Origin of the sequence: Streptomyces minutiscleroticus (genome assembly GCF_014650875.1) — a bacterium.
Taxonomy (GTDB): domain Bacteria; phylum Actinomycetota; class Actinomycetes; order Streptomycetales; family Streptomycetaceae; genus Streptomyces; species Streptomyces minutiscleroticus.
On the sequence record NZ_BMVU01000014.1, the window covers coordinates 1 to 56,248 of the forward strand.

Sequence of the window (56,248 nt, forward strand, 5' to 3'; positions counted from 1 at the left end):
CCTCCCGATGGGCCCGAAGCAGGCCGACCGGGCCGCCGCCGACCACTGGCTCGGCCTGGGCGCGGACCTGATCAGCTTCGGCCGCGCCTTCATCGCCGACCCCGACCTGATCGAACGGCTGCGCACCGGCCTGCCGATCGCGCCCGCCGACGAGACCACGTACTACCAGGGCGGCGACGCGGGCTACCTCACCTGCTCGGCCTACCAGTACACCGCCTGACCGGAGCCGGCAGGCGGGGCGGAACAGCTCGCCCGACCGGGCCTCACGCTTCCATGAAGCACGGCCGGCCTCACGCCTCACCAGGGTCCGACAGGACCGCGCCTGATCGAGGTAGTGACCGAACTTGTCGCCCCGCTCTCTCTCGCCCCTGACGCCGACGTCAGGGTTCACCGTGCACATGCAGGGTCGGTCCGGCTCTGCACCAGGACAAAGGATGAGAAGGAACAATGGATTCACCACAGGACAAGGCCGCCACCGCCGCAGACACGCACCCGTCTGCCCGGACGGTCCTCATCGTCGCCGGCCGGGTCTTCGTCCCCGCCAGGGACGTCGAGACGTTCGTCGCCGAGGCGCAGGCGACGTACCCGATCGCCGCGGCGAACCCGGGCAACGTACTGATCTCGTTCTGCGTGGAAGACGCAGCGGCCGGAACGGTCACGGTACTCGAGCAATGGGCGTCCCAGGAGGCGCTCGATCGCCACCTCGCCGCACCGGAGGTCATGGCGCTCTTCGCCAAGTGGAGCCCCCATATGCGCAATGAAGTGCGCAAGTACGACGCACTCAACGAGAGAGACCCCGAGCCTGAGGCACCCGTCTTTGGGCGGACTGCGTCGACGCCGCTCCTGACAACCCGGCCTGGAAGGTTCGCCTGCTGAGAGCTCCGCCGAGGAGGTCACTGCGCTATGGCCTGCCGCCGCTGCATGATCTTCCGGAATCCACGCGACCCCCGCTGATCAAGCGTCGGCCGTTCCGTGTCCAGCCGGGCCCGTCGCCAGATCACGAACCCGGGCTGGAGTACCAGCGTCCGTGCGCACGGGTGCGGGCGGCGCTCCCCGGTCGCCCGCACCCACTGCGCGCGCGTCCCGCACGGCCGCGCGCCGCGCACGGAAGAGCCCCACACCGTCCGCATCGCGGTGTGGGGCTCTTCCCCGTCGTGTCCGTCTGTCCGGGTCGTATCCGTCCGTGTGGTGTCCTCGTGCCGCGTACGTGGTCCGGGGTCCGCCCGCTCAGTCGCCGAGCAGCGCGTCCACGAACGCCTCGGGGTCGAACGGCGCCAGGTCGTCGGCGCCCTCGCCCAGGCCGACCAGCTTGACCGGCACGCCCAGCTCGCGCTGGACGGCGATGACGATGCCGCCCTTGGCCGTGCCGTCGAGCTTGGTCAGCACGATGCCGGTGATGTCGACCACCTCGGCGAACACCCGGGCCTGCACCAGGCCGTTCTGGCCGGTGGTGGCGTCCAGGACGAGCAGCACCTCGTCCAGCGGCGCGTGCTTCTCCACGACCCGCTTGACCTTGCCGAGCTCGTCCATGAGGCCGGTCTTGGTGTGCAGGCGGCCCGCGGTGTCGATGAGGACGACGTCGGCGCCCTCCTGGATGCCCTCCTTGACCGCGTCGAAGGCGATGGAGGCGGGGTCGCCGCCCTCGGGGCCGCGCACGGTGCGGGCGCCGACGCGCTCGCCCCAGGTCTGCAGCTGGTCGGCGGCGGCGGCGCGGAAGGTGTCGGCGGCGCCGAGCACCACGTTCTTGCCGTCGGCCACCAGGACGCGGGCCAGCTTGCCGGTGGTGGTGGTCTTGCCGGTGCCGTTGACCCCGACGACCATCACGATGCCCGGGGTGTCCAGGCCGGACTCGGTGTTGACGGTGCGGTCGAAGTCCGGGACCAGCAGCGTCAGCAGCTCTTCGCGCAGCAGGCCGCGCAGTTCACCGGGGGTGCGGGTGCCGAGCACCTTCACGCGCTCGCGCAGCCGCTCGACCAGCTCCTGCGTGGGCTGGACGCCGACGTCGGCGGTGAGCAGCGTGTCCTCGACCTCCTCCCAGGTGTCCTCGTCGAGGTGCTCGCGCGACAGGAGCGTGAGCAGCCCCTTGCCGAGCGCGTTCTGCGAGCGGGAGAGCCGGGCGCGCAGCCGTACGAGACGGCCCGCGGTGGGCTCGGGGACCTCGATCTCGGGGGCGCGGACGAACTCCTCGACGACCGGTGCCGACGGCTCGGTCTCGACGAGCGGGAGGTCCACCTCCTCGATCGTGCGGCGCGCTTCGTCGCGCGGCGTCTCGGCCTCGTCGCCGACGTGCGGCTCGGCCGGAGGGGCGGTGATGTCCGGCGTCGCGGGGGGAGCCTGCGGGGGCAGCCGCTTCTTGCGGCGGCTGCCGACCACGAGCCCGCCGAGCGCGCCGAACACGACCACGGCGATGACTACAGCAAGGATGACGATTTCCATAACTCACCCAGTATCGGCCATGGGCCTGCGGCGACCCCGCTTGTGACGTCCTCCGAAGGACATATGCGACGCGAGGGGTCTACTCGGACCAACGTACGATGTTTACTCCCCCACATCCCTGGAGCCCCCTCCGTGAGTACCACCGCGCCCGCGCCCGGCGCCTCCGAGAGCACCCTGGAGACGCACGGCCTGGAACCCGTGCCGGAGGCGGAGCGCACCGCCTCCACCCGCGGCCTCTTCCCCACCTGGGTCGCCGCCAACATCAGCGTCCTGCTGCTGACCATGGGAGCGAGCCTGGTCGTCACCTACCGGCTGAACCTCTGGCAGGCCCTGGTCGTGGCCGCCGTCGCACCCGCCGTGTCGTTCGGCCTGGTCGGGCTGGTCGGCATCGCGGGCAAGCGGGGCGGTGCGCCCGGCATGGCCCTGTCCCGCGCGGTCTTCGGGCAGCGCGGCAACCTGCTGCCCGGGGCGCTGATCTGGATCGCCCGCTGGGGCTGGGAGACGATCAACGCAGTGACCGGCGCGTACGCCGTGCTCACCGTGCTCGACATCCTCTTCGGCGTCTCCGGCAGCACGCCGCTGGTCGTCGTCACGCTGCTGCTGTTCGTGGCCGCCACCTTCGCGATCTCGGGACTCGGCATCAACGCCGTGCAGCGGTGCAACAAGTACGCGACGTACCTGTTCGCCGTCTTCTCCGTGCTGGTCCTCGTGCACCTGCTGGTGAGCACCGACTGGGGCGCGGTCCTCGACCGGCCCGCCGGCTCCCTGCCGATGATGGTCACGGGCATCGGGCTGGTCGCCGCGGGCGGCATCAGCTGGGTGCCCTCCGCCCCCGACTTCACGCGCTACCTGCCGCGCGCGGCGTCCTCCCGGGCGGTCGTCGGGCACTCGGTCGGCGGCGCCGGCGTCGTCGTCCTGCCGATGGTGCTGATGGGCGCGGTCATGGCGGTCGGCACGCCGGACCTGGCCTCGGCGGCCGACCCGGTGTCGTTCCTCGGCGAGATCCTGCCGCTGTGGATCGCGGTGCCCTACCTGCTGATCGCCCTGGTCGGCATGCTGCTGATCAACGCGATGTCGATGTACTCGGCCGGCTTCACCGCGCAGACGCTGGGCTTCAAGGTGCCCCGCCACTGGGCGGTGTCGGTCAACGCGGTGATCTCCCTCGTCCTCGGTGGCGTCCTGATGCTGGCCGCGACGAGCTTCATGGGCTCCTTCATCGCCTTCCTGTCGCTGCTCGCGGTGGCCTTCTCCGCCTGGGCGGGCGTCTTCGGCGCGGACATGCTGCGCCGGAGGGAGTACGACGCGGCGGCCCTGCTCGACACCACGCGCACCAGCGCCTACTGGTACCGGGGCGGATTCGGCCCGGCCGCGGTGGCCGCCTGGGCGCTCGGCCTCGGCTCGGGCCTGCTGTTCACCGCCTCGGAGTGGTTCACCGGCCCGCTGGCCACGGGCAACCCCGTGGGCGAGTACGGCCTGGGCTGGGTGGCCACGATCGTGATCTCGTTCCTCCTGTACACGGTCCTGCCCAAGCCGGCGGTCGCCGTTGCGCGGGGGCGGACGGCCCGGGGCGGGGAGCCGCCGGCGCGGCCGGGCACCTGAGACGGCCCCGCCGCCTCCCGACGGCGGATGAAAGGCCGATGCGGCGCCGCCGCCGGGACGCGTTCGACCCCCTCGAAGCCGTGCCGTCGGAGCGCGTCGCCCCCTTCGGGACCGTGCCGTCCGCGCGGGGGCCGGCGGGGCCGGGCCGGCACTCCCACCGCCGTGGCCGGCTCGTGCACAATCCCCTGCCATGGCGATGATTCCGACGCGTGACGGCCGGCGGCTCGACCTGGCCGTGACCGGCCCCGAGGACGGGATTCCGCTGGTCTTCCAGCACGGCACCCCCGGCGGTGTGCCACCGTTCCGCCCCATCGAGCGGGCCGCCCATGAGCGGGGGCTGAGGTTCGTGACCTTCTCGCGTGCCGGGTACGGCACGTCCACCCGCGCGCCGGGGCGCGCCGTCGTGGACGTGGCGACCGACGTACGGGACGTGCTCGACCACCTCGGCGCTGCGCGCTGCCTGGTCGGCGGCTGGTCCGGCGGCGGGCCGCACGCCCTGGCCACCGCGGCACGGCTGGCCGGCCGGGTGGCCGGGGTCCTGGTCATCGCCGGTGTCGCGCCGTACGGCCTGCCGGATCTGGACTTCCTGTCCGGGATGGGAGAGGGGAACGTCGAGGAGTTCGGGCTGGCCGCGCGGGGCGAGGCGGCGCTGCGCCCGCACCTGGAGAAGGAGGCGGCCGGGCTGCGCGACACCGGTGCGGCAGGGCTGCCGGCCGGTCTGGAGAGCCTGCTGCCCCCGGTCGACCGGGCGGTCCTGACGGAGGAGCTCGGCGAGGACCTGGCGGCGAACTTCGCGGAGGGGCTGCGGCTCGGCGTGGACGGCTGGGTCGACGACGACCTCGCGTTCACCAGGCCCTGGGGGTTCTCGCCGGAGGAGGTCACGGTGTCCGCCTTCGTCTGGCGGGGCACCGAGGACCTGATGGTGCCGTTCGCCCACGGACGCCGGCTCGCCGCGAACGTCCCGGGGGCCGTGGCCCACCTGGAGGACGGCGAGGGGCACCTCTCCCTGGCCGCGGGCGCCGCCGGCCGCATGCTGGACGAACTGGTCCGGGTGCTCTGAGGCACCGGTCCGTGGCCGACGCCGCTGCGGAACGGGCACCGGCTGGGGCGGGCGCCGACTTCGGGCGGACGCCGTGGGCCGGGCGGCCCGGGATTCCGTCCGAGCCCGCTCCCCGCTCCCGGCGCGCAGGACACCGCCGCCCCGCGGGACGCCGCCGCCCCGGCCGGAACGGAGTCCGGCCGGGGCGGCGGCAAGGTACGAGGAGAGGGGCAGCGGGGACTTGGCCCTTCTCCCCGAGTGCGGGGAGCCCGCGGGCTAGCCCATCTCCTCCAGCGCCTTGCCCTTCGTCTCCTTGACGAACTTGAGCACGAAGGGGATGGAGAGCGCGGCGAAGACCGTGTAGATCACGTAGGTCACGGAGAGGTTCCAGTCGGCCAGCGACGGGAAGCTCGCGGTGATGGCCCAGTTGGCGATCCACTGCGCGGAGGCGGCCACGCCCAGGGCGGCGGCGCGGAGCCGGTTGGGGAACATCTCGCCGAGCATGACCCAGACGACCACGCCCCAGGACAGGGCGAAGAAGAGGACGAACACGTGGGCGGCGATCAGGGCGATCCAGCCCTGGGCGGCCGGCAGCTTGCCGTCGACCAGGTCGTAGGAGAAGGCCCAGGCCTCCAGTGCGAGGCCGATCACCATGCCGACCGAGCCGATGATCGCCAGCGGCTTGCGGCCGATGCGGTCCACGAAGATCATCGCGATCACGGTGCCGACGATGTTGATGATCGACGTCGTGAAGGAGTAGAGGAAGGAGTCGGTCGGGTCCACGCCCACCGACTGCCACAGCGTCGAGGAGTAGTAGAAGGCGACGTTGATGCCGACGAACTGCTGGAACACCGACAGGCCGATGCCGATCCAGACGATCGGCCGGAAGAAGAAGGTGCCGCCCATCAGGTCCTTGAAGCTGGACTTGTGCTCGCGGTGCATCGCCGTCTCGATCTCGGTGACGCGGGCGTCCAGGTCGATGTCGCCCTCGACCTCGGCGAGCACCTCGCGGGCGCGCTCCTTGCGGCCGACGGAGATCAGGAAGCGCGGCGACTCGGGGATCGCGAAGGACAGCAGGCCGTACAGGATCGCCGGGATCACCATGACGCCCAGCATGACCTGCCAGGCCTCCAGGCCCATCAGCTTGCCGCGCTGGTCGCCGTCGGCGGCGTTGAGGATGCCCCAGTTGACCAGCTGGGAGACCGCGATGCCGATGACGATCGCGGCCTGCTGGAAGGAGCCGAGCCGGCCGCGGTACGCGGCGGGCGCGACCTCGGCGATGTAGGCGGGGCCGATCACGGAGGCCATGCCGATGGCGAAGCCGCCGACGATCCGCCAGAAGGCGAGGTCCCACAGGGCGAAGGGCAGGGCCGAGCCGACGGCGCTGACCGTGAAGAGCACGGCCGAGATCTGCATGCAGCGGATACGGCCGATGCGGTCGGCGATGCGGCCCGCGGTGGCGGCGCCGATGGCGGAGCCGATCAGCGCGATGGCGACGACCTGGGCCAGGGCCGCGGAGCCGATGTCGTACCGGTCGCGGATGGCCTCGACGGCGCCGTTGATCACGGAACTGTCGTAGCCGAAGAGGAAGCCGCCCATCGCGGCCGCCGCCGCGATGAAGATGACATGGCCGAGATGCTCGGGATGAGCCGTCCGGGCACCTGACTGAGGTGCGTGCGCTGCGCTGGTCACGTGTACTCCTCGGGCCACCGGCGTCACTGCCGGGGGTAAGGGCGGGCCCTTCCAGTGGCGCACAACTTCACGCCGCTCACCACCTGAAGGTAAAAGCAACGTTGCAGAGACTATGCCTTCAAGTTTCGAAGTCAACAGTTCAATGCTGTGAGTTTTCAGCAATGGCGTGTCGCACTTGCGTTCAAGTCTTGAACGTACAAGAAGATGCGCTCGCTCGCTGTCAACGACCGGCCACCCAAAGTCCCCGGCGTCGGGTCAGCGGAGCCGCTGGCTGATGACCTTCGACACGCCGTCGCCCTGCATGGAGACGCCGTAGAGCGCGTCGGCGATCTCCATCGTGCGCTTCTGGTGCGTGATGACGATCAGCTGCGAGGCCTCCTGCAGCTCCTGCATGATCCGGATCAGCCGCTGCAGGTTGGTGTCGTCGAGCGCCGCCTCGACCTCGTCCATCACGTAGAACGGGCTGGGCCGCGCCTTGAAGATCGACACGAGCAGCGCCACGGCCGTCAGCGAGCGCTCGCCGCCGGACAGCAGCGACAGCCGCTTGACCTTCTTCCCCGGCGGCCGGGCCTCGACGTCCACGCCCGTGGTGAGCATGTTGTCGGGGTCGGTCAGGACCAGCCGTCCCTCACCGCCCGGGAAGAGCCTGCCGAACACGCCCTCGAACTCGCGGGCCGTGTCCCGGTAGGCCTCGGTGAAGACCTGCTCCACCCGCTCGTCGACCTCCTTCACGACTTGAAGCAGGTCGGCGCGCGTCTTCTTGAGGTCCTCCAACTGCTCGCTGAGGAACTTGTGGCGCTCCTCCAGCGCGGCGAACTCCTCCAGGGCCAGCGGGTTGACCTTCCCGAGCTGCTGGTACGCCCGCTCGGCGGCCTTGAGCCGCTTCTCCTGCTCCGTACGGACGAACGGCCGGGGCCGGTTGCGCGGATGCTCCGGGTCCTCCGGCAGTTCCTCGCCCTGGGCGGGGAGCGAGGGCGGCACGGGCTGGTCCGGGCCGTACTCGGCCACGAGCCCCGCCGGTTCGACACCGAGTTCCTCCAGGGCCTTCGTCTCCAGCTGCTCGATGCGCAGCCGCTTCTCGGCTCCCAGTACCTCGCCACGGTGAACCGAATCCGTGAGCTTGTCGAGTTCGGCCTTCAGGTCGCGTCCCTCGGTGCGCGCGGCGGCCAGTTCCCGCTCCCGGTGGGCCTTCGCCCGCTCCGCCGCCGTGCGCTCCTCGTCCGCGCGCCCGAGCGAGACCTCCACGTGGGCGAGGAGCTGCCGGGCGCCCGCGGCGACGGCCCCGGCGACCGCGGCCTCGTGCCGCAGCCGGGCGCGGCGCCGCTCGGCCCGCGCCCGGGCCTCGCGCTCGGCACGCGCGGCGCGCTCCAGGGAGTCGGCCCGCCCGGCGAGCCCCTTCACCCGCTCCTCGTGCGTGCGCGCCTGGAGCCGCGCCTCCATCTCGGTCTGCCGCGCGTTGGCGCCGTCCGCGGCGAGCCGGTCGCGCACGGAGGTGTCGGGCTCCTCCTCCACCGGCGTCTCCTCGGCGACCGCGAGCCGTTCGGCCAGCTCCTCGGCCTCCTCCAGGGCGCGGTCCAGGGCCTCCCGCGCGCGGTCGGCGGCGGCCCGGGCGCGCTCGGCCTCGCCCGCGGCGGCGCGCGCCTGCCCGGCGAGCCGGCCCAGCTGCTGGGCGACGGAGGACTTCTCCCGGTCGGCGGCGCGCCGCCGCTCCCCCAGCTCCTCGACGAGAGCGGCGCGTTCCGCGCGCCGCTCGGCCGCGGCGTGCTGGGCCTCCGTCAGCTCCGCGCACCGCACGGCGAGTTCCGCCAGCTCGGCGGCGGCCTCGTCGACGGACGCCCGTACCTCCAGGAGGCTGGGCGCGCCGGCGGACCCGCCGTGCGCGAAGTGCGCCCCGAGCAGGTCGCCCTCCGCGGTGACCGCCGTCAGGCCGGGCCGCGCGCGCACCAGGTCCTCGGCCTCCTCCAGCGTGCCGACGACGACGATCCCGCGCAGCAGCCCGCGTACGGCGGCCATCAGCTCGTCGGGGCCCCGGACGAGGTCGGCGGCGTACGGGTACGGGAGCGTGCCGCCGGCCGGCGCCCCGGTCCCCGTGCCCGTACGAACCGTCCCCGAGCCGGACGCGCGCGCGGCCGGAACCGGCTCCTCGGGCCCACCTGCCAGCAGCAGTGCGGCCCGGCCCGCGTCCTGCTTGCGCAGCAGCCGGAGGGCCTCGGCGGCCGCGGCCGGCGAGGCGACGGCGACGGCGTCCGCGGCCGCGCCGAAGGCGGCCGCGAGCGGCACCTCGTACCCGGGCGTCACCGACAGCAGCCCGGCGGCGGGCCCGAGCAGCCCGGTCAGCTCGTCCCCCGCGGCGAGCAGCGCGCCGGTGCCGTCCTTGCGGCGCAGGCCCAGGGCGAGGGCCTCGCGCCGGGCGGCGACGGCGGCGCGCTCGCGCTCCGCGGCCGTGACCGCCTCGCGGGCCGCCGTCAGCGCGGCCTCCGCCCCGGCCAGCTCCCGCTTGGCGGCCTCGTGCCGCCCGGCCAGCTCGGCGTCGTCCGCGTCCAGGCCGTCGACCTCGGCCTTCAGCGCCTCGTACTCCTCCTGGGCGGCGACGGCACGTTCCTGCGCCTCGTCGCGGGCGGCGGCGAGACGGTCGATCTCCGACTGGGCGGCGGCGGCCCGCGAACGGGCCGCGCCGGCCTGCCCGTTCAGCCGGGCCAGCCCTTCGCGCCGGTCCGCGATGGCGCGGGCGGCGTCCTTGAGGCGGCGCTCCTCCGCGGCGAGCTCGCGCTCCAGCTCGGCGCGGTGCGCGACGGTGTCCTCCAGCGCCCGCTCGGCCGCCTCCAGGGCCGCTTCGAGCTCGGCCTCCTGCTCGCGGACGCGCGCGGCCTCGCGCTCCATGTCCTCGGGGTCGCGCCCGCGCCGCTCCTCCGGCGGCTGCGCGGTGGCGCTCTTGACCCGGGCGTCCGCCAGCGAGACCGTGCCGCGCACCCGCTCGGCGAGCTGCGACAGCTCGTACCAGGTCTGCTGGGCCCGCTGCAGGCGCGGGGCAAGGCGCCGGACCTCCTCCTCCAGCTCCGCCTCGCGTCGCAGGGCCTTCGCCAGCTCGGCCTCGGCGGCGTCCTTGCGCCGCTTGAGCGCGGCCTCGTCGGCGATCTCGGCCTCCAGCGCGCGGCGCAGGCGTACGAGGTCGTCGGCGAGGAGGCGCAGGCGCGCGTCGCGCAGGTCGGCCTGGATCACGGCGGCCCGGCGGGCGACGGCGGCCTGCCGGCCCAGCGGCTTGAGCTGGCGGCGCAGCTCGTCGGTGAGGTCCTGCACCCGGGCGAGGTTGGCCTGCATGGCGTCCAGCTTGCGGAGCGCCTTCTCCTTGCGCTTGCGGTGCTTGAGGACGCCGGCCGCCTCCTCGATGAAGGCGCGGCGGCCCATGGGGTCGGCGTGCAGTACGGAGTCGAGCTGGCCCTGCCCGACGATGACGTGCATCTCGCGTCCGATGCCGGAGTCGGACAGCAGCTCCTGGATGTCGAGGAGACGGCACGTGTCACCGTTGATCTGGTACTCGCTGCCGCCGTTGCGGAACATGATCCGCGTGATGGTGACCTCGGCGTACTCGATGGGGAGGGCGCCGTCGGAGTTGTCGATGGTGAGGGAGACCTCGGCGCGGCCGAGCGGGGGCCGCCCGGTGGTGCCGGCGAAGATGACGTCCTCCATCTTGCCGCCGCGCAGCGACTTGGCGCCCTGCTCGCCCATGACCCAGCTCAGCGCGTCCACGACGTTGGACTTGCCGGAGCCGTTGGGTCCCACCACGCACGTGATGCCCGGCTCGAACCGCAGTGTGGTCGCCGAGGCGAACGACTTGAACCCGCGGAGGGTCAGGGCCTTGAGGTGCACGCCGCTGGACTCTACCTTCCGGGCCGTGTCCCACTGCATGAACGCGCGGTTTCGCGCAGGAACGCGCAGGGCACATCAGACGTTGAGACAGTGAAAAGGTGTGCTGGACAAGAAAAAAGAAGGGACGCCGAAGCGTCCCTTGCAATGCTGGTCAACCGGTGTACACGGGCAGCCCGACCACGTGGTGGCGTGGAGCGTGGACGAGTGGTCAGGTGAGCGCAGGCTCCGCCTGGGGTACGTCGATGTCCTCGAGAAGCGAGTCGTGAGAAGCGGCAGCCGTCAGCGCGTCGTTCTCCGCCTGGATCCGTACGAGCTCGGATTCGAGATCCTGGACGCGCTGCTGGAGCCGTCGCATCTCGGCGAGGAGTCGCGGGTCGGAGCCGCCGACGTAACCGAGAAGCGCCTTTGCCATGATGGATGGTCCTCCGCACTGAGTACCGACTAGCGGTGTGGGTCCTGAGGGAAATCGCACCCGCGATGTCTGGCACTCTTCAGTTCTTGCTGCCGTTCTCACATGCCAAACAGCGAAGGTGCGCGGGGCTTTCAGAGTCTCACCAAAATGTTTGACGGTCAACACGATCAAGCCCGCGTCGACGGGCGGCCCGGGGGCGCGCGGCCGGGAACGGCGGCGCTGCTCCTCCCGCGGGACCCGGAGGGCGTGGAGATCAACCTTGACAGCGGAGCCTGCCACGCCCCGGGCTTCTTGGCAACCACCTGCTCGTTTTCCGTCGGGAACCGACCGCGGCGACGGGTCGGACGGCGGCCGCGGCACCCGTGCGGCCCCCCGCGTCACCGGATGGCGAAGCCGTCGTAGCCGCCGCGGGGCGTGTCCCAAATCTCAGTGACACCGTCGACCCTGCCGGGTGTGTCGCCGCTCTGGAGCCATTCCAGGAGCCTCTCGCACCCCTCGCGGGGCCCCTCCGCGACCACCTGGACCCGTCCGTCGGCGAGATTGAGAGCAAAACCACTCAGGCCGCCGATCTCCAGCGCCCTGGCCCGCGTGAACCAGCGGAAACCCACGCCCTGGACCTGCCCCCGCACCCAGGCGACGAGCCGTGCATCGTCCTTCATGGGTGCACGCTAACCAACCAAAAGCTCTGGGGGCACATCCTCCCCATGCGCCATGGGGTACCGTCCGAACCCAATGAAACTCACTCGTTCGGGTGAGGGACGTTGACCGCAAGGACGAGGAAGGCCAGGAGATGGGACGCCACCGACGCTCCGCCGCCGGCCGCGCCGCCACGGACCGCGCCACCGGGGCCACGCAGTCGTACGACACGCACACGCCCGGCCCGGGCGGGGAGCGGCAGCCGGAAGGCGGCGTGTCCGCGCCCGGCGGCGACCCCTTCGCGAAGAGCACCGCCTACCTGTTCGCGACGGAGGACACCGGCCCGCACGCCGCGGGCCCGCGCGCGGCGCGGGACGGCGGCCGGGCCGGCAGCGCGCACCGCCGCCGGAAGAAGTCCGGCGCGCCGGTGCGGACCGGGCTGCTCGGCGCCTCGGCGGCCGTGGCCCTGGGAGCCGTGGCGGTCGCCTCCGGTCTGCTGCCCGGCGGCGACGGCTTCTCGGTCGGCGGCGGCGGCTCGGACAACGTCCGGGCGGCGGACTCCCCGACCGGCCTGCAGACGCAGGGCGGCACGGACGGCACCGCGGACGTGGGCACGGACGGCGGCGCCTCGGCGTCGGCGGGCGCGGGGACCGAGCGGTCCGCCTCGCCCTCGGCGAAGCCCACGAAGTCCGCGGACGAGGCCCCGAAGGCGTCCGCCTCGAAGACACCGTCCGCCGAGAAGCAGAGGACCGAGCCGAGGGCGACGCCGACGCCGAGCCGCAGGGCCGCCTCGGAGGCGCCCGCGCAGGACTCGTCCTCGTCCGCCTCGTCCTCGTCCTCCTCGGCCGCCTCCCAGCCCGCCGGCTCCTCGGTGGAGGCGCAGGTCGTCGCGCTCGTCAACCAGGAGCGGGCCAAGGTGGGCTGCCGGCCGCTGACCTCGTCCGGCTCGCTGGCGAAGCTGGCCGAGGACTTCAGCGTCGACATGGCCGAGCGGGACTTCTTCGACCACACCGACCCGGACGGGGCCACGCCCTGGGACCGGGCGGCGGACGCGGGCATATCCAGCCTGGGCGGCGAGAACATAGCCCGCGGCCAGGCGGACGCCGCGGCCGTGATGGATGCCTGGATGAACAGCCCCGGCCACCGCGCGAACATACTGAACTGCGACTTCAGGACCATAGGCGTCGGCGCGCACTTCGCGTCGGGCGGCCCGTGGTGGACGCAGGACTTCGGCTACTGACCTCTTCGCGGGTCGAAGGCTTACGCACCTCCCATGGCCGTCTCGGGACGAGCAAGTCCACGTCCTCCACGGCCGGGCCGAGGACCTTCCCCTGCCGCAGACCGCACCCGGCAGCCGCCGGACGCCACGACCCGGCACTCGGACATCCCCCGGGCGACTTCCCTCCGAGAACGCCCTTCACAACGGATCAGGCAGGCGACCGCCGTACGTGGGCCGACCCTGTCAACGTGACGGAAAGCAGGGGAAGCATCCGCCCCGCGATGGAACCCGACGGCGTCGCGCCGATCCGCACCGCCCCCATCGCACGGTAGAACGGCTCGGCGTTCGGATCGGCATCGATCGTCAGGCGGGTGAATCCGGCGTTCCGCGCGGTGTCGAGAGCGTGCTCGAACAACTTGCGGCCGACGCCCTGGCCGATGGCCACCGGATCCACGAACATCATGCCCACGGCGCCTTCCGGCGGCTTCCCGTCCACAGTGGTGAATCCGAGCACGCGGCCGTCCTGCTCGGCCAGTGCGGTCCGCCGGACTTCGACCTCCGAAGGGTGGACGGTCAGCTCGTCCCTGCAGGCTGCCATGAAGTCTTCGTCGTAGCCCCAGTGGGCCTTGGACCGAAGCGCCAGTTCCGTCAGATCGTCGGCCTCGTCGGGCCGGGCATCTCTGATCAGCATGGACTCCCCCACCATCACGGGACAGCGTGTTCGTCGATGTTCGCACAGCTGGACCGCATCCGACTGGTATCCCCGGACACGTCTCAGCCCGGGGCCCTGGCGGGCCGTGGGAGGGCGTTCGACGACGACCGACGCCGACGACCGTCGACGGCCGAGTCGCGGGCCGCGGCGTTGCTCGATGGCACAGTTCCAGGTCAGAGACCTGGCCCTGTACTTCTTCGGCTACCGGGACCGGGCCACGCCGGGGCCCGGTGTGCGCTCACCCAGGGTTGGCGCAATCTTTCGGTGAGCGCTGCGGGGCGTACAGTGGCGGCATGGACACCACGTCGCCGGCCGGGGGGACGGCCGGGAGCCGCGCCGCGGAGGACCTCGCGTACGACGTGTTCTCGCGGAGCTGTCCCTCGCGCGGCACCCTGGAGCACGTGACCGGCCGCTGGGGCGCGCTGACGCTCGGCGCGCTGCACGAGGGGCCGTTCCGCTTCAACGAGCTGCGCCGCCGCGTCGACGGCGTCAGCGAGAAGATGCTCTCCCAGACGCTGCAGGCGCTGGAGCGCGACGGCCTGGTGCACCGCGAGGCGCAGCCGACGAACCCGCCGCGCGTGGACTACGAGCTGACGCCGCTGGGCCGCGAGGTCGCCGAGCGGCTGCTGGGCCTCATCCGCTTCGTCGAGGGCCGCATGGACGACGTGCTCGGCGCGCGCGAGCGCTACGACGCCACGCGCGGCGGCCGCTGACAGCGCGGGCAGAAGTAGCTGGACCGGTTCATCCAGGGCCGCCGCCGCATCGGGGTGCCGCAGCGCCGGCACGGCTCGCCCTCGCGTCCGTACGCGTCCAGGGACCGGTCGAAGTAGCCGGACTCGCCGTTCACGTTGACGTAGAGGCTGTCGAAGCTGGTGCCGCCGACCGCGAGCGCCGCGTTCATCACGTCCCGGACGTGGCCCAGGAGTTCGGCGGTGCGCGGGCGGGTGAGGGCCGCGGTCGGGCGGTCGTAGTGCAGGCGCGAGCGCCACAGCGCCTCGTCCGCGTAGATGTTGCCGACCCCGCTGATCAGCGACTGGTCGAGCAGGGCCCGCTTGACGGTGGTGCGCCGCCGGTGCAGCGCCGCGTGGAAGGCGGCGTCGTCGAACAGCGGGTCCAGCGGGTCGCGGGCGATGTGCCCGATGACGTCGGGCAGGCCGTCGGGCGTGACGTCGTGCACCGACAGGCCGCCGAAGGTGCGCTGGTCGACGAAGCGCAGCTCGGTGCCCTGCTCGTCGGCGAAGCGCACGCGGATGCGCAGGTGCTTCTCGTCGGGCGCGTCGTGCGGCTGGACCAGCAGCTGCCCGCTCATGCCCAGGTGCGCGAGGACCGCCGTCCGCTCGTCGGCCAGCGGCAGCCACAGGTACTTGCCGCGGCGCCGGGCCGGGCCGACCCGGTGCCCGGCGAGCCGGGAGCCGAAGTCCTCGCCGCCCGCGAGGTGCCGCCGCACGGCACGCGGGTGCAGCACCCTGACGTCGGCGACGACCCGCCCGCTGACCCAGCGCTCCAGGCCACGGCGGACGACCTCGACCTCGGGAAGTTCGGGCACGGGGACGATCCTCTCGTACAGGGGGACGGCGACGGACGGGCGAAGCCCCCGCCGGACGTGTCCGGCGGGGGCTTCGGGAAACGTGGGACGTCAGGCCGGGGCCGCGCCGGCGGCCGGAGCCGACGGGGCGCCGTCGGCGCCCGCCTCCTCCGCCTTGGCGGCGGCGATCCGCTCGTCCGCCGCGGCGCGGATGGCGCGCCAGGCGGACTCGGCGGCCTGCTGCTCCGCCTCCTTCTTGCTGCGGCCGGTGCCGGTGCCGTACGAGACGCCTCCGACGCGGGCGGCAGCAGTAAAGGTCTTCTCGTGGTCCGGGCCGGTCTCCGTGACCAGGTACTCGGGCACGCCGAGTCCCTCGGTCGCGGTGAGCTCCTGGAGACTGGTCTTCCAGTCCAGGCCCGCGCCCAGGTTCGAGGACTTCTCGATCAGGGGGTCGAAGAGCCGGTGGACGAGTTCGCCCGCCGCCTCCAGGCCCTGGTCGAGGTAGACCGCGCCGATCACCGCTTCGAGGGTGTCGGCGAGGATGGACGCCTTGTCCCGGCCGCCCGTCCCCTCTTCGCCCCGGCCGAGCCGGATGAAGGAGCCGAGGTCGAGCCCGCGGCCCACCTCCGCCAGCGCACGCGAGTTGACCACCGCGGCCCGCAGCTTGGCCAGCTGGCCCTCGGGCAGGTCGGGGTGGGTGCGGTACAGCGTGTCCGTGACCACGAGGCCGAGGACGGAGTCCCCGAGGAACTCCAGGCGCTCGTTGGTCGGCAGACCGCCGTTCTCGTACGCGTAGGAACGGTGGGTCAGCGCGCGCACCAGAAGGGCGGACTCGAGCTTGTACCCGAGCCGCCCTTCCAGAAGCGTGTGGGACGAGGCCGTGGTGTCCGCCTTCTTCTTGGCGGCCGAGTCCGTCTTGGCGTCAACCGCCTTCTTTGGACTGGACACAGTGCCTCTCACCAGCCGCTCAGACCTCGAGGACCTGGCGCTTGTTGTAGGTGCCGCAAGACGGGCACGCGATGTGCTGCAGCTTGGGCTCGTGGCAGCGCTCGCACGCAACCAGGGTGGGGACCGCAGCCTTCCACTGCGACCGGCGGTGGCGCGTGTTGCTGCGCGACATCTTCCGCTTCGGAACAGCCACGGCTACTTCTCCTGCTTCTCGTCGACGCCCGCTTCGGCGCCGCTCATCTCGTCCTTCTCGCCGTCTCCGAGTGAACCGGCGAGTCCCTGCAAAGCCGCCCAACGGATGTCGACGGCGTCGTGGTGGTGGTCCGGGTCGTCCGCCAGCCGTGCGCCGCACTCGGCGCACAGACCAGGGCAGTCGTCCTGGCACACCGGCTGCATCGGCAGTGCGAGCACCACCGCGTCACGCAGCACGGGCTCGAGGTCGAACAGGCCGTCCTCGAGGAAGAGCCTGTCCTCGTCTTCCTCGGCGTCGTCGGCCGGCTCCGTCTTCACACGGCCCCGGTCATCGGCGTCAGGGTACGAGAACATCTCCTGGAAGTCCGCTTCGAGCTCCAGCTCCAGCGGCTCCAGACACCTTACGCACTCCCCCTCGGCCCGTGCACGGGCGGTGCCTGTGACGAGCACCCCTTCCATGACCGACTCGAGGCGGAGCTCGAGCTCCACCGGCGCGCCTTCCGGCACTCCGATGACCCCCTGGAGACCGAGGTCCCGGGGAGCGTCGACCGTACGGCTCAGACGCTGCAGCGCACCAGGACGCCGGCCCAGCTCGTGCGTGTCGAACACGAGGGGGTTGCGGTGGTCGAGGTGGGCGTTGGCGGCCATGTCAGCTTTCGGTCTTCGGGGCTCGGGGAGGTGCCGCCCGCCTCGGACGCGGGAGGGCGTTCCGGGGATCGGGGCAGCGCTGATCGCGTACTCGCACGCGACCGAAGAGCCAGGATACTGGACCTTTCGCTCCCGGCCCAATCCGGTCCGTCCCCGGTGTCCCCGGTCACCTTCAGTGACCGCCGCGCCCCTGCTCGTACTGGCGCAGCTGCTCGGCGCTGATCATGCTCGTGTCGAAGAGGCTGGTCTCGTCGAGGGCCTGGGGCTGGGCGTACCCCTGGGGCTGCGGGGCCGGGTCGTACGCGGGCTGCTGCGGGTACGCGCCGTACGGGTCGGCCTGCTGGTAGCCGTACGCGTCCTGCTGGGCGTACTGCTGCTGGTAGCCGTAGGGGTCGGCGGCCTGCTGGTCCTGGTAGCCGTAGGAGTCCTGCCCGTAGGGCTGCTGGGCGGGGACCGCGGGCTGCTGCGGCGCCGGGGCCGCGGCGGGCTGCGCGGCCTGTACGGGCCGGCTCGGCTCGTCGGCGAGGGCCGCGAGGTCGGCCAGGTAGTCGGCGTCGCTGGTGTGCTGGACGGTCGTCCCGTCGCCGCCGAGGTCGCCGAGGTCGTCGGTGGCGATGCGGCCGTGCAGCTTCTGCCGGCCGCGGCCGACCGCCTCCAGGGTCTTGGCCAGGACGGCCTCGAAGGCGCCGAGCTTGACGTCGACGTACTCGTCCGCGGTGCGGCGCAGGGTCTCCGGGTCGTGGCTGCGCTCGGGGGCGTCCTCGTCCTCGTAGCCCCGCTCGTCGACGCCCGGGCCGGTGCCGAGGAGCTTCTCGCGGCCGCGGCCGACGGAGCCGAGGGTCTTGGTGAGGACGACCTCGAAGTTGGCGAGCTTGGAGTCGACGTAGTCGTCGGCCTCCGCGCGGATCTCCTCGGCCTCCCGGCGGGCCTCGGCGAGGATGCGGTCCGCCTCGTTCTGCGAGCGGCGGGCGACCTCCGTGTCGGAGATCAGCGAGCCGCGCTCGGCGTGCGCGGACTCGATGATCCGCTCGGCCTCCCGGCGCGCCTGCTCCACCATCTGCTCGCGGCCGCCGATCAGCTCCTGGGCCTGCGCGAGGGACCCGGGCAGGGCCTCGCGCACCTCTTCGAGCATCGCGAGCAGTTCGGCGCGGTTGACCACGCAGGAGGCCGACATGGGCATGGACCGGGCGCCGGAGACCGCCGCGACGATCTCATCGAGCTTCTTCTGCACGTCCACCGTGTGCTCGCCACTCTCTACAGCTTGATGGAGACGGACGGGACGACTGTACGGCCAGTCGGCGGCGGCCGGACACCGGGTGACGGGCCGTCAGGCCGGCGGCCCGGCCGGACGGGGCGCGGGCCCGGCGCTCAGTCCTTGGCCAGGCGCCGGCTCAGCGCCTCCAGGACCACCGGCGGTACCAGGTGGGAGACGTCGCCGCCCCAGGTCGCGACCTCCTTGACGAGCGAGGAGGACAGGAAGCTGTAGGTGGGGTTGGTCGGGACGAAGAGGGTCTCGACGCCCGAGAGGCCGTTGTTCATCTGGGCCATCTGCAGCTCGTAGTCGAAGTCGCTGACCGCGCGCAGGCCCTTCACGATCGCGGGGATGTCGCGCTGCTTGCAGAAGTCGACGAGGAGGCCGTGGAAGGACTCCACCTGGACGTTGCCGAACTCGGAGGTGACCGAGCGGATCAGCTCGATCCGCTCCTCGATGCCGAAGAGGCCCTTCTTCGACTGGTTGATCATCACCGCGACGTGCACGACGTCGTAGAGCTTGGAGGCCCGGGCGATGATGTCGAGATGTCCATTGGTGATCGGGTCGAACGACCCGGGACAGACGGCGCGGCGCAACTGAGTTCCCTCGCTCTCCGGTCCGGTCATCGTGCGTCTTCGCACGTAGAGGCGGCGCGACCGTACCAAAACGTTCCCTCGCCGTAGCGACGGGACCGCAGCGGCTCGAAGCCCGCCGGCCAGGTGAACTCGCCACCTCTTGTACTGCGTTCAACGGTGACGAGGGCGCCGTCCGCGAGCCAGCCCCCGGCCGCGAGTGTGAGCAGGATCATCCGGAGATCGTCGTCCGGCACCGCGTACGGCGGATCGAGGAACACCAGGTCGTACGGGGTCTGCGGCGCGGGTCCCTGGACGACCTGCGCCGCCTTGCCGGCTCGCACCTCGGCGCCGGGCAGGCCGAGCGCCCTCACGTTCTCCCGGATGGTGCGCACCGCGCGGGCGTCGGACTCCACCAGCAGCACGTGGGCGGCGCCGCGCGAGAGGGCCTCCAGGCCCACGGCGCCGGACCCGCCGTACAGGTCGAGCACGCGCTCGCCGTCGAGGGCGCCGCCGAGCAGGGACTGCCAGGTGGAGAACAGGCCCTCGCGCGCGCGGTCCGAGGTGGGGCGGGTGCCGGTGCCCGGCGGAACGGCCAGACGGCGTCCGCCGGCCCGGCCGGCGATCACGCGGGTCATGTCGGGGGTCCTTGTCGCTGCGGTGACGGGCGGATGGGTCGCGGGGGTGCGGTGGTACCGCTCCCCCACCCCAGTCTCTCAGCAGGGACGGGCGGGACCACCCCCTGTCACCCCTTGTCCAGGTACTGCTCCCGCTCCTCGTCCAGCAGGGCGTCCAGGGCGGTGCGCAGGGCCGGGAGGCCCGACAGGTCCGGGTCGGCGGCGACCACGGCGGCGGCCTCCTCGCGGGCCGCGGCGATGACCTCCTCGTCGTCGATGACGGCGAGCATGCGCAGCGAGGAGCGGGCCCCGGACTGCGCCTGGCCCAGGACGTCGCCCTCCCGGCGCTGTTCCAGGTCGATGCGGGAGAGCTCGAAGCCGTCGAGCGTGGACGCCACCGCATTGAGCCGGGCGCGGGCGGCGCTCGCCTCGGGCATCTCGGTGACCAGCAGGCACAGCCCGGCGGCGGAGCCGCGGCCGACGCGGCCGCGCAGCTGGTGGAGCTGGGAGACGCCGAAGCGGTCGGCGTCCATGACGACCATGGCCGTCGCGTTCGGGACGTTGACGCCGACCTCGATGACCGTCGTCGCGACCAGGACGTCCGTCTCGCCGGCGGCGAAGCGGCGCATCACGGCGTCCTTGTCGTCGGGCTGCATCCTGCCGTGCAGGACCTCCACCCGCAGGCCCTTCAGCGGGCCCCTGGCCAGCTGGTCGGCGACCTCCAGGACGGCGAGCGGGGGCCGCTTCTCGGCGTCGTCCTCGGCGGACCGCTTCGCCTTCTTGGCGTCGTCCTCCTCGTCGCCGATGCGGGGGCAGACCACGTACGCCTGGTGGCCGTTCTGCACCTCCTCGCGCACGCGCTCCCAGGCGCGGGCCAGGAAGTGCGGCTTGTCGGCGGCCGGGACGACGTGGCTGGCGATCGGCGAGCGCCCGGCGGGGAGCTGGTCGAGGACCGAGGTCTCCAGGTCGCCGAAGACCGTCATCGCGACCGTGCGGGGGATGGGCGTGGCCGTCATGACCAGCAGGTGCGGCGGCTGCTTGCCCTTGCCGCGCAGGGCGTCGCGCTGCTCGACGCCGAAGCGGTGCTGCTCGTCGACCACGACCAGGCCCAGGTCCTGGAACTGCACCTTGTCCTCGATCAGCGCGTGCGTGCCGATGACGATGCCGGCCTCGCCGGTGACGAGGTCGAGCAGCGCCTGCCGGCGGGCGGCGGCGCCCATGGAGCCGGTCAGCAGCACCACCTTGGTGGCGTGCTCGGACCCGCCGAGCATCCCTCCCTCGGCCAGCTCCCCCATCATCTCGGTGACCGACCGGTGGTGCTGCTGGGCGAGCACCTCGGTGGGCGCGAGCAGGGCGGCCTGCCCGCCCGCGTCGACGACGGCGAGCATGGCGCGCAGGGCCACCATCGTCTTCCCCGATCCGACCTCTCCCTGGAGCAGCCGGTGCATCGGGTGCTCGGTGGCCAGGTCGGTGAAGATCTCCTCGGAGACCTTGCGCTGGCCCTCGGTGAGGGTGAAGGGGAGCCTGGCGTCGAAGGCCGTGAGGAGGCCGTCGGGGGCGGGCCTGCGGGCGACGGCCGGGAGCTGGGCGTCGGCGTGCCGGCGGCGGGCCAGGGCGACCTGGAGGACGAACGCCTCGTCCCACTTCAGCCGCTCCCGCGCGTCCTCGATGTCCGCCTTGGTGTGCGGGCGGTGGATCTTCAGCAGCGCCTCGGGCAGCGGGACCAGGCCGCGGCCGTCGCGCAGGGAGGCGGGCAGCGGGTCGACGGCCTCCCGGGCGCTCGGCAGCACCGTCTGCACGGCCTTGGCGATCTTCCAGGACTCCAGCTTGGCCGTGGCGGGGTAGATCGGGATGAGCGCCCCGGCCCAGCTGTCGATGGTCTCCGCGGGGTCGTCGCGGTCGGCGCGCAGCAGCTCGTACGCCGGGTGGGCGAGCTGGAGGCGGCGGTTGAAGACGGAGACCTTGCCGGCGAAGAGGGCGCGGGTGCCGGGCAGCAGCTCCTTGTGCGGCTTGTGCACGCCGTTGCCGAAGAAGACCAGCTGGAGGCGGCCGCTGCCGTCCGTGATGGTGACTTCGAGCCGCTGGCCCTTGCCGCGGGGCGCCTTCGGCGAGGAGAACGTGTGCAGGCGGGCGTCGGCGACCTGGGCGACCACCGTCACGTGCTCGTCCATGGGCAGGTCCGCCAGGTGGGTGAGCTGCCCGCGCTCCTCGTACCGCCTGGGGTAGTGGTGCAGGAGGTCGCCGACGGTGTGCAGGCCGAGGTGCTCGGCCATCACCTTCGCGGTGGCGGCGCCGAGCGAGTTCTTCAGTGGTTCTTCGAGCGCGGGCACGGGATCCATTGCACACCACGCCACCGACAATGCCGCACAGGCCCGGGACATCCGCTGGTCAGCCGGGTCGCGCGGGTCTCCGGTCCAGCGGGCCCCCGGTCCGGCGGCGCACTGGCCCAGCGGCGCACTGGCCCAGCGGGTCCCCGGTCCGGTGGTCCCCGGTCCGGTCGCGGCCGCGCCTCCGGCGTCCCCGTCCCCCCGGCGTCCCCGTCCCTCCGCCCGGCCTACTCGACGCCCACCAGCAGCAGCGCCCCCTGGCGCCCGCCCCGGTAGACCACCGTGTCGACGGCGAGGTGGGACTCGCGGACGTGGGCCTCCAGGCGCTCGGCGAGCGCGTCGGGGGCGTCGTCACCGAGGACGAGGGTGACCATCTCGCCGCCGGCGGAGAGCATGCGGTCGAGCACGGTCGCCGCCGTCGCGGTCAGGTCGGAGCCGATCACGGCGACGTCGCCCTCGATGAGTCCGAGCACGTCGCCGGCCTGGCAGATGCCCGCCATGGTCCAGGACCGGCGCTCGGCGACGGCCAGTTCCGCGTACCGGGTCGCCCCCGCCGCCGAGGTCATCGCGACGACGTCCTCGTCGAAGCGGCGCCCGGGCTCGTGCACGGCGAGCGCGGCGATGCCCTGCACCGCGGACCGCGTGGGGATCAGGGAGATCCGTACGCCCTCCGCGCGCGCCCGCTCGGCCGCGGCGGCCGCCGTGTGGCGCAGCTCGGCGTCGTTCGGCAGCAGCACCACCTCGCGCGCGTGCGCCCGCCGCACGGCCTCCAGGAGTTCCCCGCTGGCGGGCGGTTCCCCGGGGCGGGCCAGGACGGTGGTGGCCCCGGCCTGCGCGTACAGCCCGGCGAGCCCCTCGCCGGGGACGACCGCCACGACCGCGCGCTGCGCCCGCTCGCCCGCGGGCCCCTCCCCGCCGGCACCGGTGTGCGCGTCGCCGAGGCCGAAGTGCGTGATCCGGATGCGGTACGGGCGGCCGGCCTCGACGCCGGCCTCCACGGCGGCGCCCGCGTCGTCGACGTGCACGTGGACGTTCCACAGTCCGTCCCCGCCGACCACCACCAGCGAGTCGCCGAGCCCGTCGAGCCGGGCCCGCAGCCGGTCCACGGCGGCGTCCCCGGCCTCCAGGAGGTAGATCACCTCGTACGCCGGACCGCTCCCGTCGGCGGCGGTCGCGCCGTCCCCGCACGCCGCGTCCACGGGGTGTGCGCCCCCGGTCCGCACCGCCCGGCCGTCCGCCGCGGCCGCGCCCGGTACGGCCCCGCCCTGAGCGTTCCCGTCCGGAGCGCCCCTGTCGGCGACGGACGCGCCGTCCGCCTGCCCGGCGGTCCGTCCCCGCACGTGCCCCGCCGGCCTGCCCCCCGGCGCCTCCCCCGTGAACGTCTCCACCAGCGCCCCCAGCACCGTGACCAGGCCGTGCCCGCCCGCGTCGACGACGCCCGCGCGGTCCAGGACCGCCAGCTGCCCCGGGGTGGCCGCGAGCGCCGTCCGCGCCCCCTCGTAGGCAGCCCGCGCGACCGCCGCGCAGTCGCCGTCGGCGCCCGTGGCCGCGTCGGCGGCGGCCGAGGCGACCGTGAGGACCGTGCCCTCGACGGGGTGGGCGACCGCCCGCCGGGCCGAGTCGGCGGCGTGCCGGAGCGCGCGCCGCAGCCCGGACCCGTCGCCGTGCGTGCCGGTGCCGTCCGCACCGTCCGTGCCGTCCGCGGCGAGCACCTGGGCCATGCCCCGCAGCAGCTGCGCGAGGATCGTGCCCGAGTTGCCGCGGGCGCCTATGAGCGCGCCGTGCGCCATGGCGCGCATCACGTCCGCCGCCGTGGGCCGCGAGACCGCCGGTGCCCCGGCGGCGCCGTCGTGGGCGGCGAAGACCGCCTCGACGGCCTGCGCGGCCGACTCCACGGTCAGGTACAGGTTGGTGCCGGTGTCGCCGTCGGCCACCGGGTACACGTTGATCGCGTCGATCTCCTCGCGCGCGCGGCCCAGGGCCCGCAGCGCGCGGTCGCACCAGGTGCGCACCGCGAGAGCGTCCAGTGTCTGCGGCACCTGCGCCACCTGCGCCTCCTCGAGCAGCCGAACGTGGGACGCAGCGTAGCCCCGGGCCGGCCGCCCACCGGCACAGGGCCGGGGGCGACCCCCGGGCCGACCATGGTAGTTTCGTTGTACGGACGCAGTCGTTGTATGCTGCTCCGGTTGCCCGACCCGCTCGGGCCTTTTCCCTCGGCACCGCCACCGGGATCACAGATCCCACTCCCGGCATGCCGGGATTATCCGTAAGTGCATCTGAAGTCTTTGGAGTGACCCGTGGCTGCCAACTGCGACGTCTGCGGCAAGGGGCCGGGCTTCGGCAACAACATCTCGCACTCGCACCGCCGTACGCCCCGTCGCTGGAACCCGAACATCCAGCGCGTGCGCACCGTGGTCGGCGGGACGCCGAAGCGCGTGAACGCTTGCACCTCGTGCATCAAGGCCGGCAAGGTCTCGCGCTGACGACAGCTAGCGCGCGGCCACTGCTGGTTCGCTGCAGGAGCCGGTCCACCTCGGTGGGCCGGCTTTTTGCTGTGCCCGCGCGCCGCCGCCCGTAGGGGACGGCGGGCCGGCGCGGTCCGCCGGGACCGCGCCGCACGCGCGCCGTTCCGCCGCCTGCCGGCTACTGCCGGCTACGCGCCCTCGGCCCGGAACCGCCACCCGTGGTCCACGGGCCCGATCCCGCCGCCGAGCGCGAACCCCGCGGCGATCGCCCCGGTGACGTACTCCTTGGCCGCGGCGACGGCCTGAGGCACGGAGTCGCCGAGCGCGAGCCGCGACGCGATCGCCGAGGCCAGGGTGCAGCCCGTGCCGTGGGTGTGCCGGTTGTCCAGGCGGGGCGCCCGCAGCCAGTGCTCGGCCGAGCCGTCGGTGAGCAGGTCGACCGCGTCGCCGCTCAGGTGGCCGCCCTTGACCAGCGCCCAGGCGGGCCCGAAGGCGAGCAGGGCACCGGCCGCGCGCCGCATCCCGTCCTCGGTCTCCACCCGTACGCCGGTGAGCTGTGTCACCTCGTCGAGGTTGGGCGTGACCACGGTCGCGGCCGGCAGCAGCCGGGTGCGGACGGCGTCGAGCGCGGAGGCGGCCAGCAGCGGGTCGCCGTGCTTGGAGACGCCGACCGGGTCGACGACGACGGGCGCGTCCGTGCCCGCGACCAGCCCGGCGACCGTCTCGACGAGCTCCGCCGAGGAGAGCATGCCGGTCTTGACGGCCTGGACGCCGATGTCGTCGACGACGCTGCGGTACTGCGCGCGCACCGCCTCGGCGGGCAGTTCCCAGGCGCCCTGGACGCCGAGCGAGTTCTGCGCGGTGACGGCCGTGAGCACGCTCATGCCGTGCACGCCGAGCGCCAGCATCGTCTTGAGGTCGGCCTGGATGCCGGCGCCGCCCCCGGAGTCGGACCCGGCGACGGTCAGCACCCTCGGGGGCGCGCCCGCGGCGCCGCCCTCCCCGTGGTCCGCGGTGCTCATGACTCGATGTCCCCGAAGTGGTCCCAGCCGCCGTTGCTGGTCCACGGCGCCCCGTCGACCGTGACCTGCGGCAGGGCGGAGGGGTTCAGCACCTCGCCGATCACTTTCCAGCGGGCGGGCAGCTTCACGTCCGGCGGGAAGGTCGCCACGATCGCGTGGTCCTCTCCCCCGGTCAGCACCCACTGCATGGGGTCGACGCCGACGGCCTGCCCGATGTCGTGCATCTGCGAGGGGATGTCGACGGCGCCGGAGCGCACGTCGATACGGACCTTGCTGGCCTCGGCGATGTGCCCGAGGTCGGCGATCAGCCCGTCGCTGACGTCGCACATCGCCGTCGCGCCGAGCCCGGCGGCCGCGGGGCCCGCGTGGTAGGGCGGCTCGGGGCGCCGGTGCGCCTCGACGAAGGCGCGCGGTGAGCGGAAGCCGCGGGAGAGCACCGCGTGCCCGGCCGCGGACCAGCCGAGCCAGCCGGTGACGGCGACCACGTCGCCGGGCCGGGCGCCCGAGCGCGTGACCGGCTCGTGGTTGCGCAGGTCGCCGAGCGCGGTGATGGAGACGGTGATGGTGTCGCCGCGCACGACGTCGCCGCCGACCACGGCGGCCCCGGCGACCTGGCACTCGTCGCGCAGGCCGTCCATCAGCTCGACCGGCCAGGTGGCGGGGAGCTCGGCGGGGACGACCAGGCCGAGCAGGAGCGCGGTCGGCACGGCGCCCATGGCGGCGATGTCCGCGAGGTTCTGCGCGGCGGCCTTGCGGCCGACGTCGTACGCCGTGGACCAGTCGCGGCGGAAGTGCCGGCCCTCCAGGAGGATGTCGGTGCTGGCCACCACTCTGCGGTCGGGGGCGGCCACGACGGCGGCGTCGTCGCCCGGCCCGACGCGGACCGCCGGGGTGGTGGTGAGCCGGGAGGTGAGCTCCCTGATGAGCCCGAACTCCCCCAGCTCTCCCACGGTTCCCTTCATCTTCGTGCGTCCCCTTCTGTTCCTGCCTGCGCCCGGGGGTGGGTGCCGCCCTCGGTGCGGTCGCGAGCCGTCACTGCCCTGGTTGCGGTCGGACCGACCGTAGCGCCGTGCCGTCCGTGCCGCCCGTGCGGCCGGTGCGCGGCGGTGCGCACGCCACGGCCGCCGCGGGTCTCCCCCCGGCGAGCGGCGACGCGATACCGTGGCGTCCCTTCTCCCCGCATGATCCTCATGGCCGCCCTGGAGGTTCCGTGGTACAGGCGTACATCCTGATCCAGACGGAGGTCGGCAAGGCGTCGGCCGTCGCCGACGCGATCAGCAAACTGCCGGGGGTGATACAGGCCGAGGACGTCACCGGGCCGTACGACGTGATCGTGCGCGCCCAGGCCGACACGGTGGACGAGCTCGGCCGGATGGTGGTCGCCAAGGTCCAGCAAGTGGACGGCATCACGCGTACCCTGACCTGCCCGGTCGTGCACCTGTAGCCCCCGTCTACCCTGGGCCGGTGACCTCTGTGCGCCACCGGTACCGCGTCGTCCTCGGGCTCTGCGCCCTCGTCCTGCTGCCCGTCGCCGCGGGCTGTTCCTCGATGGACGACACTCCCTCGGCCGCGGTTCCCAGCCCGGGCGCGGAGGCCGCCGGGCTGTGCCGGAACCTGGACGAGCGACTGCCCGACGAGGTGGACGGCCTGGGCCGGAACGATCCCGAACCCCGGTCCGCGCTGACCGCGGCCTGGGGAAGCCCGGCGATCATACTGCGCTGCGGGGTGCCCCGGCCCGCCGGGATGCTCGCGAAGGACACGGACAGCATCGAGGTCAACGGCGTGGGCTGGCTGATGGAGGAGGGCGACGACGGCTCGTTCCGCTTCACCACGGCGCTGCGCCGGGCCTATGTGGAGGTGACGCTGCCGAAGGAGCTCGCCTCGAAGGGGCTCGGCCCGCTCACCGACCTCGCGCAGCCCGTGAAGAAGGCGATCCCCGAGGGGATCGCCGACTGACACCGCGGGCGCTCCGCCCCGGGAGCGGGCGCTCAGCTCCCGGGGCCGGGCGCTCAGCGCAGCCCGGTCGTCCGCCTCAGGGCCGCCTGCACCAGGAGGTCCACCAGCTCGGGGTAGCTGACGCCGCTCTCCTGCCACATGCGCGGGTACATGGAGATGGGCGTGAAGCCGGGCATGGTGTTGATCTCGTTGATCACGAACCCGTCCTCGGTGAGGAAGAAGTCCGCGCGCACCAGGCCCTCGCAGGAGGCCGCCTCGAAGGCCGCCACGGCCAGCCGCCGCACCTCGGCGGTCTGCTCCTCGGTGAGCGGCGCGGGCACGAGACCGGAGGCGGAGTCGATGTACTTGGCCTCGAAGTCGTAGAAGTCGTGGGACTGCACCGGCGGGATCTCGGCGGGCACGCTCGCGCGCGGACCGTCCGCGAACTCCAGCACGCCGCACTCGATCTCGCGGCCGCGCAGCAGCGCCTCCACGATGATCTTCGGGTCGTGGGCCCGGGCGGTCTCGATCGCCTCGTCGAGGCCCTCGAAGGAGTCGACCTTGGTGATGCCGATCGACGAGCCCGCGCGCGCGGGCTTCACGAAGAGCGGCCAGCCGTGCTCACCGGCGAAGTCGACGATCTTCTTCCGCGCCGCGGCCCGGTCGTTCTCCCACTCCCGGGGGCGGATCACCTCGTACGGGCCGACGGGCAGCCCGAAGGAGGTGAACACCCGCTTCATGTACTCCTTGTCCTGCCCGACCGCCGAGGCGAGCACGCCCGAGCCGACGTAGGGGACGCCGGACAGCTCCAGCAGGCCCTGCAGGGTGCCGTCCTCGCCGTAGGGGCCGTGGAGCACCGGGAAGACGACGTCGACCTCGCCGAGCGCCTTGGGGACCGAGCCCGGTTCGCTGTAGACGACCTCGCGGCTGGCCGGGTCGACGGGGAGCACCACCACGCCCTCGGAGGACTCCGCGAGCTGCTCGACGTCGGGCTGCCTGCGGTCGAGGATCGCCATCCGCTCCGGGTCGTCGGCGGTGAGGGCCCAGCGGCCGTCCCGGGTGATGCCGATCGGCAGGACGTCGTACTTCGTCCGGTCGATGGCGCGCAGGACGGCGCCGGCGGTGACCACGGAGATCCCGTGTTCGGAGCTGCGGCCGCCGAACACGACGGCCACACGCGGTTTGCGGGGCTGCTGATCGGCGCTCTGGGGCAGATTCTCGGTGCTCATAACGCGATGAGACTACCCGTTGGCCAAGGGTTCGGGCAGCGCCCCACACGCCGTTCGTACGGCGTCCGTGGGACGCAGCCGTCAGTGCCGCTCCGGCTTGGCGCTGCGCGACATCAGCTCCTTGAGGGCGACGACCGGCGGCTTGCCCTCGTGGACGATGCCGACGACCGTCTCCGTGATCGGCATGTCGACGCCGTGGCGCCTGGCCAGATCCAGCACGGACTCGCAGGACTTGACGCCCTCGGCGGTCTGTCTGGTGACCGCGATGGTCTCCTCCAGGGTCATGCCCTTGCCGAGGTTGGTGCCGAAGGTGTGGTTGCGCGACAGCGGCGAGGAGCAGGTCGCCACCAGGTCGCCGAGGCCCGCGAGACCGGAGAAGGTCAGCGGGTCGGCGCCCATGGCGAGGCCGAGACGGGTGGTCTCGGCGAGCCCGCGCGTGATGAGCGAGCCCTTCGCGTTGTCGCCGAGGCCCATGCCGTCCGCGATGCCGACGGCGAGGCCGATCACGTTCTTGACGGCGCCACCGAGCTCGCAGCCCACCACGTCGGTGTTGGTGTAGGGGCGGAAGTACGGCGTGTGGCAGGCGGCCTGCAGCCGCCGGGCGACCGCCTCGTCCGCGCAGGCCACCACGGCGGCGGCCGGCATGCGCGCGGCCACCTCCCGGGCCAGGTTCGGCCCGGTGACGACCGCGACGCGGTCCGCGCCCACCTTGGCGACGTCCTCGATGACCTCGCTCATCCGCATCGCGGAGCCGAGCTCGACGCCCTTCATCAGGGAGACGAGCACGGTGTCCGGGGCCAGCAGCGGCGCCCAGTCCGCGAGGTTCCCGCGCAGCGTCTGCGAGGGCACCGTGAGCACGGTGAAGTCCGCGTCCGCGGCGGCCTCGGCGGGGTCGGTGGTGGCGCGCACGGTCCGGGGCAGCTCGATGCCCGGCAGGTAGTCGGGGTTGGTCCGCCCGGAGTTGACCGCCTCCACCAGTTCCGCGCGCCGCGCCCACAGCGTCACGTCGCACCCGGCGTCGGCGAGCACCATGGCGAAGGCCGTGCCCCACGAGCCGGTGCCGAAGACGGCCGCCTTCACGGGCTTGCCGGTTGTCGTCACTTGCCCTGCTCCTGTCCCCGCCGTGCGTCGTCCGTCGCGGCCCGCACCGCGGTGCGTCCCCTGCCCTGCGCCTGGGCCTGGGTCCTGCGGCGCTGCTCGATCCGTGCCTGGCGCGGGTCGAAGGGCGTGGCGGGCGCCTTCTCGCCACGGATCTCCTCCAGCTGGGCGGTGATCGCGGCCATGATGACCTCGGTCGCCTCCTTCAGCAGCTCGGGGGACATCTCCTTGTCGTAGAAGCGGGAGAGGTCCACCGGCGGGCCCGCCAGGACGTGGTGCGTCTTGCGCGGCAGGAGGGAGGGCTTCTTCGCGTACGGCGGCAGCAGTTCGTTGGCGCCCCACTGGGCCACGGGGATGACCGGGCACTTGGTCTGCAGGGCGACGCGCGCCGCCCCGGTCTTGCCCGTCATCGGCCAGCCGTCGGGGTCGCGGGTGAGGGTGCCCTCGGGGTAGAAGGCCACGCACTCGCCGCGCTCGACGGCCTCGATCGCGGCCCGGAAGGCGCTGAGCGCGTCGGTGCTCTCGCGGTACACCGGGATCTGCCCGGTGCCCCGCATCGCCGCCCCGACGAATCCCTTCTTGAAAAGGCCGCTCTTCGCGAGGAACCGCGGAACGCGTCCGGTGTTGTACTGATAGTGCGCGTACCCGAGCGGGTCCACGTGGGAATTGTGGTTCACCGCGGTGATAAATCCGCCCTCGGCCGGAATGTGCTCCATTCCACGCCAGTCCCGCTTGAGCAGAACCACCAGCGGCGGTTTGCAGATGACCGCTGCGAAGCGGTACCAGAAGCCGATTCTGCGGCGGGGCACGCGGACACCTTCCTCCAGGGCCTGGGGGTCGCACAAGTGTCGCCCCAGGTTGCTTCTCTGTCGAGGACACCGTACGCCCGCCCGTCCCCGGGCACGCCGTGCGGGCGTCCGGGGCCCCGGGCGGTCGCGGGTGCGAGCGGTCGGGCGGACCCGCGGGCGGGTCACAATGGGACGACAGAGGAGGGACGGAACCGGCGTGCAGTGGACCTTGGTCATTCCGCTCAAAGCCCTGGCCCGGGCCAAGAGCAGGCTGGCGGACACCGCCGACGACGGGATGCGCCCGGGACTCGCCCTCGCCTTCGCCCAGGACACGGTGGCGGCCGCGCTCGCCTGCGCGGCGGTACGGGATGTGTCGGTCGTCACGGACGACGCCCGCGCGGGTCGCGAGCTGGCGGCGCTGGGCGCCCGCGTCGTCCCGGACGAGCCGGCCGGCGGTCTGAACGCGGCCCTGGCCCACGCGGCCGCCCTGGTGCGCGCCGCCCGTCCGGCCGGCGCGGTGGCGGCGCTCAACGCCGACCTGCCCGCGCTGCGCCCGTACGAACTGGCCCGGGTGCTGGACGCGGCGGCGGAGTTCCCGCGCGCCTTCCTGCCGGACGCCGCGGGCGTCGGCACGACCCTGCTGGCGGCGGGCCCGCACCAGGAGCTGCGGCCGGCCTTCGGCACCGGCTCCCGGGTCCGGCACCGCGCCTCGGGCGCCGTGGAGCTGGGCCAGGACGGGGTGGACTCCGTGCGCCAGGACGTGGACACCGGTGCCGACCTGCGGGCGGCGCTGGCCCTCGGCGTGGGCCCGCGCACGGCGGCGGCGACCGCCGGGCTCCTCATCCCCGGCCAGTGACGCGGCCTGCGGGCCGGTGATCCGGACGCCGGGGCGGCGGACGGCGGACGGCGGTCCGGGCGGCCGACGGCCCGGCACGGCGAACGGACCGGCCACCAGAAACCGGCACCACGCCCGGGGACCGGGACGGCGTCCGGGGACCGGCACGACCGGCCGGCGGCGCGGACGTCCGGCAGGCCGGCACGCGTCCGGCGAATCGGCACGGCGGTCGGGGAGCGGGCCGGCAGCCAGGGGCCGGCACCGCGCCCGAGGCGGGGACGGCGGTCGGCGACCGGCACGGCACCCTGGTGCCGGCCGGCGAGCGGAACCGCGGCGGTGATCCGGGCGGTCAGTAGGCTGGCCCCATGCAGGCGACCGCGTACACGTACGACCCCGAGACCCGCAGCGGACAGGTGCTGCTCGACGACGGCACCCCGGTGCCCTTCGGCGCCCCGGCGTTCGACGCGGGCGGGCTGCGGCTGCTGCGCCCCGGGCAGCGGGTGCGGATCGAGACCGAGGGCGAGGGCGGGGCGCGCCGGATCACGCTGGTGACGCTGCAGACGTTCTGAGCGGCCCTCCGCGGCTCCGGACACACCGCGGGCCGGGCTCCCCAGGGGGAGCCCGGCCCGGCGCGTGTGGTCGACCTGGGTGCGGAGGCCGTACGGCCCCGGCGGTTTCAGCGGGAGGCGGTCCGCTTGGCGGTCGTCTTGCGCGCCGCCGACTTCTTGGCGGGGGCCTTCTTGGCCGTCGCCTTCTTCGCGGGAGCCTTCTTCGCCGCCGTCTTCTTGGCGGTGGTGGCGGTCTTCTTCGCCGGCGTGGCCTTCTTGGCGGTGGCGGTGGTCTTCTTCGCCGCCGTCGCCGTGGCCGTCGTCTTCTTCGCCGGCGAGGTCTTCTTCGCCGTGGCGGTCGTCTTCTTCGCCGGCGTGGCCTTCTTCGCCGTGGCGGTCGTCTTCTTCGCCGGCGTCGCCGTGGTCTTCTTCGCGGCCGCCGCCGTCGTCCTCTTGGTGGCGGCCTTCTTGCCGGCGGCCTTGGCAATGGTGGGCGGCGGGCCGGAGAGGCTGCCCTTGGGCGCCTTCTTGACCGCCACCTCGCCACCCTTCGGGAGCTTCTTCGAGCCGCTCACCAGGTCCTTGAAGCCCTGACCCGCGCGGAAGCGGGGCACGGAGGTCTTCTTGACCCGGACGCGCTCACCGGTCTGCGGATTGCGGGCGTAACGAGCAGGACGGTCGACCTTCTCGAAAGAACCGAAGCCGGTGACCGAGACGCGGTCACCCGCGACCACTGCGCGGACGATGGCGTCCAGGACGGAGTCCACCGCGTCGGCGGCCTGCTGACGGCCGCCGAGCTTGTCGGCAATCGCTTCTACGAGCTGCGCCTTGTTCACGTCTTCCCCTTCGGAGACATTGCCAGAACAATGTGTTCAAGCTTTTTCGCACGTTAGGCAGATATATACCGCAAATCAAACACGAAACGGGCTAATCACCCTTGTGCCGCAACGAACTGGGGTGGCCGAGAAGTTCCTCAGCGTTCCTCTGAAGGGATTCGGCCCTCGTCGAGGTCGCGCGTGAACCGCTCCAGACGCCTGGTCGCACCGGCGAGATCGTGCTTGGCCGCGGCCGTAATGACCAGCAGCTTCCGGGTCAGCGCCATCCGTACGCCCTCCGGGACTTGCAGTGCGCGCACCTTTCTGTGCGCTTCCTTGAGCTGGGACGCGACCACCGCGTAGAGCTCGAGTTGGCCATCGCGTTCCATGCACAGATTGTGCCATCTGGGGCGAGTTGTCGCCTGCGCAGGGGGCAACTGCCGCCTCGCGCAAGCCCGTCGCACCCGTGCGGGGACCGCCGCGCCACCGGATGGCTACCCATACAAGCGTCCGTCAAACAAGGGCAGTTGAGGCCATTTTCGATGGCGCTCCGGCCGGTCCGGGAGCGCACACGGAAGTACCCCCAACCGTCCACGATTGGGGGTACCGGAGCCTGTCGCGCGTGGCTGGAATCAGCCCGTGGTGCTCAGACCTGGAGGGTCCGCGGCTTGTAGGAGGGGCGCTTCGCCTCGTACGCGGCGATGTCCTGCTCGTTCTGCAGCGTGATGCTGATGTCGTCGAGGCCGTTCAGCAGCCGCCAGCGGGAGTTCTCGTCCAGCTCGAAGGAGGCGGTGACGCCCTCGGCGCGCACCTCGCGGGACTGGAGGTCGACGGTGATCTCCGCCTGCGGGTCCTTCTCGACGATCTCCCACAGGGCGTCCACGACCTGCTGGTCGAGGACCACGGTGAGCAGGCCGTTCTTCAACGAGTTGCCACGGAAGATATCGGCGAACCGGGACGAGATCACGGTCTTGAAGCCGTAGTTCTGCAGCGCCCAGACGGCGTGCTCGCGCGAGGAGCCGGTGCCGAAGTCCGGGCCCGCGACCAGCACGGTCGCACCCTGGCGCTCGGGCCGGTTGAGCACGAACTCCGGGTCCTTGCGCCAGGCCTCGAACAGCCCGTCCTCGAAGCCGTCCCGGGTCACCTTCTTGAGCCAGTGGGCGGGGATGATCTGGTCGGTGTCGACATTGCTGCGGCGCAGCGGGACGGCCCGGCCGGTGTGCGTGGTGAATGCTTCCATGACGTCTCAGACTCCAGCGGGCGTACGGGCGTCGGTCAGGTCGGCGGGCGAGGCCAGGTGGCCCAGCACGGCGGTGGCGGCGGCCACCTGCGGGGAGACGAGGTGGGTGCGGCCGCCCTTGCCCTGCCGCCCCTCGAAGTTGCGGTTGGAGGTGGAGGCGGAGCGCTCGCCCGGGGCCAGCTGGTCGGGGTTCATGCCCAGGCACATCGAGCACCCCGCGTGCCGCCATTCGGCGCCGGCCTCCTTGAAGACCACGTCCAGGCCCTCGGAGACGGCCTGCAGGCCCACGCGCGCGGAGCCCGGCACGACGAGCATGCGCACGCCGTCGGCGACCTTGCGGTTCCTCAGGACCTGGGCGGCGGCCCGCAGGTCCTCGATGCGGCCGTTGGTGCAGGAGCCCACGAAGACGGTGTCCACGGCGATCTCGCGCAGCGGCTGGCCGGCGGCCAGGCCCATGTACTCCAGCGCCTTCTCGGCGGCCAGGCGCTCCGAGGCGTCCTCGAAGGAGGCCGGGTCGGGCACCGCGCTCGAAAGCGGCGCGCCCTGGCCCGGGTTGGTGCCCCAGGTGACGAACGGGGAGAGGGCGGCGGCGTCGATGACGACCTCGGCGTCGAAGACCGCGTCGTCGTCGGTGCGCAGCGTCCTCCAGTACTCGACCGCGGCGTCCCAGTCGGCGCCCTCGGGGGCGTGCGGGCGGCCCTTGAGGTAGGCGAAGGTGGTCTCGTCGGGGGCGATCATGCCCGCGCGGGCGCCGGCCTCGATCGACATGTTGCAGATGGTCATGCGGGCCTCCATCGAGAGCTTCTCGATGGCCGGGCCGCGGTACTCCAGGACGTAGCCCTGGCCGCCGCCGGTGCCGATCTTCGCGATGATCGCCAGGATCAGGTCCTTGGCGGTGACGCCCTCGGGCAGCTCGCCGTCGACGGTGATGGCCATCGTCTTCGGGCGGGCCATCGGCAGCGTCTGGGTGGCCAGCACGTGCTCCACCTGGGAGGTGCCGATACCGAATGCCAGGGCGCCGAAGGCGCCGTGGGTGGAGGTGTGCGAGTCGCCGCAGACCACGGTGGTGCCCGGCTGGGTCAGGCCCAGCTGCGGTCCCACCACGTGGACGACGCCCTGCTCGACGTCGCCGAGCGGGTGCAGGCGCACGCCGAACTCCGCGCAGTTCTTGCGCAGCGTCTCCAGCTGGACGCGCGAGACCGGGTCGGCGATCGGCTTGTCGATGTCGAGGGTGGGGGTGTTGTGGTCCTCGGTGGCGATGGTGAGGTCGAGCCGGCGCACCGTGCGGCCGTTCTGCCGCAGGCCGTCGAAGGCCTGGGGGCTGGTCACCTCGTGCAGCAGGTGCAGATCGATGAAGAGAAGGTCGGGCTCGCCCTCCGCGCGCCGGACGACGTGGTCGTCCCAGACCTTCTCCGCGAGTGTCCTACCCATCGCTTTCCCTCCGACCGGCCCCGTACGGCGCCGGCCCAACTAGAGATGTCGAAGACGGCGTCGCCCGTACCCCTCGTCATGGGGCGCCCGCCGAAGGGCCCGTCGGTCCACGGGCCGCTGTCCGTACAGAGTGGCAAGTTCCACGGAAAATTGAACTTGCGTTTCACAGAGTGAGACGCGAGTATCGTTGCATGGACAACAGTAGCGGCGTCGGCGTTCTGGACAAGGCAGCCCTTGTCCTGAGCGCACTGGAGTCCGGTCCGGCCACCCTCGCGGGCCTGGTCGCGGCGACCGGACTGGCACGACCCACGGCCCATCGGCTGGCCGTGGCCTTGGAACACCACCGCATGGTGGCGCGCGACATGCAGGGCCGGTTCATCCTCGGCCCGCGCCTGGCCGAGCTGGCCGCCGCGGCGGGCGAGGACCGCCTGCTGGCGACGGCGGGCCCGGTCCTCACCCACCTGCGCGACGTGACGGGCGAGAGCGCGCAGCTCTACCGCCGCCAGGGCGACATGCGCATCTGCGTCGCCGCCGCGGAGCGCCTGTCGGGCCTGCGGGACACGGTGCCGGTGGGCTCCACCCTCACGATGAAGGCCGGTTCCTCGGCCCAGATCCTGATGGCCTGGGAGGAGCCGGAGCGGCTGCACCGCGGCCTGCAGGGCGCCCGCTTCACGGCGACCGCGCTGTCGGGCGTGCGGCGCCGGGGCTGGGCCCAGTCCATCGGCGAGCGCGAGCCGGGCGTGGCGTCCGTCTCCGCGCCCGTGCGGGGCCCGTCGAACCGCGTGGTCGCGGCCGTCTCGGTCTCCGGACCGATCGAGCGCCTGACCCGCCACCCGGGCCGGATGCACGCCCAGGCGGTCATCGACGCCGCCGCCCGCCTCTCCGAGGCCCTGCGCCGCACGGGCTGACGCCCCGGCCGCACACCACCACCCGCACCCGCACTCCCCCGTACGCCTCCGGGAGGGCCCGCCTCAACGCCGCGGCGGCCCCTCCCGGCAGAGTCCGGCGGAGGGCGGACCCGCTGCGGGCCGCCCTCGGGCCCGCTTCAGGAGTCCCTGAGCCGCTCGGCCGCCCGGTCGCCCCGCCGGCCGACGGGGACGACCCCGGTGGCCCCGCCCAGCCCCGACGCGGGCATGTTCACGTAGACCGACTCGTGCGATCCGGCCGGCACGACGTACGTCTCGTGCCAGAAGCCGACCTTCCCCCTCCCCTCGCGCAGCCGCCGGTTGAAGGCCGCCCACGCCGGGCGGTGCTCCTTGTCCCGCGCGCTCGCGTAGGCGAGGAGCTTCTCCTGCGACTCCCAGTACTGCACCAGGTGGACCTCCCGCGCTCCGCCCAGCAGGGTCCTGCACCCGAGCAGGCCGCTGTCCCGGTCGCGCGTGAGCTCCTCGACCATCGGCCCCATGGCTCTGGCCACCGGCCACCAACTGCGCACCGCGGCGAAGCTGTTGATCCGCATCCCGATGAGGAAGACGACCACTCCCTCCTCGCTCGCGGCGGTCGTACGCCCCTGGATCGGCCTGCTCCCCATGGCCGTCCCCCATTCCGTGATCCTCGCCCCATGTTGGATAGTTCCACTATCCATGATGGGACGGCGGCGCTCCCCGAGCAAGACCGCGACAGGGAGGAGGAGGGCGGGACGGAGCGGGCCCGAGTGCGACGAGGAGCCGCACCGGCGGTCCGGCGGGGGCGGGACGGCCACGGACAGCAGGAAGGGCCCCTCCCGAGGGAGGGGCCCTTCCTGTGCTGTACCCCCGACCGGATTCGAACCGGCGCTACCGCCTTGAGAGGGCGGCGTGCTAGGCCGCTACACAACGGGGGCGAGGATCTTGCACGCGTCTGATATACAACGCCGCAGATCCGAGCTGGTCTACCAGGACTCGAACCTAGACTAACTGAACCAGAATCAGTCGTGCTGCCAATTACACCATAGACCAATGTGGTTTAGACCAGTTTGTACCCCCGACCGGATTCGAACCGGCGCTACCGCCTTGAGAGGGCGGCGTGCTAGGCCGCTACACAACGGGGGCCCTAGCGATCCTGCATCGAGATCGGCGGGAGCTACCCGAACCGCCCTCGCGGGAAGGATCTGTACCCCCGACCGGATTCGAACCGGCGCTACTGCCTTGAGAGGGCAGCGTGCTAGGCCGCTACACAACGGGGGCTTTGCAGAGAGGACTCTGCGGTGCAGATGAGCTCTGCGAGCTGGCCTACCTGGACTCGAACCAAGACTAACTGAACCAGAATCAGTCGTGCTGCCAATTACACCATAGGCCATCGGGACTCAACCCTCGGTGAGGGTCTTGTTCCGCTGCGCTTCCCTGCCGGACCTCTCGGCCCTCTCGGGCGGCGCAGGAAGAACATTACCCGAAGGTGGACGGCGCTCCAAAACGGGTATCGGCCCGGAGCAGTGCGGGCAGTTCGGCCAGCGAGGCGATGCGGTGCGGCACGGCGGGGCCCCGCCTCCCCTCCGGCCCCCGCCGAGCGGCGCCGGCGGGGGCCGCCGCGCCCGCGCGGTCGATCCAGACGGAGAAGAGCCCGGCGTCGGCGGCCCCCTGTCCGTCGATCGACGGGTGGTCCCCGACGTAGGCGACCTGGTGGGCGGGGAGTCCCAGGGCCTCGCAGGCCGCGTGGAAGGCCTCGGCGGCCGGCTTGTGGACGCCGAGCTCGGCGGCGCACAGCACGGCCTCGAAGCGGTCCCGCACGCCCAGGATCCGCAGTTTGCGGTCCTGGTTGCGCAGGGTGGAATTGGACAGGACCGCGTGCCGGTGGGTGCCCGCGAGGGTGTCCAGAACCGGCAGTACGTCGGGGAAGAGCGCCCAGGCGGCCTCGTAGTGCCCGATGTACCGGTCGAACCAGGCGTCGGCCTGCGCGTCGGTCAGCGTCTCGCCGGTGAAGACCCGGACCCGGTCGCGGCGCTGCCCCTCCCAGTCGGTCTCGCCCGCCGAGAACCGCAGCCACTGCTGCTCGGTGATCTCCCGCCAGCGCACGAGGGCCTGCTCGGCGGAGGCGTATCCGTCCAGCAGGCCCTCGGCGGCCAGGTGCTCGCGCAGACCGGCCCGGTCGGCGGTGGTGTAGTCGAAGAGGGTGTCGTCGATGTCCCAGACCACGGCTCTGATCGTCACGGTCCGACGGTACCGCCGCACCGGGCGGGGCCGGGAGGGTCAGCTCACCGTGGTCGTGCCCGTGAGCAGGAGGCCGGGCCCCTGCCCGTCGCGGGGCTCGGCGGTCAGCCGCCAGGTGTAGGTGTCGCGCGGGGCCCGGCCGCCCGCGGTGGTCGTGCCGTCCCAGGAAGGGCGGACCGCGGCGGCGGTGGAGGCGCCGGTGAGGGTGCGCACGACGGTTCCGTCCGTGCCGGTCAGCCGCAGCGTCCACGTCGAGGGCTTGTTGAGCTGCCACACCGGTTGCCAGGGCTGCGCGGCCGTGGGACCGGGCACGGCGTCCGTCCGGGCCTCCATCTGCGCCAGCGGCGAGGTGGGGACGCCGGCGGTGACGATCGCCACCCGTCCCCCGTCGCCCCGGTAGGCGAGGTTGCCGCCGAAGCGGTCGACGGTCCAGCGGCCGGTGTCGCCGCCGGTGTCCTGGTCGTGGGCGGGCAGTACGGCCGCGGTGCGGGTGACCGCCGCGCCCGTGTGGAAGTCCGTGAGCAGCAGCTCGTGGGTGGCGCGGTTCTCGCGCACCAGGTAGCCGTCGGCGAGGCGGGCCCGGCCGGCCGGGACCTCGACGGCGCGGCCGGTGGCGCGGTCGTACACCCCGGCGGGTCCGTCCGCGCCGCAGGTCCAGTACAGCCAGGCGTTCACGGCCTGGAGCTCACTGGGGACGCAGGGCGCGCCGGTGTCCACGGTGGCGACGTTCCTCTTCGCCTTGAGGTCGTGGGCGACGACGCTGCCCGGGGCGGTGCCGGGGGTCCACAGGCGCTGGCCCCAGACCGCGGCGGCGGTGCGGGTGCGGTTGAGGACGATCGTGCCGCCGGTGCCGTCCGGGAGGTCGCCGACCTTCTGCACGCCCGGGGTGCCGCCGTTGTACAGCACGTAGCGGCCGGTGCCGGTGCCGATGCGGCCGCCGGCGTCGCCCGTGGCCGCGTAGGCGTAGGCGTTCGGCTTCCGCCCGCCGGCGTGGAGGGACTCCTCGCCGGCGGCGTCGGTGGACAGATAGGCGAAGCCGCCGTCGCCGAGGGCCTCGAACTGCGGGCAGGCCGCGTCGCCCGCCAGGCACGGCGAGACGTTCACCGGCCGGGCGCGGACCGTCTGGGGCCCCGCGGGCCGGCCGGCCGGGTCGAGCGGGACGGCGTGCACCGCGTCGTTGCCCCCGACATCGGTGACGTTGCCGTACATCAGCAGCTCGCCGCCGGCCATCATCAGGCCCCGGATCGCGCCCCGGCCCGCGGGCACGGTGAACACCTCGGCGGCGGCGGTGCCGCCGTCCTCGGCGGGCGTGATCCGGTGCACGTGCCAGTCCGCGCTCGACGGTCCCGCCGTGGCGAGCGCGCCGCCGTCCGGGGTCGGCGCGAAGGCGCCGTACGAGGACTTCAGGACGGTGCTCCGCGCGCCGGTGGCGAGGGAGACGGCCACCAGGTCGGGGGGTCCGTTGAAGACGGGCTCACCGGGGTCGGCGGAGAAGAGCAGCTGGTCGCCGACCACGGCCTGGGGCACGTGGCCGCCGTGGGACGGTGCGGCGACGGGCTCCGTGCCGGGCGCGGAGTCCACGCGGACGGCGCTGCCGCCGGCGACCAGCCAGCGGTCGTTGAAGACGATCCTCGGGGTGGCGGCGAGGCCCGTGACATACGGGCGGAAGACGCCGTCGGCGAGGTCGACGAGCCCCACCGAGGTCGCGCCGCCGAGCGTGTGGACCACGGCCAGCCGGCGGACGGAACCGCCCGTAACGTACGCGCCGGTGGGCTCGGCTCCGGCCGGCAGCCCGGTGACCGGCAGGTCCGTGGTGGTGCCGTCGGCGGCGGCGCGCAGGACGTGCAGCGCGCCGGGCGTGCCCGTCTCCTCGGTGAGCACGCTCCAGCCGGACGCGGCCCGGTAGGTCTGGCCCTCGGGAACGGTGACGGTCGCGGTGGCCCCGGTGGAGCGGTGCTCCTGCCGGACGGTCGTGGCCGTGGGGCGGGTGGTGACGACGTCCGTGCCGGTGGCCGGGTCGTCGGGGCCCGCGTGCGGCGGCGGGACGGCTCCCGGGAAGTCCGCCCAGTGGGTGGCGGTCGAGCCGCTGCCCGGCAGCCAGTACCGGAACCCGGACGCCCCCGCCCACGCGTACCGGATCTCGCTCGGTGCGGACAGGTTCAGCTGGACCGTGGCGGCCGGCTCGTCTGCGGCCGGCGCGGCCTGCGCCGGACCGGCGGGCACGGCGCACGACAGGACCACGGCGCCGCCGAGGGCCGCCGCGGCGAGTCTTCGTGAACGGATCACGTTTCCCTCCCCTGGAACACGGTGAACACGCGCCTCGTGGGCGTGCGGGCTCATCCAACGGGTGTCCGGGGAGCGCGGGGCGGCCGGAAGGCTGAACTCCGGGTGACCGCCGGGCGTACGCGAAGGGGGCGGTGGCCCACCACGGCCACCGCCCCCCGTGCGCGCTACGCGGCGAGCCGCTCCAGCGCCTTGTCGATGCGGGCCAGCGTCCGCTCCTGGCCCAGGATCTCCAGGGACTCGAAGAGGGGCAGGCCGACCGTGCGGCCGGTGACGGCGACGCGGACCGGGGCCTGGGCCTTGCCGAGCTTGAGGCCGTGGGCCTCGCCGGCGGCCAGGACGGCCTCCTTCAGGGACTCGGCCGAGCTCCAGTCGGCCGCCCGGAGCTTCTCACGGGCCGTGCGGAGCAGCGCGTCGCTGCCCTCCTTCATGGCCTTGGTCCAGGACGCCTCGTCGAGGACCGGCTCCGGCAGGAAGAGGAAGTCGACGTTGTCCGTGATCTCCGAGAGGACCTTGAGACGGGTCTGGGCGTGCGGGGCGATCGCCTGCCACTGGGCCTCGTCGAAGTCCTCCGGCGCCCACGGGGCGGCCGGCGCCTGCAGCCACGGCCGGCAGCGCTCGGTGAAGTCCTTCACGTCGAGCATGCGGATGTGGTCGGCGTTGATCGCCTCGGCCTTCTTCAGGTCGAAGCGGGCCGGGTTCGGGTTCACGTCCGCGACGTCGAAGGCGGCGACCATCTCGTCGATCGTGAAGATGTCCTGGTCGGCCGAGAGGGACCAGCCGAGGAGCGAGAGGTAGTTGAGCAGGCCCTCCGGCAGGAAGCCGCGCTCGCGGTAGAGGTTCAGCGACGACTGCGGGTCGCGCTTGGAGAGCTTCTTGTTGCCCTCGCCCATCACGTACGGCAGGTGGCCGAAGGCCGGGATCTCCTTGGCGACGCCCAGCTCGATCAGCGCCTTGTACAGCGCGATCTGGCGCGGGGTGGAGGAGAGCAGGTCCTCGCCGCGCAGGACGTGGGTGATCTCCATCAGGGCGTCGTCGACCGGGTTGACCAGCGTGTAGAGCGGGGCGCCGTTGGCGCGGACGATGCCGTAGTCCGGCACGTTCTCCGGCTGGTACGTGATCTCGCCGCGGACCAGGTCGGTGAAGGTGATCGCCTCGTCGGGCATGCGGAAGCGGACGATGGGCTCGCGGCCCTCGGCCTCGTAGGCGGCCTTCTGCTCGGCGGTCAGCTCACGGCAGTGGCCGTCGTAGCCGGACGGCTTCCCGGCGGCGCGGGCGGCCTCGCGGCGGGCGTCGAGCTCCTCCGTGGAGCAGTAGCAGTGGTAGGCGTGGCCGCCGTCGAGAAGCTTCTGCGCGACGTCCTTGTAGAGGTCCATGCGCTGCGACTGGCGGTACGGCGCGTGCGGGCCGCCGATCTCGGGGCCCTCGTCCCAGTCGAAGCCCAGCCAGCGCATCGAGTCCAGCAGCTGCTCGTAGGACTCCTCGGAGTCGCGCGCCGCGTCGGTGTCCTCGATGCGGAAGACCAGGGTGCCGCCGTGGTGGCGGGCGAACGCCCAGTTGAACAGGGCGGTGCGGACCAGGCCCACGTGGGGGTTGCCGGTCGGCGAGGGACAGAAACGTACGCGGGGGGTCGCGTTAGCCACGCTTGATCACCTTGTTGGTGAGAGTGCCGATGCCTTCGATGGTGACGGCGACCTCGTCGCCGACGTTGAGGGGGCCGACCCCGGCCGGGGTGCCCGTGAGGACGACGTCACCGGGGAGCAGGGTCATGGCCTCGGTGATGTTGACGATGAGGTCCTCGATGGAGTGGGTCATCTCGCTGGTGCGGCCGAGCTGCCGCTGCTGCCCGTTGACCGTGCACTGGATGGTGAGGTCGGAGGCGGCCGCGAGGTCGAGGTCCGTCTCCACCCAGGGGCCGAGCGGGCAGGAGGTGTCGAAGCCCTTGGCCCGGGCCCACTGCTTCTCGCGGCGCTGCACGTCGCGGGCGGTGACGTCGTTGGCGCAGGTGTAGCCGAGGATGACGTCCTGGACGCGCTCGCGCGGGACCTCGCGGCACATGCGGCCGATGACCACGGCCAGCTCGGCCTCGTGGTGGACCTCGGAGGAGAAGGAGGGGTAGGCGATCTCGTCGCCGGGGCCGATCACCGAGGTGGACGGCTTGAAGAAGGCGAAGGGGGCCTCGGGGACCTCGTTGCCGAGCTCCCTGGCGTGCTCCGCGTAGTTGCGGCCGAAGGCCACGACCTTGTTCGGCAGCACGGGCGGGAGCAGCCGGACCTTGCTCAGGGGCACCTTCGTGCCGGAGAGCTCGAAGTCCGCGAAGGGGATGCCCTTGATGATGTCGAGGACGAGCTCGTCCGGCTTGTCCCCCTCGACCGCGCCGAAGGCGACGTTGCCGTCGATGGAGAATCTGGCGATGCGCACGGGTGCCTTACGCCCCTCACTGAGCTGGCTTGGAGTCTGACGCTCCAGGCTAACGCGGCGGAGGGCGGCTGCCTGTCCGTATTGTTCGCGCGCGGTGCGCGACGCGGTTTTCCGGCCGCGGTGCGCGACGCGGTTCTCCGGCCGCGGTGCGGCGCGGCCGCGCGGAGCCGGCGCCGGGGGTCCGGCGCGGCCCCGCGGGATCACTCCGCGGCGGCGGGCACGGCCTGGGCGGGGAGCTCGTTCAGAATGGTGCGGCGCGGGTTGGCGGTCCGGGTGGGCAGCTCCACGGCGTGCTCCGGCAGCTCCGGCGTCGCCAGCTCGCCGGCGTCCCCGAGGTGGGCCAGCGTCGTGCGGCGCGGGTTGGCTATGTTGCGGAACATCATCGTCTTCACTGCTGTTTCGCCCTTGTCGTGTCCGGGCGTCCGGCGGCACCAGGGGGCCGGGGACGGACGCTGCTTGTCGGATTCGTCATCCTTGTAAAGCGTCAGGCTAGACACGCGCATTCCCCGAGAAGACGTGATGGCTTCATGGGGAGCATGTGAGTTTCCTCACGAACCGCCCGTCAAAAAGGTCAATTCAGGCTCGCAGGTACTATGAGCAAAGCAGACATTACGCACCTGAAGCGAGCATTCCGCTCCTGATCATGAAGACTGGGACACCCGCGGTGCATCGCTGGAACGCCGAGGTATGCCCCATATGTACGGGAACCCTTTCCACGCCCAGTGATCCACCCCTCACGCGCCGTCACGGTAAGTGGTGCCGGGGCCACGGGCCTTGTTGGAGATCCGGCACTGTGCTGGAATTCCACGGACCGCCGCGGAACGACAACCGGCGCACGGGGGCGCAACGCAGCGCCGAGTGGCGGCGGGGAGGGGGAGCCAGCGCCGGTCACTCACGACCACCATGGGGCGCCCACGCCCCTAACACGCCGACACCGTCCCACCGTTCCAGCGGCGGGACGCCTGGTCCAGAGGTTGCGACGCTAGTGCAGGGACGTTTCAAGAGGGATGGCAGCGCTTCGGCGGAGCCGGAGCCGCACGGCGGGACTGGCCCTTCGGCCGTCAGCTCCTCGCCCCAGCACGCCCAGAACCAGGGTCCGGCACAGGCCGGCGACAGCGGCGAGCGGACCGCGCGCACCGGCGCCGCCGCACCGGCACCGGGGACTCCGGCCCCGGCCCCCAAGGCGAAGAAGGCGAACGACACCGGCTCCCGTGTCGCCCTGCGCAACTGGCGCATCTCCACCCGCCTCGTCTCGCTGCTCGCCCTCCCCGTGGTCGCCGCGACCTCGCTGGGCGCCCTGCGCATCAGCGACTCGATGGACGACATCCAGCAGCTCGACAACATGAAGCTGCTGACCGACATGACCAAGCAGGCGACCGAGCTCGCCGCCGCGCTCCAGGAGGAGCGTGACCGGTCGGCGGGTCCGCTCTCGCACGGCGCGAAGGCCACCGACTTCACGGTCAAGGGCGTCCGGGACAAGACGGACCGCGCGCGGGCCGCCTTCATGGAGGGCACCCACAAGATCGACGACGCGGCCGGGGACACCAGCCTGGAGGGCGTCCGCGACAACATCGTCGCCATCGCCTCCGAGCTGAGCAAGCTCTCCTCGATCCGCAACGACGCCTACAAGGACGACCGGAACACCGCGCAGACCGTCGAGGCGTACCACCGGCTCATCGACCGGCTGCTCGGCCTCTCCCAGGACATGGCCGAGGCCACCAGCAACCCGGAGATGATCCAGCGCACCCGCGCCCTGTCGGCCTTCTCCTCCGCCAAGGAGTACGCGTCGATCCAGCGCGCCGTCATCGCCGCGGCGCTGCCCGCCAACGACAACGTCTACGGCTCCCTCTCCGAGAACGACCGGCAGTACGCGCTCTCGGCCTTCGACAGCCAGAAGTCGGAGCTGACCAGCTTCAGCAGCATCTACGACGGCAACTCGCGCGAGCTGACGAAGCCGATCGACGACGCGAGCCCGACGATCCAGGAGGCCGACACCTACGCGGAGCGCGTGCTCAGCCGCGAGAACGGCCTGCGGCTGCGCGACAAGCGCTCGTACATGGACTGGATCGACGCCGACTCCGCCAAGCTGTCGGAGATGGCGAAGATCGAGCGCACGCTGCTCAGCGAGATGGTGCAGAAGGCCCGTGAGCTGCGCAGCGAGTCCGAGCGCGAGGCCATCATCTCCGGTGCGATCATCCTGATCGTCCTCGGCGTCTCGCTGGTCGGCGCCTTCGTGGTGGCCCGCTCCATGATCCGTTCGCTGCGCCGGCTGCAGGACACCGCGACCAGGGTCGCCCAGGACCGCCTGCCCGAGCTGGTCAAGCAGCTGTCCGAGTCCGACCCGCAGGACGTCGACACGTCCGTGGAGTCGGTCGGCGTGCACTCCCGGGACGAGATCGGCCAGGTGGCCGCGGCCTTCGACGACGTGCACCGCGAGGCGGTCCGCCTCGCCGCCGAGCAGGCCCTCCTGCGGGGCAACGTCAACGCGATGTTCACCAACCTCTCGCGCCGCTCCCAGGGCCTCATCCAGCGCCAGCTGTCGCTGATCTCCGAACTGGAGTCCCGCGAGGCCGACCCGGACCAGCTGTCCTCGCTGTTCAAGCTGGACCACCTCGCGACCCGTATGCGCCGCAACGGCGAGAACCTCCTCGTCCTCGCCGGTGAGGAGCCCGGCCGCCGCTGGACCCGTCCGGTCCCGCTGGTCGACGTGCTCCGCGCCGCCGCCTCCGAGGTGGAGCAGTACGAGCGCATCGAACTGGCCGCGGTGCCGGCCACCGAGGTCGCCGGCCGCGTCGTCAACGACCTCGTGCACCTGCTCGCCGAGCTGCTGGAGAACGCCACCTCGTTCTCCTCCCCGCAGACCAAGGTCAAGGTCACCGGTCACGCGCTGCCCGACGGCCGCGTCCTGATCGAGATCCACGACACCGGCATCGGCCTCTCCCCCGAGGACCTCGCGGCGATCAACGAGCGGCTCGCCTCGCCGCCCACCGTGGACGTCTCCGTCTCCCGCCGCATGGGCCTGTTCGTGGTCGGCCGCCTCTCGCAGCGCCACGGCATCCGCATCCAGCTGCGCCCGTCCGACTCCGGCGGTACGACCGCGCTGGTCATGCTGCCCGTCGACGTCGCCCAGGGCGGCAAGAAGGCCCCGGGCAAGCCGGGCCAGGGCGCGGGCCCGTCCGGCGGTCCGGCCGCCGCGCAGGCCGCGGCCGGCGTCGCCGCCGCCCGCCGGGGCAACGGCAACGGCAACGGTCCCGCCCTCGGCGGCGGTGCCGCGGCGGGCAACGGCAACAACGGCAACAGACTCGGCGCCGGGCCGCAGCGCGGCCAGGTCGGCGCGGGCGCCGGTGCGCGCGCCGCGCTGCCCGGCCGGGACGCGGGCGGCCGTCCGAACGGCCCCGGCGGCCCGCGCGGTCCGCAGGGCCCCCAGAACCCCCAGTCCCCGCAGCACCCGCAGGGCAGGCCGGCTCCCGCCGGCGCCGGCGCGCCGCAGGGCGGCTTCGACAACGGCGGCCGCCAGGATCTGTTCGGCAACGGCCAGGACGCCTTCGGCAGCGGCCAGGACGCCTTCGGCCACCGGGACATGTTCGGCAGCGGCCAGGACGCCTTCGGCGCCCCGGCCCGCGGCCCCGTGCCGCCGCAGCAGCAGCCCGCCAACGACCCCGCCGAGCAGGGCGGCCTCCGCCCGCAGCTCCCGGCGCGCGGCGGTCCGCGGCCCGAGCTGCCCGGCGCCCCGCGGCAGCAGAACCCCGGCTGGGGCGACGAGACGGCGCAGCCGCCTCTCCAGCGCGCCTCGCTCGACGCGCCGCGCGGCCACGAGGAGCCCCTCGACAGCACCTCGCAGCTGCCCCGCTTCGACGAGCACCAGGGTCCCGGCGCGACCTCCGAGATACCCCGCTTCGACGAGCACCAGGGTCCGGGGTCGACCTCCGAGATCCCGCGGATCGACGAGCACCAGGGCCCGGGGTCGACCTCCGAGTTCGCCCGTCCGGACTTCGACGCTCCGCCGCCCGGCGCGGGCGCGCCCCAGGGCGACGGCCAGTTCGTGCGCTCGGACGTGTTCGGCACGCCCGGCCGGCCCGACCCCGCCGCGCAGAACCCGCAGGGCCCCGGCCGGTTCGCCGGTCCCGGCCAGGACGCGCCGTACCAGGACCCGTCCTCGACCGGGCAGTTCGCGACCGCCGGGTACGACACCGGCGACCACGGCCTGCCCGGCGCCGACCGGCAGCAGGACACGGGCCAGTACCCGGAGGACACGGGTCGGTACCCGGCGCCCGGCTACGGCGGGCCCCAGGCCCCCGCGGCCGGCGACCCGTTCCGGCAGCAGGACCCCTTCTTCCAGCAGCAGGACCCGTTCCAGCAGCAGGACCCCTTCCAGCGACCGGGGGCCAGCGGCTCCCACGCGCCGCAGCGCCCGCAGCAGCGCCGGCGCCCCGTCCTCCCGCAGGAGCCCGAGGCGCTGCCGCCGGCCTCGGGTCCGGGCGACGGCCGTACGCCGTTGTACGAGGCGCTGGAGACCAACTGGTTCCGCGGGGGGCAGAACGGCGGCGGTCCCCAGGACCGCGGCGCCCACGTCCCCCAGCAGCAGACCCCTTCCGCTCCGCAGCGGCAGGCCGCCTCTCCGGCGGCCACCGCCTGGCGCAGCTCGCCGAACGACGACCTCGTCCGGCAGGCCGAGCGGGTCCGGCAGCCCTCGGCGGGCGGGGTCACCACCTCCGGCCTGCCGCGCCGGGTGCCCCGTGCGAACCTCGTCGCGGGCACGGCTCAGCAGCAACAGCACCAAACCGGTCCGCAGGTCTCGCGTGCGCCCGATGACGTACGCGGCCGGCTGACCAATCTCCGTCGGGGCATCCAGCAGGGCCGCCAGGCCGGTAACGGCCAGACGGGCAGCTTCCCGAGCCCCACTCACCAGCAGGAGCGTTAGTTGAGCCCGATGAGCCAGGCGGCACAGAACCTCAACTGGTTGATCACCAATTTCGTGGACAACACCCCCGGGGTGTCCCACACCGTCGTCGTGTCCGCCGACGGACTCCTTCTCGCGATGTCCGAGGGCTTCCCGCGCGACCGCGCCGACCAGCTCGCCGCCGTCGCCTCCGGGCTGACCTCCCTGACGGCCGGGGCCTCCCGGATCTTCGAGGGCGGCACCGTGGCGCAGACCGTGGTCGAGATGGAGCGCGGCTTCCTGTTCCTGATGTCCATCTCGGACGGTTCGTCGCTGGCGGTCCTCTCCCACCCGGAGTGCGACATCGGCCTCGTCGGGTACGAGATGGCGCTGCTCGTGGACCGTGCGGGCGCCGTGCTGACACCGGACCTGCGCGCAGAGCTCCAGGGCAGTCTGCTGCACTGACCGATCCGGCACCACCGTACGAACGACCAACTCCCGTCCGGCCGCCAGCCCCCCACCGGCCCCGTCAGACGGCACGACTGACCGACCTGCTGTCCCGCCCGGAGGATCCATGACCCCGCCCACCGCCTCTCATGATCCGTACGCCGAGCCGTACGGGGACGAGGGCGACCAGCCACTGGTACGTCCGTACGCGATGACCGGTGGCCGGACCCGGCCGCGCTACCAGCTCGCCATAGAGGCGCTGATCAGCACGACGGCCGACCCGGCTCAGCTCATGGGGCTGCTCCCGGAGCACCAGCGCATCTGCCACCTGTGCCGTGAGGTCAAGTCGGTGGCCGAGGTGTCGGCCCTTCTGTCCATGCCGCTGGGTGTGGCCCGGATCCTGGTCGCGGACCTGGCGGAGGCCGGTCTCGTCGCCATCCACCAGCCTGGCGGCGACGAGAACAACGGCGGCGCGCCGGACGTGACACTGCTCGAAAGGGTGCTCAGTGGACTTCGCAAGCTCTGACGGGGGGCGGGCCACCACCTCCGCCAAGATCGTGGTGGCGGGCGGCTTCGGCGTCGGCAAGACGACGTTCGTCGGCGCCGTCTCCGAGATCAACCCGCTGCGCACCGAGGCCGTCATGACGTCCGCCTCGGCGGGCATCGACGACCTGACCCACACCGGGGACAAGACCACCACCACGGTGGCCATGGACTTCGGCCGCATCACGCTCGACCAGGACCTGATCCTGTACCTGTTCGGCACGCCCGGCCAGGACCGCTTCTGGTTCATGTGGGACGACCTGGTGCGCGGCGCCATCGGCGCGGTCGTGCTGGTGGACACCCGGCGGCTCGCCGACTGCTTCCCCGCGGTCGACTACTTCGAGAACAGCGGCCTGCCGTTCGTCATCGCCCTCAACGGCTTCGACGGGCACCAGCCCTACACGCCGGACGAGGTCCGCGAGGCCCTGCAGATCGGCCCCGACACCCCGATCATCACCACCGACGCCCGCCACCGCGCGGACGCCAAGAGCGCCCTGATCACCCTGGTCGAGCACGCGCTCATGGCCCGGCTGCGCTAGCACCCAAATCGTCAGTGCCGTACGGCAGTTGCCGTAGGGGCCCCGGAGCCGGCTGTGTCCTTTGACACGGCCGGCCCCGGTGTTCATAACGTTTCGAAAGAGAATTGCCCCAGCGCCACCACGCGTCGCTACCGCCTGGTGTCGCTCCGCGCACACCGGCCCCGTCTTTTGGCGGGGCTCGCTCTTTATGACCGTTTTATCTAGGGCTTACCTCACCCGGAATCAAGGGTTCCGAGTGTTTGGAAGAGCACCATCTGACGTGCTGGAATGCCGGGACTGCCCAGTAGGCATGGGCATGCATGGACAGCGGCACGACGTTGGTGCCGACGCCGAGAGGTTGTTGGTCGAGTGAGGCGAAGCAAGAACGGTCCCGAGCCGTCGGCACGGGGCAACTTCACCCCGCCGGCGCGCGGAGCGGCGACCGCACACGTGCCCGGCTCGGAGTCGACTGCCACTCCCGTGCCGAGCGGCGGCCGGCTCTCCCCGCGCAACTGGCGGGTGCGGACCAGACTGAACGCGATCCTGCTCATACCCGTGCTGGTCGGCCTGGTCATGGGCGGCTTCCAGGTGAAGGGCTCCATCGACACCTGGCAGGAGGCCGAGGACGCGGAGAAGACCGCGCTCCTGGTCCAGGCCGCGCTGACGTACGGCGACCGGCTCATCGACGAGCGCGACGTCTCCGCCGCCCCGCTGCTGCAGGGCAAGGGCGAGAGCGACGACGCCGTCGTGGCGGCCCGCAAGGCCACCGACGACGCCGCCGACGCCTTCGACCGGGCCGCGGAGAACATGCCCGCCAAGGCGGGTCTGGAGCGCCGGCTGTCCCTCTTCCGCAAGGTCGAGCCCGACCTCGTCACGCTGCGCAAGACGGCGTACACCTCCAAGCTGACCGGGGTGCAGACCGAGGAGGGCTACGTCGCCATCCAGCACCCGCTGATGGAGTTCGCCAACGAACTCGGCCTCGGCACCGGCAACATCACCAGCTACGGCCGGACCGTCTACGCCCTGTCGCTGGCCAAGGCGGCGCTGTCGCTGGAGCGGTCCATCGGCACGCACCTGCTGGTCAAGCCCGGCCCCAGCGACAAGAGCCTGTCCCAGCAGCGCGTGGCGCTCACCTCGTACGCGTACCTGGAGAACATCGCCATCGAGGAGTACCTCGGCGGCGGCACCGCGGCCGACGAGGCGAAGCTGAGGGCCGCGCAGAAGAAGCTGGAGTCCGACGGCCGGGCGCGGGCGAAGAAGGCCGCCGAGGAGGCGCAGGCCGCGGGCCGGAACTACGTCCCGCCGCCGTCCGACCCCGCCGGCATGGTCGCGGGCATCGCGAGCCTGCAGACCACCGAGCCCACCGAGCGCGTCGCACTGGGCGAGCAGGGCATCACCGCCGAGAACTGGTGGGCCGTCAACACCGCCAAGTTCGACGCGTACCGCCAGATCGAGTCCGACCTCGCCGACAAGGCCGTGGGCGAGGCCGCCGGCATCGCCGACGACGCCCGCACGGACGCCCTGGTCACCGGTGCCGCCGTGGTGGTCGCGCTGCTGGCCGCGTTCGTCCTGGCCGGTATGATGGCGCGTCAGATGAGTCGTTCCATGCGTCAGCTGCGCACCGCCGCCTTCGGCGTCGCCGAGCAGCGCCTGCCGATGCTGGTGGACCAGCTCTCGCGCACCGACCCCGGCCGGGTCGACACCCGCGTCACGCCCATCCCGATCTCGTCCACGGACGAGATCGGCGAGGTGGCCCGCGCCTTCGACCAGGTCCACCGCGAGGCCGTCCGGCTCGCCGCCGAGCAGGCCCTGCTGCGGGGCAACATCAACGCGATCTTCACCAACCTCTCGCGCCGCAACCAGTCGCTGATCGAGGGCCAGCTGACCCTGATCACCGACCTCGAGAACAACGAGGCCGACCCGGACCAGCTGGAGAACCTCTTCCGACTGGACCACCTCGCGACCCGTATGCGCCGCAACGGCGAGAACCTCCTGGTCCTCGCGGGCGAGGAGCCCGGCCGCCGCTGGGACCAGCCGGTCCCCCTGGTCGACGTGCTGCGCGCCGCCTCCTCCGAGGTGGAGCAGTACGAGCGCATCGAGCTCTCCGGCGTCCCCGAGGCCGAGATCCACGGCCGCGCCGTGACCGACCTCGTGCACCTGCTGGCCGAGCTGCTGGAGAACGCCACCACGTTCTCCTCCCCGCAGACCAAGGTCCGCGTCACCGCGACCCGGCTGCCCGACGGCCGCGTCATGGTCGAGATCCACGACAAGGGCATCGGCCTCACCGCCGAGGACTTCGCGGACATCAACCACAAGCTCGCCAACCCGCCGACCGTGGACGCCGCGATCTCCCAGCGCATGGGCCTGTTCGTGGTCGGCCGGCTCTCCGACCGGCACGGCATCCGCGTCCAGCTGCGCCCCTCCGGCGAGCAGGCCGGCACCACCTCGCTGGTCATGCTCCCCGACGCCATCACCCACGGCGGCGGCGGCGACCAGGAGCCGCAGCAGAGCGAGTTCACCGTCTCGCAGCTCATCCCGGAGCAGCCGGCCTTCCCCGGCGAGGACTTCCAGGGCCCGCCGCCGCTGCGCACGGCCGCGGAGCTGGGCTTCGACGACAGCCGCTACCCGGAGGTCCCCGACGACATCCGCGAGCTGGACCCCGTGGGCCGCTCCCTGATGCGCGAGGAGCGCCGCGCGGCCCTGGAGGCCCAGGCGCAGGGCGCCCGCCCGGGGGACGGGCAGGACCCGGCCGGGCAGCCGTTCGGCAACGAGTTCGAGGGCGGCCCCGTCCAGGGCGCCGGCGCGCCGGCGTACGAGGGGCAGCAGACCGCGTACGACGCCGGGCAGGGCGCCTACGACACCGCGTCGCAGCCCGCCTACGACAACGGTCAGGCCGCCTACGCCGACCCGGCCGCGTACGACCGGCAGACGGCGTACACCGACCGGCCGCAGGCCGGGCAGCAGCAGGCGGGACAGCGGCCGGCGTACGACGATCCGTACTTCCCCGCGTCCGGCGGTTTCCCCGGGACCCCGTATGCGGAGCCGGTCCAGGAGGCCGCGCCGGCCGCCCCCGGCCTGCCGCAGGAGAGCTTCCCGGCGTTCACGGAACGACGTCACCAGGACGACTGGCCGCAGCAGGACGAGTACCACCCCGGCTACGGCTCCGAGTACGCTCCGGAACCGGAATCTACGCAGGCCGCTGACGCGAGTGAGCAGGAACGCGTAGGCTTCGACCGTCCGGGACCGGCCCCCTCCGCCGTCCACGAGCTGACCGACGCCGGGCTGCCGCGCCGCGGTCCCACCGCGAACGGCAACGGCGGGCAGCGGGTGGGCGAGAGTGCGCCGGCCTCCCCGGACACCAGCGGCGACGACGACTGGCGCTCCGCCAACGACCAGCGGTGGCAGCGCGCGGAACAGCTGCGGAAGCCCAAGGCGGGCGGGGTGACCGCCTCCGGCCTCCCGCGGCGGGTGCCCAAGGCCAACCTGGTCGAGGGCACCGCCGAGAAGACCCCACAGGGCGGCCCACAGGTCTCCCGCGCCCCCGAGGACATCCGGGGCAGGCTGAGCAACCTGCGCCGGGGCGTCCAGCGGGGACGCAGTGCAGGAAGTGACACGAACGGCCAGGGCTTCGGTCCTGACAGCACCTACGACCAGGAGCGTTAGTGTGAGCCCGATGAGCCAGGCGGCACAGAACCTGAACTGGTTGATCACCAACTTCGTGGACAACACCCCCGGGGTGTCCCACACGGTGGTGGTCTCCGCCGATGGACTCCTTCTGGCGATGTCCGAAGGCTTTCCCCGTGACCGCGCCGACCAGCTCGCGGCGGTCGCGTCCGGACTGACCTCGCTGACGGCGGGCGCCTCCCGCATCTTCGAGGGCGGCAGCGTGAACCAGACGGTTGTGGAGATGGAGCGGGGATTCCTCTTCATCATGTCCATCTCCGACGGTTCCTCCCTCGCGGTCCTCGCACATCCCGAGGCGGACATCGGTCTCATCGGGTACGAGATGGCGCTTCTGGTGGACCGTGCCGGTACGGTTCTGACCCCCGACCTCCGTGCGGAGCTCCAGGGCAGCCTTCTCAACTGACAGACAGACGGTGCGTCTTGGCGTCCCGGGGCCGTAAGGTTTCGGGACGCGGCTCCACAGCGTTGGGCGCCAGGCACAGTCGGAGGAGGAGAAAGTGGCAACACCCCCAGGCGGTTCGTCGTCGGGCAACTGGTCCTACGGACCTGGCCAGGGTGACGGGAACCGGTACGACTTTCCCTCCGCGCCGAGCCAGCCGCAGCAGCCGTACGCGCCCCAGGTCCCCCAGGGACCCGGGCCGTCGCCGTACGACCAGCCGTCGGCACCGCGCATCCAGCCCGTGCAGCCGCAGCGTCGCACCCCGGAACCGGCGCCCGCGGGGGCGTCGAGCAACCCCCTGGTGCGCCCGTACGCCATGACGGGCGGCCGCACCAGGCCGCGGTACCAGCTCGCCATCGAGGCACTGGTGCACACCACCGCACAGCCGCACCAGATGCAGGGCCAGCTGCCCGAGCATCAGCGGATCTGCAACCTCTGCCGGGAGATCAAGTCGGTGGCCGAGATCTCGGCCCTGCTCGCCATCCCTCTCGGCGTGGCCAGGATTCTCGTCGCCGACTTGGCGGAGGCGGGCCTGGTAGCCATCCATCAGCCCGGCGGCGACGAGAGCGCCGGCGGCCAGCCAGACGTGACACTGCTCGAAAGGGTGCTCAGTGGACTTCGCAAGCTCTAGCGGCGGTCCTTCCCGCTCCACCACCTCCGCGAAGATCGTGGTGGCGGGCGGCTTCGGCGTGGGCAAAACCACGTTCGTCGGCGCCGTGTCGGAGATCAACCCGCTGCGCACCGAGGCCGTCATGACATCCGCTTCGGCGGGCATCGACGACCTGACCCACACCGGGGACAAGACCACCACCACGGTGGCCATGGACTTCGGCCGCATCACGCTCGACCAGGACCTGATCCTGTACCTGTTCGGCACGCCCGGCCAGGACCGCTTCTGGTTCATGTGGGACGACCTGGTACGCGGCGCCATCGGCGCCATCGTCCTCGTGGACACCCGGCGACTCGCCGACTGCTTCCCCGCGGTCGACTACTTCGAGAACAGCGGCCTGCCGTTCGTCATCGCCCTCAACGGCTTCGACGGCAACCAGCCCTACACGCCGGACGAGGTCCGCGAGGCCCTGCAGATCGGCCCCGACACCCCGATCATCACCACCGACGCCCGCCACCGCGCGGACGCCAAGAGCGCCCTGATCACCCTGGTCGAGCACGCGCTCATGGCCCGGCTGCGCTAGGCGCCCGCGGGACGCGACGAGAGGGGCCCTTCCGGCGGGTGCGGAAGGGCCCCTCTCGTCGCGTGCGCCCCGGCCGGGCACCGGAGACATACGGAAGGGCCCGCTCCTCGGGGGAGCGAGCCCTTCCACGCGTGTCGCGCGGGGCCTAGCGCCAGCTGTGCGGGGCGCGGAAGCCTGACTCGCGCTCCAGGCGGCGCCAGCCGGCCCGCGGGCGGCCGCGGTGGGCCGGGGCGGTCTCCGCGGGGCGGGCGGCGGCGCGGGCGAGGAGGATCGCGGTGAGGGCCGCGAGCTCCTCGGGCTCGGCGTGGCCCTTCTCGACGCGCAGGAAGTTGTCGTTCATGGGTGTCAGTCTCCGTGAGGAAGGGGTCCGCGGCATGTCGGCGCGGGGTCCGCGGGATTACTGCGGCGGGTTGCCGTGCTTGCGGGAGGGCAGGTCGGCGTGCTTGGTGCGCAGCATGGCCAGGGACCTGGCGAGCACCTCGCGGGTCTCGGCGGGGTCGATGACGTCGTCGACCAGGCCGCGCTCGGCCGCGTAGTAGGGGTGCATCAGCTCGGACTTGTACTCCTTGACCATGCGGGTGCGCATGGCCTCGGGGTCCTCGGCCTCGGCGATCTGGCGGCGGAAGATGACGTTGGCGGCGCCTTCGGCGCCCATCACGGCGATCTCGTTGGTGGGCCAGGCGTAGGTGAGGTCGGCGCCGATGGACTGGGAGTCCATGACGATGTAGGCGCCGCCGTAGGCCTTGCGCAGGATCAGCGAGATCCGCGGCACGGTGGCGTTGCAGTAGGCGTACAGCAGCTTGGCGCCGTGGCGGATGATGCCGCCGTGCTCCTGGTCGACGCCGGGCAGGAAGCCGGGCACGTCCAGCAGGGTGAGCAGCGGGATGTTGAAGGCGTCGCACATCTGCACGAAGCGGGCGGCCTTCTCGCTGGCCTCGATGTCCAGCACGCCGGCCAGCACCTGCGGCTGGTTGGCGATGATGCCGACGACCTGGCCGTCCAGGCGGGCCAGCGCGCAGATGATGTTGCGCGCCCAGCGCTCGTGGACCTCCAGGTACTCGCCGTCGTCGACGAGCTCCTCGATGACCTTGGCCATGTCGTAGGGGCGGTTGCCGTCCGCGGGCACCAGGTCGAGGAGCACGTCCGAGCGGCGGTCGACCGGGTCCTCGCAGGCCGTGGCCGGCGGGTTCTCCCGGTTGTTCTGCGGCAGCAGGGAGAGGAGGTAGCGCACCTCGGCCAGGCACGTCTCCTCGTCGTCGTAGGCGAAGTGGCACACGCCGGAGGTCTCGGCGTGCACGTCGGCGCCGCCCAGGCCGTTCTGCGTGATCTCCTCGCCCGTGACGGCCTTGACCACGTCGGGGCCGGTGATGAACATCTGCGAGGTGTCGCGGACCATGAACACGAAGTCCGTCAGCGCCGGGCTGTAGGCCGCGCCGCCCGCGCACGGGCCGAGCATCACCGAGATCTGCGGGATGACGCCGGAGGCCTTGGTGTTGCGCTGGAAGATGCCGCCGTAGCCGGCGAGCGCCGAGACGCCCTCCTGGATGCGGGCGCCCGCGCCGTCGTTCAGGGAGACCAGCGGCGCACCGGCCGCGATGGCCATGTCCATGATCTTGT

At 72.8% G+C, this 56,248-nt stretch carries 51 protein-coding genes, 5 tRNA genes and 1 pseudogene (1 of these 57 cut by a window edge); 20 read left to right on the plus strand and 37 right to left on the minus strand.

Going from position 1 to position 56,248, the window contains the following annotated elements; genetic code table 11:
• A pseudogene (locus IE271_RS16165) lies at positions 1-220 on the plus strand (alkene reductase); the annotation flags it as partial.
• 227 nt (positions 221-447) lie between these two features.
• Complete coding sequence (locus IE271_RS16170) at positions 448-876, plus strand: putative quinol monooxygenase (protein WP_190191017.1); 429 nt, start codon at positions 448-450, stop codon at positions 874-876.
• A 351-nt stretch (positions 877-1,227) separates the two neighbouring features.
• Here the strand turns inward: IE271_RS16170 and ftsY are convergent, their stop codons facing one another.
• Positions 1,228-2,436, minus strand: coding sequence for a signal recognition particle-docking protein FtsY (gene ftsY, locus IE271_RS16175; RefSeq protein ID WP_190191018.1), 1,209 nt, complete (start codon positions 2,434-2,436; stop codon positions 1,228-1,230).
• A 132-nt stretch (positions 2,437-2,568) separates the two neighbouring features.
• On the opposite strand from ftsY, the gene IE271_RS16180 reads away from it, so the two are divergent.
• The gene (locus IE271_RS16180; protein ID WP_229919376.1) at positions 2,569-4,035 is read left to right on the plus strand and encodes a cytosine permease; all 1,467 of its coding nucleotides are present in this window, start codon (positions 2,569-2,571) and stop codon (positions 4,033-4,035) included.
• Between the two features lie 190 nt (positions 4,036-4,225).
• Positions 4,226-5,095 carry an alpha/beta fold hydrolase gene (locus tag IE271_RS16185; RefSeq protein WP_190191020.1) on the plus strand — a complete coding sequence of 290 codons (870 nt, stop codon included), beginning with the start codon at positions 4,226-4,228 and terminating at the stop codon, positions 5,093-5,095.
• A 255-nt stretch (positions 5,096-5,350) separates the two neighbouring features.
• On the opposite strand, the gene IE271_RS16190 is transcribed toward IE271_RS16185, so the two are convergent.
• From IE271_RS16190 to IE271_RS16205, 4 genes are all read right to left on the minus strand, one after another.
• A complete protein-coding gene (locus IE271_RS16190; RefSeq protein ID WP_190191021.1) occupies positions 5,351-6,766 on the minus strand; it encodes a sugar porter family MFS transporter in 1,416 nt (471 codons plus the stop codon).
• Between the two features lie 255 nt (positions 6,767-7,021).
• Positions 7,022-10,633 carry a chromosome segregation protein SMC gene (gene smc, locus IE271_RS16195; RefSeq protein ID WP_190191022.1) on the minus strand — a complete coding sequence of 1,204 codons (3,612 nt, stop codon included), beginning with the start codon at positions 10,631-10,633 and terminating at the stop codon, positions 7,022-7,024.
• Positions 10,634-10,841: 208 nt separating this feature from the next.
• Positions 10,842-11,045 carry a hypothetical protein gene (locus IE271_RS16200; protein WP_190191023.1) on the minus strand — a complete coding sequence of 68 codons (204 nt, stop codon included), beginning with the start codon at positions 11,043-11,045 and terminating at the stop codon, positions 10,842-10,844.
• A gap of 377 nt (positions 11,046-11,422) precedes the next feature.
• The gene (locus IE271_RS16205) at positions 11,423-11,704 is read right to left on the minus strand and encodes an acylphosphatase (protein ID WP_190191024.1); all 282 of its coding nucleotides are present in this window, start codon (positions 11,702-11,704) and stop codon (positions 11,423-11,425) included.
• Positions 11,705-11,796: 92 nt separating this feature from the next.
• Here IE271_RS16205 and IE271_RS16210 point away from each other — a divergent pair, with 92 nt between their 5' ends.
• Entirely contained in the window at positions 11,797-12,921 is a 1,125-nt protein-coding gene (locus IE271_RS16210; protein WP_308435183.1) for a CAP domain-containing protein, read from the plus strand.
• Positions 12,922-13,108: 187 nt separating this feature from the next.
• Here IE271_RS16210 and IE271_RS16215 read toward each other — a convergent pair whose 3' ends face one another.
• Positions 13,109-13,591 carry a GNAT family N-acetyltransferase gene (locus IE271_RS16215; protein WP_190191025.1) on the minus strand — a complete coding sequence of 161 codons (483 nt, stop codon included), beginning with the start codon at positions 13,589-13,591 and terminating at the stop codon, positions 13,109-13,111.
• Between the two features lie 314 nt (positions 13,592-13,905).
• On the opposite strand from IE271_RS16215, the gene IE271_RS16220 reads away from it, so the two are divergent.
• Entirely contained in the window at positions 13,906-14,325 is a 420-nt protein-coding gene (locus IE271_RS16220; protein WP_190191026.1) for a winged helix-turn-helix transcriptional regulator, read from the plus strand.
• On the opposite strand, the gene mutM is transcribed toward IE271_RS16220, so the two are convergent.
• The 9 genes from mutM to fakA all read right to left on the minus strand — a co-directional run bounded on the left by mutM (position 14,298) and on the right by fakA (position 23,741).
• Positions 14,298-15,158, minus strand: coding sequence for a bifunctional DNA-formamidopyrimidine glycosylase/DNA-(apurinic or apyrimidinic site) lyase (gene mutM / locus IE271_RS16225; protein ID WP_190191027.1), 861 nt, complete (start codon positions 15,156-15,158; stop codon positions 14,298-14,300). The genes IE271_RS16220 and mutM overlap by 28 nt on opposite strands.
• 90 nt (positions 15,159-15,248) lie before the next feature.
• A complete protein-coding gene (rnc, locus tag IE271_RS16230) occupies positions 15,249-16,097 on the minus strand; it encodes a ribonuclease III (protein WP_190191028.1) in 849 nt (282 codons plus the stop codon).
• Between the two features lie 7 nt (positions 16,098-16,104).
• Positions 16,105-16,278: a 50S ribosomal protein L32 gene (rpmF, locus tag IE271_RS16235; protein WP_007493396.1), complete on the minus strand. Its 174-nt coding sequence runs from the start codon at positions 16,276-16,278 to the stop codon at positions 16,105-16,107.
• A gap of 2 nt (positions 16,279-16,280) precedes the next feature.
• On the minus strand, positions 16,281-16,925 hold the full coding sequence (locus IE271_RS16240; protein ID WP_190191029.1) for a YceD family protein: 645 nt from the start codon (positions 16,923-16,925) through the stop codon (positions 16,281-16,283).
• A gap of 172 nt (positions 16,926-17,097) precedes the next feature.
• The gene (locus IE271_RS16245; protein ID WP_190191030.1) at positions 17,098-18,162 is read right to left on the minus strand and encodes a F0F1 ATP synthase subunit B; all 1,065 of its coding nucleotides are present in this window, start codon (positions 18,160-18,162) and stop codon (positions 17,098-17,100) included.
• A 131-nt stretch (positions 18,163-18,293) separates the two neighbouring features.
• The gene (coaD, locus tag IE271_RS16250) at positions 18,294-18,773 is read right to left on the minus strand and encodes a pantetheine-phosphate adenylyltransferase (RefSeq protein ID WP_190191126.1); all 480 of its coding nucleotides are present in this window, start codon (positions 18,771-18,773) and stop codon (positions 18,294-18,296) included.
• A gap of 26 nt (positions 18,774-18,799) precedes the next feature.
• Positions 18,800-19,387 carry a 16S rRNA (guanine(966)-N(2))-methyltransferase RsmD gene (rsmD, locus tag IE271_RS16255; RefSeq protein ID WP_190191031.1) on the minus strand — a complete coding sequence of 196 codons (588 nt, stop codon included), beginning with the start codon at positions 19,385-19,387 and terminating at the stop codon, positions 18,800-18,802.
• Positions 19,388-19,494: 107 nt separating this feature from the next.
• A complete protein-coding gene (gene recG, locus IE271_RS16260) occupies positions 19,495-21,705 on the minus strand; it encodes an ATP-dependent DNA helicase RecG (protein ID WP_190191032.1) in 2,211 nt (736 codons plus the stop codon).
• Between the two features lie 215 nt (positions 21,706-21,920).
• Positions 21,921-23,741: a DAK2 domain-containing protein gene (fakA, locus tag IE271_RS16265; RefSeq protein ID WP_190191033.1), complete on the minus strand. Its 1,821-nt coding sequence runs from the start codon at positions 23,739-23,741 to the stop codon at positions 21,921-21,923.
• A 249-nt stretch (positions 23,742-23,990) separates the two neighbouring features.
• Here fakA and rpmB point away from each other — a divergent pair, with 249 nt between their 5' ends.
• Complete coding sequence (rpmB, locus tag IE271_RS16270) at positions 23,991-24,176, plus strand: 50S ribosomal protein L28 (RefSeq protein WP_004924906.1); 186 nt, start codon at positions 23,991-23,993, stop codon at positions 24,174-24,176.
• 170 nt (positions 24,177-24,346) lie between these two features.
• Here rpmB and thiD read toward each other — a convergent pair whose 3' ends face one another.
• Both thiD and IE271_RS16280 read right to left on the minus strand, forming a co-directional pair.
• A complete protein-coding gene (gene thiD / locus IE271_RS16275; protein ID WP_190191034.1) occupies positions 24,347-25,180 on the minus strand; it encodes a bifunctional hydroxymethylpyrimidine kinase/phosphomethylpyrimidine kinase in 834 nt (277 codons plus the stop codon).
• Positions 25,177-26,142 (minus strand): thiamine-phosphate kinase, encoded by a 966-nt coding sequence (locus IE271_RS16280; protein WP_190191035.1) that lies wholly within the window; start codon positions 26,140-26,142, stop codon positions 25,177-25,179. Before IE271_RS16280 ends, thiD begins: the two co-directional genes overlap by 4 nt.
• 248 nt (positions 26,143-26,390) lie before the next feature.
• On the opposite strand from IE271_RS16280, the gene IE271_RS16285 reads away from it, so the two are divergent.
• Together IE271_RS16285 and IE271_RS16290 are read left to right on the plus strand one after the other, a co-directional pair.
• A complete protein-coding gene (locus tag IE271_RS16285) occupies positions 26,391-26,624 on the plus strand; it encodes an Lrp/AsnC family transcriptional regulator (RefSeq protein ID WP_190191036.1) in 234 nt (77 codons plus the stop codon).
• A gap of 20 nt (positions 26,625-26,644) precedes the next feature.
• Positions 26,645-27,136, plus strand: coding sequence for a DUF3515 domain-containing protein (locus IE271_RS16290; protein WP_190191037.1), 492 nt, complete (start codon positions 26,645-26,647; stop codon positions 27,134-27,136).
• A 53-nt stretch (positions 27,137-27,189) separates the two neighbouring features.
• Here the strand turns inward: IE271_RS16290 and IE271_RS16295 are convergent, their stop codons facing one another.
• From IE271_RS16295 to IE271_RS16305, 3 genes are all read right to left on the minus strand, one after another.
• Positions 27,190-28,344, minus strand: coding sequence for a D-alanine--D-alanine ligase family protein (locus tag IE271_RS16295; protein WP_190191038.1), 1,155 nt, complete (start codon positions 28,342-28,344; stop codon positions 27,190-27,192).
• 81 nt (positions 28,345-28,425) lie between these two features.
• Positions 28,426-29,445: an NAD(P)H-dependent glycerol-3-phosphate dehydrogenase gene (locus IE271_RS16300; RefSeq protein WP_190191039.1), complete on the minus strand. Its 1,020-nt coding sequence runs from the start codon at positions 29,443-29,445 to the stop codon at positions 28,426-28,428.
• Positions 29,442-30,251: a lysophospholipid acyltransferase family protein gene (locus tag IE271_RS16305; protein WP_190191040.1), complete on the minus strand. Its 810-nt coding sequence runs from the start codon at positions 30,249-30,251 to the stop codon at positions 29,442-29,444. The genes IE271_RS16300 and IE271_RS16305 overlap by 4 nt, the downstream gene beginning before the upstream one ends.
• 196 nt (positions 30,252-30,447) lie before the next feature.
• Here IE271_RS16305 and cofC point away from each other — a divergent pair, with 196 nt between their 5' ends.
• A complete protein-coding gene (gene cofC / locus IE271_RS16310) occupies positions 30,448-31,086 on the plus strand; it encodes a 2-phospho-L-lactate guanylyltransferase (protein ID WP_190191041.1) in 639 nt (212 codons plus the stop codon).
• Between the two features lie 344 nt (positions 31,087-31,430).
• The gene (locus IE271_RS16315; RefSeq protein WP_190191042.1) at positions 31,431-31,634 is read left to right on the plus strand and encodes a hypothetical protein; all 204 of its coding nucleotides are present in this window, start codon (positions 31,431-31,433) and stop codon (positions 31,632-31,634) included.
• A 107-nt stretch (positions 31,635-31,741) separates the two neighbouring features.
• Here the strand turns inward: IE271_RS16315 and IE271_RS16320 are convergent, their stop codons facing one another.
• The 4 genes from IE271_RS16320 to leuC all read right to left on the minus strand — a co-directional run bounded on the left by IE271_RS16320 (position 31,742) and on the right by leuC (position 35,099).
• Complete coding sequence (locus tag IE271_RS16320) at positions 31,742-32,449, minus strand: HU family DNA-binding protein (protein ID WP_190191043.1); 708 nt, start codon at positions 32,447-32,449, stop codon at positions 31,742-31,744.
• A 137-nt stretch (positions 32,450-32,586) separates the two neighbouring features.
• Positions 32,587-32,817 (minus strand): SCO5555 family protein, encoded by a 231-nt coding sequence (locus IE271_RS16325; RefSeq protein WP_190191044.1) that lies wholly within the window; start codon positions 32,815-32,817, stop codon positions 32,587-32,589.
• Positions 32,818-33,074: 257 nt separating this feature from the next.
• A complete protein-coding gene (gene leuD, locus IE271_RS16330) occupies positions 33,075-33,668 on the minus strand; it encodes a 3-isopropylmalate dehydratase small subunit (RefSeq protein ID WP_190191045.1) in 594 nt (197 codons plus the stop codon).
• Between the two features lie 6 nt (positions 33,669-33,674).
• On the minus strand, positions 33,675-35,099 hold the full coding sequence (leuC, locus tag IE271_RS16335; RefSeq protein ID WP_190191046.1) for a 3-isopropylmalate dehydratase large subunit: 1,425 nt from the start codon (positions 35,097-35,099) through the stop codon (positions 33,675-33,677).
• A gap of 191 nt (positions 35,100-35,290) precedes the next feature.
• Here leuC and ndgR point away from each other — a divergent pair, with 191 nt between their 5' ends.
• On the plus strand, positions 35,291-36,007 hold the full coding sequence (gene ndgR / locus IE271_RS16340) for an IclR family transcriptional regulator NdgR (RefSeq protein ID WP_015036427.1): 717 nt from the start codon (positions 35,291-35,293) through the stop codon (positions 36,005-36,007).
• A gap of 137 nt (positions 36,008-36,144) precedes the next feature.
• On the opposite strand, the gene IE271_RS16345 is transcribed toward ndgR, so the two are convergent.
• From IE271_RS16345 to IE271_RS16395, 11 genes are all read right to left on the minus strand, one after another.
• Positions 36,145-36,630, minus strand: coding sequence for a DUF4188 domain-containing protein (locus tag IE271_RS16345; protein WP_190191047.1), 486 nt, complete (start codon positions 36,628-36,630; stop codon positions 36,145-36,147).
• A gap of 218 nt (positions 36,631-36,848) precedes the next feature.
• A tRNA-Glu gene (locus IE271_RS16350) sits at positions 36,849-36,921 on the minus strand.
• Between the two features lie 43 nt (positions 36,922-36,964).
• A tRNA-Gln gene (locus tag IE271_RS16355) sits at positions 36,965-37,036 on the minus strand.
• 20 nt (positions 37,037-37,056) lie between these two features.
• Positions 37,057-37,129, minus strand: a tRNA-Glu gene (locus IE271_RS16360).
• A gap of 62 nt (positions 37,130-37,191) precedes the next feature.
• Positions 37,192-37,264: transfer RNA gene (locus tag IE271_RS16365), tRNA-Glu, on the minus strand.
• 40 nt (positions 37,265-37,304) lie between these two features.
• A tRNA-Gln gene (locus tag IE271_RS16370) sits at positions 37,305-37,376 on the minus strand.
• 86 nt (positions 37,377-37,462) lie between these two features.
• Positions 37,463-38,224 carry an HAD family hydrolase gene (locus IE271_RS16375; protein WP_190191048.1) on the minus strand — a complete coding sequence of 254 codons (762 nt, stop codon included), beginning with the start codon at positions 38,222-38,224 and terminating at the stop codon, positions 37,463-37,465.
• Positions 38,225-38,263: 39 nt separating this feature from the next.
• Entirely contained in the window at positions 38,264-40,510 is a 2,247-nt protein-coding gene (locus IE271_RS16380) for a flagellar hook assembly protein FlgD (RefSeq protein WP_190191049.1), read from the minus strand.
• Positions 40,511-40,674: 164 nt separating this feature from the next.
• Complete coding sequence (gene gltX / locus IE271_RS16385) at positions 40,675-42,150, minus strand: glutamate--tRNA ligase (protein ID WP_190191050.1); 1,476 nt, start codon at positions 42,148-42,150, stop codon at positions 40,675-40,677.
• The gene (locus IE271_RS16390; RefSeq protein ID WP_190191051.1) at positions 42,143-42,928 is read right to left on the minus strand and encodes a fumarylacetoacetate hydrolase family protein; all 786 of its coding nucleotides are present in this window, start codon (positions 42,926-42,928) and stop codon (positions 42,143-42,145) included. The genes gltX and IE271_RS16390 overlap by 8 nt, the downstream gene beginning before the upstream one ends.
• A gap of 200 nt (positions 42,929-43,128) precedes the next feature.
• Complete coding sequence (locus tag IE271_RS16395; RefSeq protein WP_190191127.1) at positions 43,129-43,308, minus strand: hypothetical protein; 180 nt, start codon at positions 43,306-43,308, stop codon at positions 43,129-43,131.
• A 605-nt stretch (positions 43,309-43,913) separates the two neighbouring features.
• Here IE271_RS16395 and IE271_RS16400 point away from each other — a divergent pair.
• The 8 genes from IE271_RS16400 to IE271_RS16435 all read left to right on the plus strand — a co-directional run bounded on the left by IE271_RS16400 (position 43,914) and on the right by IE271_RS16435 (position 54,631).
• Complete coding sequence (locus tag IE271_RS16400; protein WP_190191052.1) at positions 43,914-47,849, plus strand: sensor histidine kinase; 3,936 nt, start codon at positions 43,914-43,916, stop codon at positions 47,847-47,849.
• Between the two features lie 9 nt (positions 47,850-47,858).
• Positions 47,859-48,272, plus strand: a complete 414-nt coding sequence (locus tag IE271_RS16405; protein WP_095936862.1) for a roadblock/LC7 domain-containing protein — start codon at positions 47,859-47,861, stop codon at positions 48,270-48,272.
• A 109-nt stretch (positions 48,273-48,381) separates the two neighbouring features.
• Positions 48,382-48,780, plus strand: a complete 399-nt coding sequence (locus IE271_RS16410) for a DUF742 domain-containing protein (protein ID WP_059131717.1) — start codon at positions 48,382-48,384, stop codon at positions 48,778-48,780.
• A complete protein-coding gene (locus IE271_RS16415; protein ID WP_054219273.1) occupies positions 48,761-49,336 on the plus strand; it encodes a GTP-binding protein in 576 nt (191 codons plus the stop codon). The genes IE271_RS16410 and IE271_RS16415 overlap by 20 nt, the downstream gene beginning before the upstream one ends.
• A 348-nt stretch (positions 49,337-49,684) precedes the next feature.
• Positions 49,685-52,978, plus strand: a complete 3,294-nt coding sequence (locus IE271_RS16420; protein WP_190191053.1) for a sensor histidine kinase — start codon at positions 49,685-49,687, stop codon at positions 52,976-52,978.
• A gap of 10 nt (positions 52,979-52,988) precedes the next feature.
• Positions 52,989-53,402: a roadblock/LC7 domain-containing protein gene (locus tag IE271_RS16425; protein WP_004983065.1), complete on the plus strand. Its 414-nt coding sequence runs from the start codon at positions 52,989-52,991 to the stop codon at positions 53,400-53,402.
• A gap of 94 nt (positions 53,403-53,496) precedes the next feature.
• Positions 53,497-54,069 (plus strand): DUF742 domain-containing protein, encoded by a 573-nt coding sequence (locus IE271_RS16430; protein WP_190191054.1) that lies wholly within the window; start codon positions 53,497-53,499, stop codon positions 54,067-54,069.
• Complete coding sequence (locus IE271_RS16435) at positions 54,050-54,631, plus strand: GTP-binding protein (RefSeq protein WP_190191055.1); 582 nt, start codon at positions 54,050-54,052, stop codon at positions 54,629-54,631. Before IE271_RS16430 ends, IE271_RS16435 begins: the two co-directional genes overlap by 20 nt.
• A gap of 145 nt (positions 54,632-54,776) precedes the next feature.
• On the opposite strand, the gene IE271_RS16440 is transcribed toward IE271_RS16435, so the two are convergent.
• Positions 54,777-54,971, minus strand: coding sequence for an acyl-CoA carboxylase epsilon subunit (locus IE271_RS16440; protein ID WP_190191056.1), 195 nt, complete (start codon positions 54,969-54,971; stop codon positions 54,777-54,779).
• 57 nt (positions 54,972-55,028) lie between these two features.
• Positions 55,029-56,248, minus strand: the 3' portion of a protein-coding gene (locus IE271_RS16445) for an acyl-CoA carboxylase subunit beta (RefSeq protein ID WP_190191057.1). 373 nt of this gene lie beyond the right edge of the window; 1,220 of the gene's 1,593 nt are visible here — the last part of the coding sequence; its start codon lies off the right edge, out of view — the gene reads right to left on this strand; the stop codon is at positions 55,029-55,031.

What these genes read in the sequence shown, in the direction of transcription:
- recG (WP_190191032.1), bottom strand. Translation starts at nt 21,705, where the DNA reads ATGGATCCCGTGCCCGCGCTCGAAGAACCACTGAAGAACTCGCTCGGC.
- ftsY (WP_190191018.1), bottom strand. Translation starts at nt 2,436, where the DNA reads ATGGAAATCGTCATCCTTGCTGTAGTCATCGCCGTGGTCGTGTTCGGC.
- IE271_RS16170 (WP_190191017.1), top strand. Translation starts at nt 448, where the DNA reads ATGGATTCACCACAGGACAAGGCCGCCACCGCCGCAGACACGCACCCG.
- IE271_RS16440 (WP_190191056.1), bottom strand. Translation starts at nt 54,971, where the DNA reads ATGAACGACAACTTCCTGCGCGTCGAGAAGGGCCACGCCGAGCCCGAG.
- thiD (WP_190191034.1), bottom strand. Translation starts at nt 25,180, where the DNA reads ATGAGCACCGCGGACCACGGGGAGGGCGGCGCCGCGGGCGCGCCCCCG.
- IE271_RS16425 (WP_004983065.1), top strand. Translation starts at nt 52,989, where the DNA reads ATGAGCCAGGCGGCACAGAACCTGAACTGGTTGATCACCAACTTCGTG.
- leuC (WP_190191046.1), bottom strand. Translation starts at nt 35,099, where the DNA reads ATGGGTAGGACACTCGCGGAGAAGGTCTGGGACGACCACGTCGTCCGG.
- IE271_RS16280 (WP_190191035.1), bottom strand. Translation starts at nt 26,142, where the DNA reads ATGAAGGGAACCGTGGGAGAGCTGGGGGAGTTCGGGCTCATCAGGGAG.
- IE271_RS16410 (WP_059131717.1), top strand. Translation starts at nt 48,382, where the DNA reads ATGACCCCGCCCACCGCCTCTCATGATCCGTACGCCGAGCCGTACGGG.
- IE271_RS16295 (WP_190191038.1), bottom strand. Translation starts at nt 28,344, where the DNA reads ATGAGCACCGAGAATCTGCCCCAGAGCGCCGATCAGCAGCCCCGCAAA.
- IE271_RS16185 (WP_190191020.1), top strand. Translation starts at nt 4,226, where the DNA reads ATGGCGATGATTCCGACGCGTGACGGCCGGCGGCTCGACCTGGCCGTG.
- IE271_RS16405 (WP_095936862.1), top strand. Translation starts at nt 47,859, where the DNA reads ATGAGCCAGGCGGCACAGAACCTCAACTGGTTGATCACCAATTTCGTG.
- IE271_RS16200 (WP_190191023.1), bottom strand. Translation starts at nt 11,045, where the DNA reads ATGGCAAAGGCGCTTCTCGGTTACGTCGGCGGCTCCGACCCGCGACTC.
- IE271_RS16315 (WP_190191042.1), top strand. Translation starts at nt 31,431, where the DNA reads ATGCAGGCGACCGCGTACACGTACGACCCCGAGACCCGCAGCGGACAG.
- rsmD (WP_190191031.1), bottom strand. Translation starts at nt 19,387, where the DNA reads ATGACCCGCGTGATCGCCGGCCGGGCCGGCGGACGCCGTCTGGCCGTT.
- IE271_RS16205 (WP_190191024.1), bottom strand. Translation starts at nt 11,704, where the DNA reads ATGAAGGACGATGCACGGCTCGTCGCCTGGGTGCGGGGGCAGGTCCAG.
- leuD (WP_190191045.1), bottom strand. Translation starts at nt 33,668, where the DNA reads ATGGAAGCATTCACCACGCACACCGGCCGGGCCGTCCCGCTGCGCCGC.
- IE271_RS16395 (WP_190191127.1), bottom strand. Translation starts at nt 43,308, where the DNA reads ATGTTCCGCAACATAGCCAACCCGCGCCGCACGACGCTGGCCCACCTC.
- ndgR (WP_015036427.1), top strand. Translation starts at nt 35,291, where the DNA reads ATGGACAACAGTAGCGGCGTCGGCGTTCTGGACAAGGCAGCCCTTGTC.
- IE271_RS16325 (WP_190191044.1), bottom strand. Translation starts at nt 32,817, where the DNA reads ATGGAACGCGATGGCCAACTCGAGCTCTACGCGGTGGTCGCGTCCCAG.
- IE271_RS16215 (WP_190191025.1), bottom strand. Translation starts at nt 13,591, where the DNA reads ATGCTGATCAGAGATGCCCGGCCCGACGAGGCCGACGATCTGACGGAA.
- IE271_RS16240 (WP_190191029.1), bottom strand. Translation starts at nt 16,925, where the DNA reads ATGGCCGCCAACGCCCACCTCGACCACCGCAACCCCCTCGTGTTCGAC.
- IE271_RS16345 (WP_190191047.1), bottom strand. Translation starts at nt 36,630, where the DNA reads ATGGGGAGCAGGCCGATCCAGGGGCGTACGACCGCCGCGAGCGAGGAG.
- IE271_RS16220 (WP_190191026.1), top strand. Translation starts at nt 13,906, where the DNA reads ATGGACACCACGTCGCCGGCCGGGGGGACGGCCGGGAGCCGCGCCGCG.